At 65.1% G+C, this 57113-nt stretch carries 52 protein-coding genes (2 of these 52 only partly in view); 25 read left to right on the forward strand and 27 right to left on the reverse strand.

Annotated features, from left to right (window positions below; genetic code table 11):
* Window positions 1-555 carry the 3' portion of a ProQ/FINO family protein gene (locus tag JMJ54_RS04130; protein WP_203536662.1) on the forward strand. Its footprint begins 45 nt before the window's first position, so the window shows 555 of its 600 coding nt (coding positions 46-600); its start codon lies off the left edge, out of view; the stop codon is at window positions 553-555.
* 30 nt (window positions 556-585) lie between these two features.
* Here the strand turns inward: JMJ54_RS04130 and JMJ54_RS04135 are convergent, their stop codons facing one another.
* Both JMJ54_RS04135 and JMJ54_RS04140 read right to left on the reverse strand, forming a co-directional pair.
* A complete protein-coding gene (locus JMJ54_RS04135; protein WP_203536663.1) occupies window positions 586-1416 on the reverse strand; it encodes an alpha/beta hydrolase in 831 nt (276 codons plus the stop codon).
* Window positions 1417-1420: 4 nt separating this feature from the next.
* Complete coding sequence (locus JMJ54_RS04140; protein ID WP_203536664.1) at window positions 1421-2707, reverse strand: MASE1 domain-containing protein; 1287 nt, start codon at window positions 2705-2707, stop codon at window positions 1421-1423.
* A gap of 404 nt (window positions 2708-3111) precedes the next feature.
* Between JMJ54_RS04140 and JMJ54_RS04145 the strand changes: the two genes are divergently transcribed.
* The 4 genes from JMJ54_RS04145 (at window position 3112) to JMJ54_RS04160 (ending at window position 11811) form a co-directional block, all read left to right on the forward strand.
* A complete protein-coding gene (locus JMJ54_RS04145; protein ID WP_203536665.1) occupies window positions 3112-7167 on the forward strand; it encodes a Pls/PosA family non-ribosomal peptide synthetase in 4056 nt (1351 codons plus the stop codon).
* A complete protein-coding gene (locus JMJ54_RS19365; protein WP_203536666.1) occupies window positions 7158-7808 on the forward strand; it encodes a 4'-phosphopantetheinyl transferase superfamily protein in 651 nt (216 codons plus the stop codon). Before JMJ54_RS04145 ends, JMJ54_RS19365 begins: the two co-directional genes overlap by 10 nt.
* A 360-nt stretch (window positions 7809-8168) precedes the next feature.
* Entirely contained in the window at window positions 8169-10862 is a 2694-nt protein-coding gene (gene mgtA, locus JMJ54_RS04155; protein WP_203536667.1) for a magnesium-translocating P-type ATPase, read from the forward strand.
* A 232-nt stretch (window positions 10863-11094) separates the two neighbouring features.
* Complete coding sequence (locus JMJ54_RS04160; RefSeq protein ID WP_203536668.1) at window positions 11095-11811, forward strand: MgtC/SapB family protein; 717 nt, start codon at window positions 11095-11097, stop codon at window positions 11809-11811.
* Between the two features lie 5 nt (window positions 11812-11816).
* Here the strand turns inward: JMJ54_RS04160 and JMJ54_RS04165 are convergent, their stop codons facing one another.
* A complete protein-coding gene (locus JMJ54_RS04165; protein ID WP_203536669.1) occupies window positions 11817-12821 on the reverse strand; it encodes an LLM class flavin-dependent oxidoreductase in 1005 nt (334 codons plus the stop codon).
* 129 nt (window positions 12822-12950) lie between these two features.
* On the opposite strand from JMJ54_RS04165, the gene JMJ54_RS19500 reads away from it, so the two are divergent.
* Window positions 12951-13802, forward strand: coding sequence for an EamA family transporter (locus JMJ54_RS19500; protein WP_203536670.1), 852 nt, complete (start codon window positions 12951-12953; stop codon window positions 13800-13802).
* 30 nt (window positions 13803-13832) lie between these two features.
* On the opposite strand, the gene JMJ54_RS04175 is transcribed toward JMJ54_RS19500, so the two are convergent.
* The 7 genes from JMJ54_RS04175 to JMJ54_RS04205 form a co-directional block, all read right to left on the reverse strand.
* Window positions 13833-14657, reverse strand: coding sequence for a siderophore-interacting protein (locus tag JMJ54_RS04175; RefSeq protein WP_203536671.1), 825 nt, complete (start codon window positions 14655-14657; stop codon window positions 13833-13835).
* Window positions 14658-14715: 58 nt separating this feature from the next.
* A complete protein-coding gene (locus JMJ54_RS04180) occupies window positions 14716-15249 on the reverse strand; it encodes a PadR family transcriptional regulator (protein WP_203536672.1) in 534 nt (177 codons plus the stop codon).
* Between the two features lie 82 nt (window positions 15250-15331).
* Window positions 15332-16111, reverse strand: coding sequence for an ABC transporter ATP-binding protein (locus JMJ54_RS04185; RefSeq protein ID WP_203536673.1), 780 nt, complete (start codon window positions 16109-16111; stop codon window positions 15332-15334).
* A complete protein-coding gene (locus JMJ54_RS04190; RefSeq protein WP_203536674.1) occupies window positions 16111-17178 on the reverse strand; it encodes a FecCD family ABC transporter permease in 1068 nt (355 codons plus the stop codon). Before JMJ54_RS04190 ends, JMJ54_RS04185 begins: the two co-directional genes overlap by 1 nt.
* Window positions 17175-18299, reverse strand: coding sequence for an ABC transporter substrate-binding protein (locus JMJ54_RS04195; protein WP_203536675.1), 1125 nt, complete (start codon window positions 18297-18299; stop codon window positions 17175-17177). Before JMJ54_RS04195 ends, JMJ54_RS04190 begins: the two co-directional genes overlap by 4 nt.
* Before the next feature lie 91 nt (window positions 18300-18390).
* Window positions 18391-18687 (reverse strand): DUF2218 domain-containing protein, encoded by a 297-nt coding sequence (locus JMJ54_RS04200; protein WP_203536676.1) that lies wholly within the window; start codon window positions 18685-18687, stop codon window positions 18391-18393.
* Between the two features lie 79 nt (window positions 18688-18766).
* Window positions 18767-20827 (reverse strand): TonB-dependent receptor domain-containing protein, encoded by a 2061-nt coding sequence (locus JMJ54_RS04205; RefSeq protein ID WP_238999900.1) that lies wholly within the window; start codon window positions 20825-20827, stop codon window positions 18767-18769.
* A gap of 191 nt (window positions 20828-21018) precedes the next feature.
* Here JMJ54_RS04205 and JMJ54_RS04210 point away from each other — a divergent pair, with 191 nt between their 5' ends.
* From JMJ54_RS04210 to JMJ54_RS04250, 9 genes are all read left to right on the forward strand, one after another.
* Entirely contained in the window at window positions 21019-21912 is an 894-nt protein-coding gene (locus tag JMJ54_RS04210; protein ID WP_203536678.1) for a helix-turn-helix transcriptional regulator, read from the forward strand.
* Between the two features lie 14 nt (window positions 21913-21926).
* A complete protein-coding gene (locus tag JMJ54_RS04215) occupies window positions 21927-22814 on the forward strand; it encodes an alpha/beta hydrolase (RefSeq protein WP_203536679.1) in 888 nt (295 codons plus the stop codon).
* 216 nt (window positions 22815-23030) lie between these two features.
* Complete coding sequence (locus tag JMJ54_RS04220; protein WP_203536680.1) at window positions 23031-24341, forward strand: hemolysin family protein; 1311 nt, start codon at window positions 23031-23033, stop codon at window positions 24339-24341.
* A gap of 372 nt (window positions 24342-24713) precedes the next feature.
* Window positions 24714-28322, forward strand: a complete 3609-nt coding sequence (locus JMJ54_RS19100; RefSeq protein WP_275411036.1) for an FtsK/SpoIIIE family DNA translocase — start codon at window positions 24714-24716, stop codon at window positions 28320-28322.
* Window positions 28319-29062, forward strand: coding sequence for a pseudouridine synthase (locus tag JMJ54_RS04230; RefSeq protein WP_203536681.1), 744 nt, complete (start codon window positions 28319-28321; stop codon window positions 29060-29062). The genes JMJ54_RS19100 and JMJ54_RS04230 overlap by 4 nt, the downstream gene beginning before the upstream one ends.
* A 178-nt stretch (window positions 29063-29240) precedes the next feature.
* A complete protein-coding gene (locus JMJ54_RS04235) occupies window positions 29241-30548 on the forward strand; it encodes an MFS transporter (protein WP_203536682.1) in 1308 nt (435 codons plus the stop codon).
* A gap of 106 nt (window positions 30549-30654) precedes the next feature.
* The gene (ettA, locus tag JMJ54_RS04240) at window positions 30655-32322 is read left to right on the forward strand and encodes an energy-dependent translational throttle protein EttA (RefSeq protein ID WP_203536683.1); all 1668 of its coding nucleotides are present in this window, start codon (window positions 30655-30657) and stop codon (window positions 32320-32322) included.
* Window positions 32323-32431: 109 nt separating this feature from the next.
* Window positions 32432-32674, forward strand: coding sequence for a VF530 family protein (locus JMJ54_RS04245; RefSeq protein WP_203536684.1), 243 nt, complete (start codon window positions 32432-32434; stop codon window positions 32672-32674).
* 124 nt (window positions 32675-32798) lie between these two features.
* A complete protein-coding gene (locus JMJ54_RS04250; RefSeq protein ID WP_203536685.1) occupies window positions 32799-33578 on the forward strand; it encodes an EI24 domain-containing protein in 780 nt (259 codons plus the stop codon).
* Between the two features lie 74 nt (window positions 33579-33652).
* Here JMJ54_RS04250 and JMJ54_RS04255 read toward each other — a convergent pair whose 3' ends face one another.
* Both JMJ54_RS04255 and JMJ54_RS04260 read right to left on the reverse strand, forming a co-directional pair.
* Window positions 33653-34546 carry a glycoside hydrolase family 16 protein gene (locus JMJ54_RS04255; RefSeq protein WP_203536686.1) on the reverse strand — a complete coding sequence of 298 codons (894 nt, stop codon included), beginning with the start codon at window positions 34544-34546 and terminating at the stop codon, window positions 33653-33655.
* 88 nt (window positions 34547-34634) lie between these two features.
* Complete coding sequence (locus JMJ54_RS04260) at window positions 34635-35135, reverse strand: GyrI-like domain-containing protein (protein ID WP_203536687.1); 501 nt, start codon at window positions 35133-35135, stop codon at window positions 34635-34637.
* A 198-nt stretch (window positions 35136-35333) separates the two neighbouring features.
* Between JMJ54_RS04260 and JMJ54_RS04265 the strand changes: the two genes are divergently transcribed.
* Both JMJ54_RS04265 and JMJ54_RS04270 read left to right on the forward strand, forming a co-directional pair.
* Window positions 35334-35741, forward strand: a complete 408-nt coding sequence (locus tag JMJ54_RS04265; protein ID WP_203536688.1) for a YkgJ family cysteine cluster protein — start codon at window positions 35334-35336, stop codon at window positions 35739-35741.
* 23 nt (window positions 35742-35764) lie between these two features.
* Window positions 35765-35959: a hypothetical protein gene (locus JMJ54_RS04270; protein WP_203536689.1), complete on the forward strand. Its 195-nt coding sequence runs from the start codon at window positions 35765-35767 to the stop codon at window positions 35957-35959.
* Between the two features lie 59 nt (window positions 35960-36018).
* Here JMJ54_RS04270 and JMJ54_RS04275 read toward each other — a convergent pair whose 3' ends face one another.
* Window positions 36019-36996 carry an MBL fold metallo-hydrolase gene (locus JMJ54_RS04275; protein ID WP_203536690.1) on the reverse strand — a complete coding sequence of 326 codons (978 nt, stop codon included), beginning with the start codon at window positions 36994-36996 and terminating at the stop codon, window positions 36019-36021.
* A gap of 124 nt (window positions 36997-37120) precedes the next feature.
* Window positions 37121-37330, reverse strand: coding sequence for a hypothetical protein (locus tag JMJ54_RS04280; RefSeq protein ID WP_203536691.1), 210 nt, complete (start codon window positions 37328-37330; stop codon window positions 37121-37123).
* A 210-nt stretch (window positions 37331-37540) separates the two neighbouring features.
* Here JMJ54_RS04280 and JMJ54_RS04285 point away from each other — a divergent pair, with 210 nt between their 5' ends.
* The gene (locus JMJ54_RS04285) at window positions 37541-38392 is read left to right on the forward strand and encodes a TonB family protein (RefSeq protein WP_203536692.1); all 852 of its coding nucleotides are present in this window, start codon (window positions 37541-37543) and stop codon (window positions 38390-38392) included.
* Window positions 38393-38428: 36 nt separating this feature from the next.
* Here the strand turns inward: JMJ54_RS04285 and JMJ54_RS04290 are convergent, their stop codons facing one another.
* On the reverse strand, window positions 38429-39337 hold the full coding sequence (locus JMJ54_RS04290; RefSeq protein WP_203536693.1) for a LysR family transcriptional regulator ArgP: 909 nt from the start codon (window positions 39335-39337) through the stop codon (window positions 38429-38431).
* Between the two features lie 101 nt (window positions 39338-39438).
* Between JMJ54_RS04290 and JMJ54_RS04295 the strand changes: the two genes are divergently transcribed.
* Together JMJ54_RS04295 and JMJ54_RS04300 are read left to right on the forward strand one after the other, a co-directional pair.
* Window positions 39439-40044 carry a LysE/ArgO family amino acid transporter gene (locus JMJ54_RS04295; protein ID WP_203536694.1) on the forward strand — a complete coding sequence of 202 codons (606 nt, stop codon included), beginning with the start codon at window positions 39439-39441 and terminating at the stop codon, window positions 40042-40044.
* 87 nt (window positions 40045-40131) lie between these two features.
* A complete protein-coding gene (locus JMJ54_RS04300) occupies window positions 40132-40851 on the forward strand; it encodes a glutathione S-transferase C-terminal domain-containing protein (RefSeq protein WP_203536695.1) in 720 nt (239 codons plus the stop codon).
* Here JMJ54_RS04300 and JMJ54_RS04305 read toward each other — a convergent pair.
* On the reverse strand, window positions 40848-41747 hold the full coding sequence (locus JMJ54_RS04305; RefSeq protein ID WP_238999850.1) for a carbohydrate ABC transporter permease: 900 nt from the start codon (window positions 41745-41747) through the stop codon (window positions 40848-40850). The two genes, JMJ54_RS04300 and JMJ54_RS04305, sit on opposite strands and share 4 nt — an antisense overlap.
* Window positions 41744-42637: a carbohydrate ABC transporter permease gene (locus JMJ54_RS04310; protein ID WP_203536696.1), complete on the reverse strand. Its 894-nt coding sequence runs from the start codon at window positions 42635-42637 to the stop codon at window positions 41744-41746. Before JMJ54_RS04310 ends, JMJ54_RS04305 begins: the two co-directional genes overlap by 4 nt.
* 143 nt (window positions 42638-42780) lie before the next feature.
* On the opposite strand from JMJ54_RS04310, the gene JMJ54_RS04315 reads away from it, so the two are divergent.
* Together JMJ54_RS04315 and JMJ54_RS04320 are read left to right on the forward strand one after the other, a co-directional pair.
* The gene (locus JMJ54_RS04315; protein ID WP_203536697.1) at window positions 42781-43647 is read left to right on the forward strand and encodes a polysaccharide deacetylase family protein; all 867 of its coding nucleotides are present in this window, start codon (window positions 42781-42783) and stop codon (window positions 43645-43647) included.
* 83 nt (window positions 43648-43730) lie between these two features.
* A complete protein-coding gene (locus tag JMJ54_RS04320; RefSeq protein WP_203536698.1) occupies window positions 43731-44657 on the forward strand; it encodes a DUF7916 family protein in 927 nt (308 codons plus the stop codon).
* Between the two features lie 12 nt (window positions 44658-44669).
* On the opposite strand, the gene fumC is transcribed toward JMJ54_RS04320, so the two are convergent.
* Window positions 44670-46076 carry a class II fumarate hydratase gene (gene fumC / locus JMJ54_RS04325; protein ID WP_203536699.1) on the reverse strand — a complete coding sequence of 469 codons (1407 nt, stop codon included), beginning with the start codon at window positions 46074-46076 and terminating at the stop codon, window positions 44670-44672.
* Between the two features lie 193 nt (window positions 46077-46269).
* Here fumC and JMJ54_RS04330 point away from each other — a divergent pair, with 193 nt between their 5' ends.
* Window positions 46270-47397 (forward strand): BamA/TamA family outer membrane protein, encoded by a 1128-nt coding sequence (locus JMJ54_RS04330; RefSeq protein WP_203536700.1) that lies wholly within the window; start codon window positions 46270-46272, stop codon window positions 47395-47397.
* Window positions 47398-47452: 55 nt separating this feature from the next.
* Window positions 47453-48715: a DUF1615 domain-containing protein gene (locus JMJ54_RS04335; protein WP_203536701.1), complete on the forward strand. Its 1263-nt coding sequence runs from the start codon at window positions 47453-47455 to the stop codon at window positions 48713-48715.
* Between the two features lie 54 nt (window positions 48716-48769).
* Here JMJ54_RS04335 and JMJ54_RS04340 read toward each other — a convergent pair whose 3' ends face one another.
* The 7 genes from JMJ54_RS04340 to yajC form a co-directional block, all read right to left on the reverse strand.
* Window positions 48770-49357: an acyl carrier protein phosphodiesterase gene (locus tag JMJ54_RS04340; protein ID WP_203536702.1), complete on the reverse strand. Its 588-nt coding sequence runs from the start codon at window positions 49355-49357 to the stop codon at window positions 48770-48772.
* Between the two features lie 24 nt (window positions 49358-49381).
* Window positions 49382-49705: a low molecular weight protein tyrosine phosphatase family protein gene (locus JMJ54_RS04345; RefSeq protein ID WP_308437971.1), complete on the reverse strand. Its 324-nt coding sequence runs from the start codon at window positions 49703-49705 to the stop codon at window positions 49382-49384.
* On the reverse strand, window positions 49702-50598 hold the full coding sequence (bioC, locus tag JMJ54_RS04350; protein WP_203536703.1) for a malonyl-ACP O-methyltransferase BioC: 897 nt from the start codon (window positions 50596-50598) through the stop codon (window positions 49702-49704). The genes JMJ54_RS04345 and bioC overlap by 4 nt, the downstream gene beginning before the upstream one ends.
* Window positions 50595-51236: a DedA family protein gene (locus JMJ54_RS04355; protein ID WP_203536704.1), complete on the reverse strand. Its 642-nt coding sequence runs from the start codon at window positions 51234-51236 to the stop codon at window positions 50595-50597. Before JMJ54_RS04355 ends, bioC begins: the two co-directional genes overlap by 4 nt.
* A gap of 103 nt (window positions 51237-51339) precedes the next feature.
* Window positions 51340-52275, reverse strand: a complete 936-nt coding sequence (gene secF, locus JMJ54_RS04360) for a protein translocase subunit SecF (RefSeq protein ID WP_203536705.1) — start codon at window positions 52273-52275, stop codon at window positions 51340-51342.
* 12 nt (window positions 52276-52287) lie between these two features.
* Window positions 52288-54147 (reverse strand): protein translocase subunit SecD, encoded by a 1860-nt coding sequence (secD, locus tag JMJ54_RS04365; protein ID WP_203536706.1) that lies wholly within the window; start codon window positions 54145-54147, stop codon window positions 52288-52290.
* Window positions 54148-54228: 81 nt separating this feature from the next.
* A complete protein-coding gene (yajC, locus tag JMJ54_RS04370) occupies window positions 54229-54552 on the reverse strand; it encodes a preprotein translocase subunit YajC (RefSeq protein ID WP_203536707.1) in 324 nt (107 codons plus the stop codon).
* 144 nt (window positions 54553-54696) lie between these two features.
* Between yajC and JMJ54_RS19380 the strand changes: the two genes are divergently transcribed.
* Window positions 54697-55407, forward strand: coding sequence for a glycine zipper 2TM domain-containing protein (locus tag JMJ54_RS19380; protein WP_275411037.1), 711 nt, complete (start codon window positions 54697-54699; stop codon window positions 55405-55407).
* Window positions 55408-55419: 12 nt separating this feature from the next.
* On the opposite strand, the gene JMJ54_RS04380 is transcribed toward JMJ54_RS19380, so the two are convergent.
* Window positions 55420-55881, reverse strand: coding sequence for a bacteriohemerythrin (locus tag JMJ54_RS04380; protein WP_203536708.1), 462 nt, complete (start codon window positions 55879-55881; stop codon window positions 55420-55422).
* A 158-nt stretch (window positions 55882-56039) separates the two neighbouring features.
* Window positions 56040-57113, reverse strand: partial view of a tRNA guanosine(34) transglycosylase Tgt gene (gene tgt, locus JMJ54_RS04385; RefSeq protein WP_238999851.1) — the 3' portion only. Its footprint extends 51 nt past the window's final position; the window shows 1074 of its 1125 coding nt (coding positions 52-1125); its start codon lies off the right edge, out of view — the gene reads right to left on this strand; it ends in the stop codon at window positions 56040-56042.

A 57113-nucleotide genomic window follows, 5' to 3' on the forward strand; every position in this document is an offset into this window, starting at 1 on the left:
AAAGTCGCGTTCGCCATGCTGGCTGAGCACTGGCCGGCCGTGTTCGACCTCAAGCAAAGCAAGCCGCTGGCACTCGACACGCGCGACCGTTTGAAGGCCGAATGCGAGACCAAGGGTCTGGACGCCGACAAGGTGGCCCGCGCGGTCTTCCTGTGGGTCCGCCGCCCGGCGTATCAGGCCGCGATGGCCGCCGGTGGCCAGCGCTACGCGCTGGACGGCACGCCGACCGGCGAAATGACTGCAGAACAGCAGGCGCACGCTGCCGCAGCCTCGGCCGCCATCCAGGCCCGGATCAAGGCAGCCAACGAGGCCCGCATTGCTGCGGTCCGCGAAACACGTCGCGCCGAGCAGGAAGCGCGTCGCGAAGAACGTGCCAAGCAGGCACCGAGACCGCGCCCGACCGGCCCCAAGCCGGACGCAAAGGGCAAACCGGCAGGCAAATCGACCCGTCCGGCCCAATCGCGCAACGCCAAGCCGCAGGCACCGAAGCAGGACAAGCCGTTGCCGGACAGCGCGATGGCCAATGCACTGGCCGCGGCACTCGGCCGCAAGTAAGCCCCAGCGGCCGGCTTTTGCCGGCCGTTTTCATTCCTCGGCGGCCGGTTTGCGCACACGCGTGCGCACCTTCACCACCGACACATCCAGATCGAGGTGGCGCAGCATTTCGATCGCGACCTGATCGCGATCGTTGTCGACGCAGATCATGTGGTAGCTGTTCTCCAGCAGCACCATCCGCGCCATCCCCCCCATTTCCCGCACCAGAAACTCGGCCGACCGCGGGCTGGTAAGATCGTCCTCGCGGGCGTGGATGATCAGCGTCGGACTTCGGATCGCATCGAGCCCCTTGGCCACCCAGCGCCGCAGCCGGTCGACCTGCTTGATGCACGCCAATGGCACCCACGGATAGTGGAAGTCGTCGCCGCGCTCGAACTTGGCCTTGACGATGCTGCGCACCAGATCGTTCTTGACGCCGAAAGGCTCTTCCTCGGCGATTTTCATGCTGCGGGCGAAGTACGGAATCCGGTAGACGATGTGGCGGAAAATCCAGTACCACGGTGTCGCCCAGCCATCGAGAAACACCGGCGGTGCCAGCAGCACCAGCTTGCCCGACGGCTGCGCGATCCGCTTGATCGCTTCGACCGAAATCAGCGAGCCGAGGCACATGGCGACGACGTGCAGCGTCTCATGCTGTGCCGCCAGCTCGCGGTAGCGCGCCTCGACCGTGTCGACCCAGTCCTCGGCCCTCACGCCGAGCAGGTCTTCGGGCTTGCCGCTGTGGCCGGGCAGCGTCAGCGTGTGCGCCTCGACACCGGCACGCTTGAGGATCTTGTGCAGCGAGCCGAGGTCGTACTGCGTGCCGCCGAGTCCGTGAACCAGCAGCACCCCGACCGCATTGCGCGCTTCGGCGGTGTCCATCGGCTCAGCCTTGCTCGACGGCGTGTTCATCGAGTCGAAGCAGACCGCCAACGCGGTAAACGGTATCGTCGAAATCGATGACCGGCGCGCCGATGTCCTGCAGCACAACGTAGTCGTTGTAGCCGGTCAGAAAGCGGAAACGTTGCGTGAGCGCGTTGACGTCACCGTTGCCGCGCTGCTCGGCGTAGGCGGCAACGCGCGCGCGGTCGTCCGGGTGCACGCGATCGAGAAACGCCGCCAGCGTCGGCAGATCGGCCGGCGCGAGGCCGAGCAACTCGTCCAGCGACCCGGCCCAGACGGCGTTGCCATTGCGCGGGTCGACCTCGTACATCAGCTGGTGCGTTCCGAGCAGCATGCCTTCGGATCTCACCTTCCACGCCAGCGCCTCGCGCAGCGCTTCGTCCCGGCTGGCATTCATGGCCGCCATCAGCAAGCCCAGGAGCGCCGCCGCCCCCAGATACAGCTGGACCTCGAGCAAGGGGTTGCCGAGCAGGCCGGTGGAGGCAGCAAACGGCCCCTCGCCCTGATAGGTATTGAGCCCGGCAATGCCGGCCAGCACGACCAGCGCCAGCGTCATGCCACGACGCTGCCAGGCCATCGCGATCAGCACGACGAACAGCAGCGGCAGGTAGGACAGCTCGTACTTGGTCGATTCCAGCACCATGGTGGCAGTCGGACCATCGAACGCCAGTTGGGCCGAAACGATCAGCGCGACGAAACCCAGTATGCCCTGCCATGCCACCCGACGCGGCGCGCCCGCCGAACGCGCCGGATGAAACCCGGCCCACGCGATGACCAGTGGCGCACCGATCAGCGCACCGACGCCGTCCGAAATCGCAAAAACCATCGGGTTCAGTCTGGCCGAGACAAAACCGAAACCGTGCAGCCCGGCGATCGATACATAAGCACCCGCAACGCAGCCGACGAGCACCAGCAGCACGAACCTGAACAGGCTGGCCGGCTGGGTCAGCGAAGCCGGCTCGTCCACCCTGCGCCGCCATGCACCGGCAATGCCGGCCATGATCAGCAGGTTGATCACCGACAGCAGCAGCGACACCGCCAGCGGCCGGCCGTGCAGCAAGGCAATGCCGGTGTGCAGCACCACCGTCACCAGCGCCCAGACCGGCCACTGCCGGTACGGTGCCAGCATCAGCGTCCCCAGCAGGATGCCGGCGGCCGGCCAGACGATGGTCGAATGCGTGACCGGATCGCGCGTGCTCATGCTGAACAGCGCAAGCAGTCCATAGACGACGACGAAAAGGAAAAGTCGGGGCAACGAAGGCATGCGCATGCGGTATCTACCGGTAGTGGAATCGCCCGTCGCCATCGGGGCAACGCGGATCTTTTGAAGATGGCCAGTCTCGTGGCAAACAGCAACAATTTTCGCGTAAAACGGGCTTTGCCATGCAAAACGCGCCAAATCGTGACCGTATGCCGAAGGCTTGCCAAGCGGCACATTCACGTTTCATCGCCACCGACCCGGCTGCGCACCGCACCGCCCGTCTGGTCACTCACCCGCGCCGCTGTACCCGCCGTTACCTGATCGTACGTATTTCTCCGGTGTCCACGTCAGCGCAAGCGGTCGTCGCGCGTTTTAGCAATGGCCGGATCGCGTCAGCATGACGATGCGACCACGGTGCGCTCCCCCGTCATGGCGGGCAGCACTTACACCGCACACTGCGAGAGACCCAGACGATGAAGCCGGAATTCGATCAAGCCGTACACGCTGCATGGCATGCCCGGGGCCCGCAACAGCCCGCGCTGCTGCGCGACGAAACGCTGCCGGACCTGCTTGAGGCCACCGCAGCCCGCCACCCCGACAAGACCGCGCTGATTTGCGGCGACCGTCAGCTCAGCTACGCCGAGATGGACCGGCTCAGCGCGCTTGCCGCCCACCACCTGCTCGAAACCGGGCTCGAACCGGGCCGCATCGTCGGCCTGTGGCTGCCGCGCGGCGTCGATCTGCTGGTGATGCAAGCCGCGATCACCAAGGCCGGCGGCGCCTGGCTGCCGTTCGACGCCGACACCCCGGTCGACCGGATCCAGACCTGCCTCGAGGACGCCGATGCCGCCGGTCTCGTCAGCTGCGATGCGCTGATGCCGCAGCTCGGCAGTCTCGGTATGCCGGTCTGGACTGCCGAGGCGCTGCAACGAACCGTCACCGGCGACCTGCGCCGCCGCGACGGCCACACGCCCGAGCACACCGCCTACGTGATCTATACCTCCGGCTCGACCGGCAAGCCCAAGGGCATTGCGATCAGCCAGCGCAGCATCTGCCACTTCCTGCGCAGCGAGAACGCGGTGCTTGGCGTGTCCGGCGACGACAAGGTCTATCAGGGCTTCTCGGTCGCGTTCGACATGTCGTTCGAGGAAATCTGGATCTCGTACCTGGTCGGCGCAACGCTGTGGCTGGCGCCGAAAGACATCGTCGCCGACCCGGACGCACTGCCGGCGGCGTTGCAAAAGCACAGCATTACCGTGCTGCATTGCGTGCCGACGCTGCTGGCACTGTTCAGTCACGACGTCCCCAATCTGCGCATCATCAACCTCGGCGGCGAGATGTGCCCCGATACGCTGGTCGAACGCTTCGCCACGCCGGATCGCCAGCTGTTCAATACCTACGGCCCGACCGAAGCAACCGTATCGGCCAGTCTGGCGCTGCTGAAGCGCGGCTCGCCGGTCACCATCGGCAAGCCGCTGCCAAACTACGGCCTGCTGGTGATCAACGAAGCCGGCGAGATCGTAGCCCCCGGTGAAACCGGCGAGCTGTGCATCACCGGCCCCGGTGTCGCCGCCGGCTATCTCGGCCGACCCGAACTGACCGCGGAAAAATTCGTCATCCCGGCCTGGGGCGAACGCATGTACCGGACCGGCGACCTGGCCCGCATCGACGAGGCCGGTCAGGTGCACTGCCTCGGCCGCGCCGACGATCAGGTCAAGGTGCGCGGTTTTCGCGTCGAACTCGGCGAAATCGAGGCGGCACTGGCCGAACAGCCGAATGTCGGCACCGTGGCGGTGTCGCTGAAAACGGTGGCCGGCATTGATCAACTGGTTGCCTATCTGGTCGCCGACGGTCCGCTCGACGTCGGCTCGCTGCGTCAGGCTCTGCGGGAAAAACTGCCGCCCTACATGCTGCCGGCGCTGTTCGTCACGCTGCCGGCGATGCCCCGGCTCTTGTCGGGCAAGATCGACCGCAAGGCGCTCAAGGCGCTGCCGGTCACGTTCGAGGCCCGCAGCGGCGAATCGGACGAGCCGAGCGGCGAGGTCGAGACCGCGCTGTTCGCCGCGCTCGGCCAGCTCTTCCCCGGCCAGCCGCTTCGCTTTGCCGACGACTTCTTTGCCGATCTCGGCGGCCACTCCTTGCTGGCGGCACGGCTGATCTCGGCATTGCGCAAGCAGCCGCAACTGGCGACGGCGTCGGTGCAGGACGTGTACCAGCACCGCACGCTGGGCGCGATCGCCGCGGCGCTGTCGGCAAAGGGCGTTGCGCAGGCTGGTCCGACGCGCACACCGCGCCGGCTGAGTACACGGCCGCTGGCGCGCGCGCTCTGCGGCGCGGCACAGCTCGCCACGCTGCCGGTGCTGATCGGCCTGCGCATGCTGATGTGGCTGGTGCCCTTCCTCGTTTACCACGTGATGACCGGCGGACCGGGCGACAGCGTGCCGCTGGCGGTGCTGACCGCGATCGGCGCCTACATCGCCGCCAACGTGCTGAGTTTTGCGGTACCGGTTGCGGCCAAATGGCTGCTGCTCGGTCGCGTCAAGCCGGGCCGTTACCCGCTTTGGGGGAGTTTCTACTTCCGCTGGTGGCTGGCGGACCGGCTGACCGATCTGCCGCCCAAGCACCTGCTGTCGAACTCGCCGCTGCACCGCGCTTACCTTCGGCTGATGGGCGCGAAGATCGGCTTCGATGCACAGCTCGGTTCGATCAGCGTCCGCGCACCGGACCTGCTGCACATCGGTGCCGGTGCCAGCATCGGTGCGTCGGTCAATCTGGAGAACGTCCGCGTCGACGGCGAGGAACTCGTCATCGGCGCCATCGTGATCGGCGAACGCGCCTATATCGGCTCCTACTGCGCGATGCACGAGGACTGCATGATCGGCACCGGCGCACGGCTCGACGGCCTGTCGGCACTGCCGCCCGGTGGCCATGTGCCGGCAGGCGAAGCATGGGCCGGTTCGCCGGCGCGCCGCACCGGTACGGTCGACGCCAACCGCCTGCCGCAGCGCCCGGCCCACGGACGCGGTGCCGCAGCGTTCGAGCTGGCGCTGCACTTCGTCTGCGCCGCACTGGTGTCGGCGGTGTTCTTCCTGCCGGTGTTCCCGAGCTTCATGCTGATCGACGTCGTCGACGGCAACTGGCTCGACCTGACGCAGAACCACGCCCCGGCAGTGCTGACCTTCGCCTTCTACCTGCTGCTGGCGCTGCCGGCGAGTGCGGTACTGGTGGTGATGACGGCGTGCATCGGCGCCGCATTGCGCTGGCTGGTGCTCGGCCGGCTGAAGCCCGGCCGCTGGAGCGTTCACAGCACGCTGTATCACCGCAAATGGATCGCCAACCTGGTGCAGGAGTCGAGCCTCGCCGTGCTCCACGGCCTGTACGCGACCGTGTACGCGCCGTGGTGGTACCGGATGCTCGGCGCCAGGGTCGGCCGCAACGCCGAGATCTCGACCGCAATGGGTGTCGTGCCGGACATGCTGACGCTCGGTGACGAGACCTTCATCGCCGACGCGGTCATGCTCGGCGACGAGGAAATCGATCAGGGCTGGATGAGCGTCAAGCCGACCGTGATCGGCCACCGCAGCTTTGTCGGCAACGGCGCCTACGTGCCGGACGGCACGGTGCTGCCGTCCGGCGTGCTCGTCGGCGTGCAGTCGCGCGCCCCGGCCGAGCCCAAGAGCGGCGACACCTGGATGGGCTCGCCACCGATGCTGTTGCCGGCACGCGAACAGACCCAGGGCTTCCCGGATTCGCTGACCTTCCACCCGCCGGTCTGGCGCCGCATAGCCCGTGGCGCGATCGAGGCGCTGCGCATCGTGCTGCCGACCTCGGTGATCATCGCCGCCGGCTACCTGATGGTGACTATCGTCGAGCCGTACGCCGAACTCAACCACTGGGGCGCCGTCACGGGCCTGCTGTGCGTGTTCGGCCTGCTTTACGGCATCGGCACCTTCGCCTTCGTCGCCGCGCTCAAGTGGCTGCTGATCGGCCGCTACCGGCCGCGCGCGGTGTCGATGTGGACGCCCTTCGTCTGGACCAGCGAAGCGATCACCAACGTCTACGAATCGATTGCCGTGCCGAACTTCGTCAACTACCTGCGGGGTACGCCGTGGCTGCCGTGGGCGTTCCGCGCGCTCGGCGCCAGGGTCGGCCGCAACGTCTGGCTCGACACGACCGACATGACCGAATTCGACTGTGTCGAGCTGGGTGACGGCGTCGTCCTCGGCGCCGCCTGCGGCCCGCAGACCCACCTGTTCGAAGACCGGGTGATGAAGATCGGCCACGTACGGATCGGCGCCGGCGTCCACGTCGGCACGCGCTGCACGGTGCTCTACAACGGCAGCGTCGGCGCGGATGCCGAACTCGGCCCGCTGACGCTGGTCAGCAAGGGCGAGGACATTCCGGCCGGTACGCGCTGGATGGGTTCGCCGGCAGGCCCGTGGCCGACAACCTCCGCGCAGGTTGCACCGCAGGCCCTGGCGGCAAGCGCCGAGCCACCGCAAACGCAGAAGGAACCGGCGTGCGCGTAATCCTCTTTGACGACGCATTGGCGCAACTGGCAACGGGCTGGCAACCGCCGTGCGGCAGGCCGCTGCTGGCGCTGCTTGCAACGGCACACGATCGTCGCCCCGCCCGCGATGCGGTCCGTGCCGCTGCCTGCACGCTGGCGGCACGCTGGGTCGGCAGCGCGCAGGCCGACTACCTGCGCCCGGACCGGCTTCCCCGCATCGTTGCAGATGGAGCGGACTTTCTCGTCAGCCTTGCCTACGGTAACGGCGGCAACAGTGGGGATCGCGATGACGGCTGCGCGCTGATCGCACTCGCGCCGGCGTCCGGCCATGGCCTCGCCGCGCTCGGCGTCGACCTGTGTATGAACACGCTGCCGGACGACTGGGACGACATCGCCCGGCTCTACTTCGCCCCCTCGGTCCGCGCCGCGCTGGCCAAAACCGAGCCGCAGCACCGGGCCGAGGCTTTCGCCCAAGCATGGTCGCAGCTGGAAGCATGCAACAAGGCAGCGTGCATCGACCTGACCGAATGGCACTCCGGACTGGCGACCGTTCACGGCCAGATCACCACCATTTCACCGGATTTACCGGCATTTTTCGCAAACGGCTGGCGCGCTGCGCTGGCACTGATCCTCGCCCCTTCCCGCCCGATCGCAACGTGAATTTTGCCACCCCCGCATCATTGGGGGTGGACAAGCCCCGCGCCGCGGGCGTACCTTCCGCCGGTCTTTTTGAGATGGAGTTCCCTCGTGGAAAGTGGTTCTAGTAGCCGATCCTGCATCGGTCGCTAGCGGCGAGGTCAACGCAGGTCTTCCCCTGCTGCTGCCCTTGCCGATCTGGCGGGTAGTGGCGTCTTCCGGGCCCGACGGGTCCGTTCTTCTCCCTTCCTGAATTCTGTTCGTTCGTGACGTTCACGACGATGCCCTTGCGCGTCCGGCGCTGAGCCGGTGTGCGCCGCGTCGCCGTGCGTTCACGACCCGTCGAGCCGGGCTGCCTGCGTGCGTCCCGGTTGGGGAAGTCGTATGCGTTTTCTCAAACTGCGCGCTCTCGCGTTCCTGCAAAAGGGCCTCTCGGCCCGCCAACTGCGGCGGCTGGCGCTGCTCGACGTGCTGCGCGGCCAGGCCGTCGGCCAGTCGGTGTCGTCGCAACTGTCCGAGCGGCTGATCGCTCTCTCCCACCTTGTTCCGGCCGCTGCGCTCAAGCGCCTCGGCAGCCGCATCGACGGCCTTTGCACTGAAGAAGCCGACACCAAGCGCAAGCGCACCGGACCGAACGAGGTCGAGCACGAAAAGCCGATGCCGTGGTCGACCCATCTGTGGCTGTGCTACCGCAATCCGTTCAACCTGCTGCTGACCGTGCTGGCGCTGATCTCGGCGGCCACCGACGACATGAAGGCCACCGTCGTCATCGCGACCATGGTCGGTATCTCGACGGTGCTGCGCTTCGTGCAGGAAAAGCGCTCGAACAGCGCCGCCGACCGGCTCAAGGCCATGGTCAGCAACACCGCGACGGTACTGCGCGACGGCGCCCGGCTGGAGCTGCCGATTCATGACCTGGTGCCGGGCGACATCGTCCAGCTCTCGGCCGGCGACATGATTCCGGCCGACCTGCGCGTGCTGACCGCCAAGGACCTGTTCGTCAGCCAGGCGGCACTGACCGGCGAATCGCTGCCGGTCGAGAAATTTGCCGACCAGCCCGACCACGCCGAGCGCAATCCGCTGGCGCTGGCCAACCTGTGCTTCATGGGGACCAACGTCGTCAGCGGTTCGGCGACGGCGCTGGTGATCGGCACTGGTAACCGCACCTATTTCGGCGCACTGGCCGAGAAGGTCACCGCACAGGACCGCACGCCGACGCAGTTCCAGGCCGGCGTGAACAAGGTCAGCTGGGTGCTGATCCGCTTCATGTTCGTGATGACGCCGCTGGTGCTGTTCATCAACGGTTTCACCAAGGGCGACTGGACCGAGGCCGCGCTGTTCGCGCTGTCGATCGCCGTCGGGCTGACGCCGGAAATGCTGCCGATGATCGTCACCTCGACGCTGGCCAAGGGCGCGGTGGTGCTGAGCCGCAAGCAGGTCATCGTCAAACGGCTCGACGCGATCCAGAACTTCGGCGCGATGGACATCCTCTGCACCGACAAGACCGGCACGCTGACGCAGGACCGGATCGCGCTCGAACGCCACACCGATGCCTGGGGCGAGCGCTGCGATGCCGTGCTCGACATGGCCTACCTGAACAGCGCCTACCAGACCGGGTTGAAGAACCTGCTCGACGTCGCCGTACTCGAACACGCCGAGCTGCGGGCCGAGTTCGACACCGACCACGGCTGGGAAAAGGTCGACGAGGTGCCGTTCGATTTTGTCCGCCGCCGGATGTCGGTCGTCGTCAGACAGCGTGACGAACAGCAGCTCCTGATCTGCAAGGGCGCACTCGAAGAAGTGCTCGCCGCGTGCACGCACGTTCGTCGCGGTGACGAGACGCTGCCACTCTCGGCCGGCCTGCTGGCGCAGATCCGCGACGTTGCCGCCGGGCTGAACCGCGAGGGCCTGCGCGTCGTCGCCGTTGCCAGCAAGCCGGTGCCGCTGGACGTGACGAACTACGGCGTCGCCGACGAGCGCGAACTGGTGCTCGCCGGTTACATCGCCTTCCTCGATCCGCCAAAGGAAAGCACCGCGCCGGCGCTGAAGGCACTGAAGGCCGTAGGCATCGACGTCAAGGTACTGACCGGCGACAACGAACTGGTGACGCTCAAGGTCTGCCGCGAAGTCGGGCTGACGGTGAACGGCGTCGTGCTCGGCGACAGGATCGACGCGATGAGCGATCTGCAATTGTCCGCCGTGGCCGAGACCGCCACGGTGTTCGCCAAGCTGACACCGATGCACAAGGAGCGCATCGTCCGGCTGCTGCGCGAGCGCGGCCACGTTGTCGGCTTCATGGGCGACGGCATCAACGATGCACCGGCGCTGCGTGCCGCCGACATCGGCATCTCGGTCGATTCGGCCGTCGATATCGCCAAGGAAGCCGCCGACCTGATCCTGCTGGAAAAAAGCCTGATGGTGCTCGAGCAAGGCGTGATCGAAGGCCGCAAGACCTTCGCCAACATGCTCAAGTACATCAAGATGACCGCCAGCTCGAACTTCGGCAACGTCTTCAGCGTGCTGGTCGCCAGCGCCTTCATCCCCTTCCTGCCGATGCTGCCGATGCACCTGCTGGTGCAGAACCTGCTGTACGACATCTCGCAGATCGCCATCCCGTTCGACAACGTCGATGACGAGCTGCTGCAGAAGCCGCAACGCTGGAACCCGGACGAGCTGACGCGTTTCATGGTGTGCTTCGGGCCGATCAGCTCGATCTTCGACATCCTGACCTTCGTGCTGATGTGGAAGGTATTCGGCGCGAACTCGCCCGAACACCAGACGCTGTTCCAGTCAGGCTGGTTCGTCGTCGGACTGCTGTCGCAGACACTGATCGTCCACATGATCCGCACCCGCAAGATCCCGTTCATCCAGAGCCGCGCCGCCTGGCCGCTGCTGGCGATGACCGCGGTGATCATGGCGATCGGCATCTTTCTGCCGATGGGACCACTGGCCGGCTACTTCAAGCTGCAGGCGCTGCCGCTGGCCTACTTCCCGTGGCTGATCGGCATCCTGCTTAGCTACATGGTGCTGACGCAGTTGATCAAGGGCGTCTACGCCCGCCGCTACGGCTGGCAATAAACGCAACGCCCACAAGGCCGCTGCCGCGTCGTTGCGCCGGCTTGCCGTACCGAACGTACTGTCTGCGCCGGCACGCCTGGCGGCAGGCGCTACGCTCGGCCTTGTGAGCGCTGCGTACGCATGAAGCGCTGCGCTGCGTTTCATTCGCAGCGCCTCGCAGAGACTGTCATCAAACATCCACATAATAAGAAGGCGGCGCGCCGATGCGCGCCGTTTTCCATGGAGCCTGCCCATGCAAGCCATCATCCAGTTCAGTCTGCCAGCGCTGCTCGATTCACTGATCAGCCTCGTCACCGCCTTCGTGCTCGGTTCGGTGATCGGCTTCGAGCGCCAGTACCGGCAGCGCACCGCCGGGTTGCGCACCAATACGCTGGTCGCCGTCGGCGCGGCGATCTTCGTCGACATGGCCTACCGGCTCGACGGCAGCGGCGGCGCGGTGCGCGTCGTGGCCTACGTCGTGTCCGGCGTCGGCTTTCTCGGCGCCGGCACGATCATGAAGGAAGGCCTGAACGTACGCGGTCTGAACACCGCGGCAACGCTATGGGGCTCGGCCGCCGTCGGTGCCTGCGCCGGCGCAGACCTGATCGCCGAGGCGGTGCTCGCGGCCGGCTTCGTGATCGCGTCGAACACGCTGCTGCGCCCGGTGGTCAACCGGATCAACCGGCTGCCGATCGACGACGAACGCAGCGAAGTCACCTATCAGCTGTGCATGATCGTCGCCGACGACCGCCAGAAGCAGATGATGGTCGAACTCGAAGCGCTGCTCGAGCAGGCCGACTACCCGCTCGGCGACCTCGAGATCGAACCGTTCGGCGACGACGACGTCGAGATCACCGCGACGCTGCAGTCGACCTCGGTCGATTCGCGCGAACTCGAACGCATCATTGCCCAACTGGTCGCGCGGCCCTATGTGAAGCAGGTGTTCTGGAACGCCAGCACCACCGAGTGACCGCCTCAGCGCGGTCGGACGATGTCGGCCAGCAGCTCGTACGAACGCAACCGGTGTTCGAAGTCGAAGGTATCGGTGACGACGATCATCTCGTCGACCTGCGTCTGGTCGAGCAGCGCCTGCAGCTGGCGCGCCACCGTCTCCGGCGAGCCGATCGCCGACGCCGCCAGCCGGGCGTTGACCTGCGCGGCCTCCAGCTCGTTCCACAGGCCTTCCATGGTCTCGACCGGCGGGTCGATCGGGCCGCGCTGGTCGCGGATCATCCGCAGCCAGCGCTGCTTCATCGACGTCGCGAGGAAGCTCGCTTCGGCGTCGGTCGGCGCGGCGATCACGTTGACGCCCATCATCACGTAAGGCTCGGCCAGCTGCTTTGACGGCCGGAACGTCTGTCGGTACAGCTCGATGCCCCGCAGCAGGTAGTCCGGGGCGAAATGGCTGGCGAAGGCGAACGGCAGGCCGAGCTGGCCGGCCAGCTGCGCGCCGTACGAGCCCGAACCGAGCAGCCAGACCGGGATGTCCAGCCCTTCACCCGGAATCGCCCGCACGTGCTGTCCGGCACGACTTGGCGCCAGATAACCGCGCAGCTCGGCAACCTCGTCGGAGAACTCCTGTTCGTTGTCGACCAGATGCCGGCGCAATGCCCTTGCCGTCTGGCCGTCAGTGCCCGGCGCCCGACCAAGACCGAGGTCGATCCGGCCCGGGAACAGCGATTCCAGCGTGCCGAACTGCTCGGCAACGATCAGCGGCGCGTGGTTGGGCAGCATCACCCCGCCCGAGCCGACGCGGATCGTCCGGGTCTGCGCAGCCACATGACCGATCAGCACGCTGGTTGCGGCGCTGGCGATGCCGTCGAGGTTGTGGTGCTCGGCCAGCCAGAAGCGCGTGTAGCCGAGCCTTTCGGCCGTCTGCGCCAGCCTGGCGCTGCGGGCGAAGGCATCGGCGGCGTTGCCGCCACGGACGACGGTGGCGAGATCGAGGACGGAAAAGCGGATATCGGACAGGCGTTTCATCGTGAAGGCTCGCGGTAGGCTGGACAGGCGCTCGGCAAGAGCGGATCCGGATCAGGTGCTGGCGATGATTGCATTTTCAAGCACCAAGGCTCCGGTATCATCGCGACTCCTGACCGCAACGAGGCCACCGTGCCCTATCTCACCGCCATCACCATCATCTGGGCACTGTCGTTCAACCTGATCGGCACCTTCCTCGCCGGCCGCGTCGACGCCGATTTCGCGGTGCTGACCCGCGTGGTGCTGGCGGGTCTCGTGTTCCTGCCCTTCCTGCGCTGGCGGCAGGTCCGTCCGCCACTGCGGCTCGGCCTGATTGCCGTCGGCGCGATGCAGTTCGGCGTCACCTACCTGTGCCTGTACCGGGCGTTCCGCTTCCTGACCGTGCCCGAAGTCCTGCTGTTCACGATCTTCACGCCGATCTACATCACGCTGATCGACGATGCGATGAGCCGCCGCTTCAACCCGCGTGCATTGCTGGCGGCGCTGGTTGCCGTTGCCGGCGCGGCCATCGTCCGTTACGACGCGCTCACCGGCGACTACCTCGCCGGCTTCCTGCTGCTGCAACTGGCGAACCTGAGCTTCGCCGCCGGCCAGATCGGCTACAAGCACCTGTTGCGGCGCTACCCGAGCCCGCTGCCGCAACACGCGAGTTTCGGCCTGTTCTTCGTCGGCGCGCTCGCGGTGGCGCTGCCGTCATGGCTGCTGTTCGGCAATCTGGCCAAGCTGCCGGCGACCGAGGCGCAGTGGGCGGTACTGGTCTTTCTCGGTCTGGTGTCGACCGCACTCGGCTACTTCTGGTGGAACAAGGGTGCCTGCATGGTCGATGCCGGCCGGCTTGGCGCGATGAACAACATGCACATCCCGGTCGGCATCGCGATCAGCCTCGTCACCAGCCACCCGGAAGGCGGCATCGGCCGGATGCTGCTCGGCGGCGCGGTGATCGCCTCGTCGCTGCTGCTTGCGCCAAAGAAAAACCCCGCCTGAGCGGGGTTTGCGTTCATGAACCTGCCGCGCTCAGTCCTCGAGCGCGCTGTGGTGCGCCACCGCACCATGCTTCCAGTAGCTGGCGGCGCGGATGCGCTTCTTGTTGATGCCGTGCTCGTCGACCAGCACCTTGCGGATCGCGCCGATCACCGACAGCTCGGCCGCCGCCCAGACATAGCCTTCACCGGCGGGCAGCGCCAGCGCACGTACGGCGCCCTCCAGCCGTTGCGGAAAACCGGCGGGCTCGCCGTTGCGGTGCAGCCACGTCAGCGACACCTCGGCCTCGCTGGGCAAGGCGATCTCCTCGTCGGCATCGGCCACCTCGGCAATCACGATCGCGCGGGCGCCGACCGGCAGTTCGGCCAGCCGCCGGCCAATCGCCGGCAGTGCGGTTTCGTCGCCGATCAGCAGATACCAGTCGAAATCGTCCGACACGACGAACGAGCCTCGCGGCCCGCCGGCGCCGATCACCTGTCCCGGTGCGGCCTGCTCGGCCCAGCTGGCGGCCGGTCCGTCGCCGTGCAAGGCAAAGTCGATGACCAGCTCGCCCGCGACCGGATCGTAGCTGCTCGGCGTGTAGTCGCGCATGCTCGGCCGGATCGCGCCTTCCGGGTATTCGGGGCCGGTCTCGCTCAGCGACGGCAGGCTCGGCACAGTCTGGCCCGGTGCCGGGAAGAAGAGCTTCACGTGATCGTCGTGCGAGGCCGAGACGAAGTCCTGCAAGGACTCGCCGGCGAAGGTCACGCGCAGCATGTGCGGTGCAATCCGCTCGGTCTTCCGCACCGTGATCAGGCGCAGCTTGAGCGGGTGGCGAACTCGGGTGACGCTATGTTTTTCCTGGGTGTGCTTTTCCATTCCATGTCCTCTTCAAGCCGGGAATTCAGCGGTGGTCCATGCTCCGCTACAACAGGATTCAGTTCGGCGCATCGACAATCGCCCTCGCCGCGTCCTCGATCGCCTTCGCCGCCACGGCCACCGACACATCGCTCCAGCCGTGCTCACGCAGCAGCAAGGCCTGTTTCAGCGTCTGCATCGCCTGCACCACGCGCTCCGGCGGCAGGTGGCCGGCCATGCGACGCGCCATCAGTTCCATCCTCACAATGACGCCATCGATCGTCGCCCGGTTCGCCGCGATATAGGCCTCGCCGTCCGGCGTGACCGTATAGCGGCGCTTGCCGTCGGCATCGACTTCGCCCGCAAGCAGGCCCTGCTCGTCGAGCAGGGTCAGCGTCGGATAGATCGCACCCGGGCTGGGCGCGTAATTGCCGCCGAACTTCTCCTCGATCGCCTTGATGATCTCGTAACCGTGGCGCGGGCTTTGCGCCGTCAGCGCCAGCACGACCAGCCGCAGGTCGCCGTGATCGAACACGCGGCCACGCCGGCCGCCCCGACTTCCCATTTCGCCCCGCATGATGAACGCCTCTTCAAGATATATCTTCAGATGCATCTAAAGATATATCTTGAAGAAGTGGCTTGTCCAGCACGGACCGACAGAATGCAGAACGCCACCTGAAGGTGGCGTTGCTGTTTCAGGCGCCGACGAGGCCGTCGACCATGATCTGGCTGAAGCCCTGCGAGCAGGGCTCGACCCGCCCGCGCACGCCGTAAACCTCGGCCAGCGTCGCATCGTTGATCACCGCTGCAGGCGGCCCTTCGGCGACCAGTTGCCCGGCCTTGAGCAGCAGCGCGCGGTCGGTATGCCGTAACGCGACATTAAGATCGTGCAGCACGATCACCGTCACCATGCCGCGTGCCCGCGTCTCCTGTCGCAGCAGGTCCATGACCTGGAACTGGTGATTCAGGTCGAGCGCCGACAGCGGTTCGTCCAGCAGCAGTACTGCCGGCGCACGCACCAGCGCCTGCGCGATGCCGACCAGCTGGCGCTGGCCACCGGACAGCTCGCTCAGGTAGTGCATCGCCAGATGGCCGATATCGAGCCGGTCGAGCACCTGCAGCACTTCGGCATGATCACCGCCGCGCGCCAGCCCCACCGCCGTTGCCTGTCGGGCGACGAGGATGGATTCGAACACGCGCAGATGCACGGTCGGCGGCAGGGTCTGCGGCAGGTAGGCGATATGCCGTGCCCGCGCGGCGAAATCGCCGTAACCGAAGGTCTGGCCATCGAACATCACCCGGCCGTCACAACGGATCAGCCCGGCAATCGCCTTGAGCAGCGTCGTCTTGCCGCAGCCGTTCGGGCCGAGCAGCGCGGTGACTTCACCGGGCTGCAACGCGGCGACGTCCAGTCCGGGAATCACCTCGCGGCGGCCGTAGCGGATGCGGATGTTTTCAATCGACAAGGTGGTCATCATGCTCTCCCGCCATGGCGGAACACGATCGCCATGAACAGCGGAATCCCGACCAGCGCAGTGACGATGCCGACCGGGACGATCACGCCTGGGACGATGTTCTTCGACGCCACCGATGCGACCGACATCACGACGGCACCGACCAGCGCGCTCGCCGGCAGATAGAAGCGGTGGTCCTCGCCTACCAGGCGGCGCGCCATGTGCGGTGCGATCAGGCCGATGAAGCCGATCGTGCCGACAAAGGACACCGCCAGCGCGGTCAGCAGGCTGATGCGCGTCAGCGAACCGAGCCGCAGCCGGCGCACGTCGACGCCGAAGCTCGCGGCGCGATCCTCGCCGAGCCGCAACGCGGTCAGCCGCCAGGCATTGCGCATCGACCACGGCAGCAGCAGCGCACAGGCGGCAAACAGGGCGATCACCTTGGGCCAGGTCGCACGCGACAGGCTGCCCATCGTCCACATGATCACGCCCTGCAATGCTTCGGCCGTCGCCACGTATTTCAGCAACGCCAGCAAGGCATCAAAGCTGAAGAACAGCGCGATGCCGAACAGCACGACGCCCGAGGTGCTCATGCCGACGACGCGAGTGACGAAATCGAGCAGCCATGCCGACAGCATCGCAAAAATGAAGGCATTGACCGCGACGCTCCACTCCTGCGGCACGCCCGGAATCGTCAGGTCCAGCACCAGCGCCAGTGCGGCGCCGAAGGCCGCGGCCTGGGAGACGCCGAGCGTGAACGGGCTGGCCAGCGGGTTGTTCAAGATGGTCTGCATCTCGGCACCGGCCAGGCCCAGCGCCAGGCCGACGGCAACGGCAATCAGCGCGTACGGCAGCCGGATGTCCCAGACGATGACCGCACTGCCCGGATCGGCACCGGCCCGATCGAACAGGGCTTGCAGGACCTCGGCGACCGGCATGCCCGACGGGCCCAGCGTGAAATCGAGCAGCAGCGACGCCACGATCACCACCAGCAGCACGGCGATGATCGCGAGGCGCCGACCCAGCAGACGGTGGTAGCCGGCGACGGTGTCGGCCGGCTGAAGTACCGCGACTTCCGGTGCGCTCACTGCCCTGCGCCCTCAACCCAGAACGTCCCCTGCGGCGCCACGGCCGGCAGGAAGTCCTTGTACATCGTGTTCCACGTTGCCTGCGGATCGAGTTTGGCAAACGCGGCCGGTTGCAGCCACTTGGCAAACTGCTGCACAAGCACGACGTGATACGGCGTGTTGTAGAAGTGGTGCCACGCGCCGTAAGTCTTGCCGTTGCGCACCGCACCCAGCGCGCCCAGCTGCGCCCGGGTCGAGGTCGTCTTCAGTGCAGCACGTGCCACATCGCTGCTGACGTCCGGCCCGAGCTTCAGCCCGAGCTTGGCATCCGGCGCACCGGCACCGGTGGCGATGTATACGGCCGGATTGGTGGCGATGACTTTCTCGAGGTTCACTTCACCGATTTCGGTGCTCAGCAGACCGTCGCCGATATTGATGCCGCCGGCGGCGTCGACCATTTCGCCGAGGCTGCCCTTGCCGGCGGTGTAAATGCCATCCATCGCACCTGCGCGCAGGTCTAGGAAGGCCTTCGGGCGCTGTGCCACGGGAATGCCTTTCACCGTATCGGTCACGCGCTTCATGTTCTGTTCGTAGAAACGGATGAACTTCTCGGCCTGGGCCTCGCGTTGCAGCGCCTTGCCCATCAGACGCAGGCTGGGCACGGTGTTTTCCAGCGGCTTGAGCCGGAAATCGACGAAGATCACCGGAATCTTCGCGGCTTCGAGCTGTTTGACCAGCGGATTGTGTGCGCTTGGGCCGTGGCCGGCGAGACTGAAAACGGCGATATCCGGCTTGAGCGACACGACCTTTTCGCCACTGACCGACGCTTCGCTGGTCTTGCCGATCAGCGGGATCCTGTCGATTTCGGGGAATTTGGCGCGGTACTGGCCATACGTCTGCGGATCGAGCTGGCGGAAGTCGCCCTGCCAGCCGGCGATGCGTGCGACCGGCTTGTCGCCTTCGAGCAGTGCCAGCGAATAGAACAGCCGGCCTTCGCCGAGCAGGATGCGATCCACCTTGGCCGGCAATTCGACCTTGCGGCCGGCCAGATCGGTCACCGTCACCGCCTGCACCGGTGCAGCAAGCAAACCCGCCGCGCAGACAAGCGCGAATCCGGTGCTTTTCAGCCAACGCTGGAACATTGCTACTCCTCAACCTTTAAATGAGAATGATTCTACACCGCATTTATACGACATGCGGTCGTCGTCGGACTTGTGTCAGGTCAAGCAAGCATCAGCCGGCACGCTGACCGGCGACCCACTCCACCTGCAACGGGTTGGCACGCGTCATCAGCGCCAGATGCTCGACCAGTACCGATTGCAGCCGGGCCAGTGCTTCGTCGCTTTGCGAATCGCAATCGAAGCGCAGTTCGGTTTCGCTGGCGCTGAGCGTACAGGCGCCAAAGGCGAACTCGGCCCGACCGTGGTGTTCGTCGAACTCGACCGGGATCTTCTTGGCAAAGTGCTTGCACAACTTGAACAGGAAACGGGAAGCATCCGGCGTTGCGACACTGGCGTAGGCTGCTGGCATTGAAAGGCTCACATCAAAAAAAGGAAAAAGCCCGGGACCGGCCGGGAGGCCGGCGCCGGGCAAGAGGGATCGTTGTCGATCAGAAGCTGGCGTTGAGGCTGGCCCAGTAGCGGCGGCCTTCCTGCACCATCCAGTTGCCATCGAGACCGTCGTAGCGACCGCGATCGTCGACCGGATCGATTTCGTCGGTCACGTTGAGCACCGACAGGTTCAGCGACAGGTTCTTGCTGAAGGTGTAGGTCGCGCCGATGTCACCCGTGGTGTAGGCATCAGCCTTGCGCACGTTCATCGCGCCGTTGCGGAATGCCGCCCAGTACTGCGTGCCGGTGTAGGTGATGCGGGCAAACGTGGTCAGCTTTTCTAGCGGCGTCCAGTCCAGACGCAGGTTGGCCATGTGCTCAGGCGTCTTGTCGAGCGGACGGCCGTCGAGCGAACCACCGTCGAATGCCGGCTCGCCGCCACCCTGACGCTCGGACTTGGTGTAGGTGTAGTTGCCGCTGACCTTCCAGTCCTTCGCGAACGGCAGCGCACCGCCAAGTTCGACACCCTTGATGTTGACCTTGTCGACGTTGTCGTAGATGTAGCTGGTCAGCTTCGGGTTGTACGGATCCGGCACGCCGGTGTCGTAGCTGACGACCTTGTTCTTGAAGTCGTTGTTGTACAGCGTCAGGCTGGCGTTGGTGCCGTTCGGCGCGTCGTAGCGGATGCCGATTTCCTCGGTGACGCTGGTTTCCGGTTCGAGATCCGGGTTGCCGCACAGGGCGCCGCGTTTCTGCGTACCGCCGCCGGACGTCATGCAGTAGCCGGTTGTGGTCTGGCGCAGCGTCGGCGCCTTGAAGCCGCTGGCCGCACCGCCGCGGACGGTGATGGTGTCGGTGACCTTGTAGACGGCGTACAGGCGCGGTGTCCAGTGGCTGCCGAAGCGCTCGTCGTTGTCCATGCGCAGGCCGCCGGTCAGGCTCAGCTTGTCGGTGACGAAGTACTCGTCCTCGGCAAACAGCGCCCACACCTTGTTGCTGACCGAATCCGGGCTGGCGCGATGGCCGGCCACCGGCGATTCGTTGCCGATGTTTTCAAGCTTGTTGTTGTTGTACTGCGCACCGAGCTTGAGGATGTTGGTGTCGAACGGCAGCGTCACCAGGCCATCGAGGATGGTATTGGTGATTTCCGGATTCGACATCGACGCTTCGGGCGCGTCGCCGGAGTTCTTTTCCTTGCCGATTTCCTGGTACAGCGAGACGGTCGTCGTCCCCCAGCCCCAGCGACCATTGTGGGTAATCGCCCAGTTGGTGCGCTCGTGCTCGGTCTTGATCGCCGGATCGGTCTCGGCGATCGACTTGCCCGGGGTGTTGGTGTAGGTCAGCTCGTTGTGGCCGGCCTCGATCGTGATGTCCTGATCCTTGTTCGGCGTGATGGTCAGCTTGGCACCGTAGTTCTTGTTCCGGGTGCCATTGGCGCCTTCGGTGAAGTTCTTCGGGTAATAGATGTCGTCTTCACGACGGTTGCTGTAATCACCGTAGATCTGCAGGCCGAGCAGATCGTCCTTGAGCGGGCCGCCGAGCCAGAAGCTACCTTCGCCGGTATTGCCGTAGTTGCTGTCTTCCTGCAGCGTGCCGCCGAGCGTCACCGAGCCGTGCCACTCTTTCTGCACCTTGCGGGTGATGATGTTGATGACGCCACCCATCGCGTCCGAGCCGTACAGCGACGACATCGGGCCGCGGACCACTTCGATCCGCTCGATCGCATCCAGCGGCGGGATCTGGTAGGCCTGCACGCCACCGGTACCGCGGTTCATCGTTTCGCGGGTGTTCTGGCGCTTGCCGTCGACGAGGATCAGCGTGTACTCACCCGGCATGCCGCGAATCGAGATGTCGGTTTCGTTGGGATCGGGACCGACAACGCTGACGCCTTCGATATGGCGAACCGCATCCGACAGGCTGGTGAACGGCTGGGCTTCCAGCTGTTCGCGGGTAATCACCGAAATGCTGGCCGGTGCTTCCTTGATCTTCTGCTCGTAACCGGCGGCGGTGACAACCACCGAATCCAGCAGCGTTTCGTTGTCGGCGGCCATCGCCGGCGCAGCCACCCACAGGGCGGACACGATCAGCGGGATCGGGAGGGACTTGAACGGGGGAATCATCTTCACACTCTCTGCAGCACTTTGTAATTGTTTTGGCGATATGGCCCCATGCCATTCGCACACTCAAATGAGAATGATTTGCATTTGAGATTATTGGCGCATAGTATTCCACAGGTTCGTATAACAAGCGTTTGAGAAAAATCAGAAAAAACTTTGCGAACACACAGTCAGGGAATGAGGAAAAACCACAAATGCAAGTCGCCCAACATTTCGAACCGATGCCGCTCCGCGACGGCCTGATGCTGACGCGCACCGATGCGCCGGTGCTGCAAAAGCGCGATCTCGGCTGCACCGGCGCGGAAGCCGAGCTCGATTGCGGGCTCAATCTCGCGCTGTTCCTCGCCGGCAGCGCCGATGTCTCTTACGGCAAGCGGCGCCTGCAGCTGGGTTCGCAATGCGACCCGGCCGGCCGGCTCGTCAACGAGGCCGCGCTCGTTTCGGTCGCGCAGCCCGATGTATTCACCCGCCGCGCCACCGACAGCACCATCGAGCGCAAGGTCAGCCTGACGCTGAGCCGAGAGTGGCTCGATTCGAGCGGCCTGCTCGACAGCGACGAACACGAGGCGCTGCGGCAGTTCTGCGGCTGCCACCTGTCGGTGCAACGCTGGCGGCCGTCGGCAAGGCAGATTGCGCTTGCCGAAGCGATGCTGCGTCCGCCGACGTACGCGCCGCTGCTGGAAAAGCTCTATCTGGAAAGCAAGGCCATCGAGCTTGTGGTCCAGACGCTGGCGCAGATCTCCGCCCCGCCGACACCGGGCCTGCGCCCGCGCGAAATGCGCCAGATGCAGGCGCTGCGCGATTACCTGGACAGCGGCGCGGCCGACGCGCATTCGCTCGACGATCTGGCTCGCCATGTCGGACTCAACGTCAACGCGATGCAGCAGCGCTTCAAGCTACTGTTCGGCCACACGGTATTCGACTACCTGCGGCTTCGCCGGCTGCTAGCGGCCCGCGAGGCGCTGGAACGCGACGGCATCAGCGTTGCCGAAGCCGCCGATCTGGCCGGCTATACCAGCGCCGCCAACTTTGCCACGGCCTTCAAGCGCCGTTTCGGCATGACGCCCAAAGCCGCGCGCCTGCGCTGAACGATCGAGCCACTATGCTGAAGCACCATTTTTTCGCCGCGCTGCTGGTCTGCACGTCCATGATGCCCACCTTTGCCGACGACCTGTTTCCGGCACCACGCCCGCTGGCGGCTGCCAATGCCGTGCAGTACGACGTCAAGGCCAAAAGCAACGGCCTTGCCTACCGGATTTTCGTCGCCACGCCACTGGCGCCACCGCCCCCCGGTGGCTACCGCGTCCTTTATGTGCTCGACGGCAACGCCCACTTTCCCATTGCGGCCGGTGCCGCGCGGATGCAGCGCCCGCTGCAGGACGTCCTCGTCGTCGGCATCGGTTACCCGACCGACCAACCCTTCGACAGCGACCGGCGCTACTACGACCTGACCTCCGATGTGCCCGACGAGCGTGTCCCGAAGAAGTTCGACCGCCCCCCCAGAACCGGCGGTCGCGAATTCTTCGCCGACTTCCTGCAACAGCAGGTCATGCCTGCGATCGCGGCACGCTACCCGGTCGACACCAGCAGCCAGGCGCTGTTCGGCCACTCGCTCGGCGGCCTGTTCACGCTGCATCTGCGCTTTACCCGTCCAGCCCTGTTCGCCAGCTATATCGCGGCCAGCCCCTCGGTCTGGTGGGACGAGCGCGCCATCGTGACCGAGGCCAAGAGCTACGCGGCCGGCAAGACCAAGGATGCGGCCCGGGTGCTGGTCACCGTCGGCGGTCGGGAAAACCAGTTCAACATGGCCAGTGAAGCTGCGGCACTTGCACAGCGGCTGGCCGCCGTCCCTGGCGCCGGCGAACGCGTGGTCTTCCAGCAGTTCGACGGCGAAGACCACGGTTCGGTCGTGCCGACGAGCCTCGGCCGTGCGCTGCGCTTTGCCTTCTACCCGACCTCGCCGGCCACCGACACGACCGCCGGCCGCTAGTCACCACCGGCGCACATTGTCGGGACGCGGCCTCTGCCGCTAACATAAGCGTCCCTTTACAGCTCGAGGAGTGACGGGCCACGGCCCCTCACCATATGGACATTCCCAGTAGCAGCTTCGCATACGCTTATCCCCTTTCCAGTTCCCGCCAGTCCGGACGTACCGCCGGGCTGACGCCAAGCCGGGCCTTCAGCCCGTCCGGCCGGGAGCGCTGAAATGGAAATCCTGCTGCTGCTGGGCCTGATCCTGCTGAACGGCCTGTTCGCGATGTCCGAAATCGCCCTCGTCACCGCGCGCAAGGCGCGGCTGATGAAGCTGGCCGCCGACGGTGACGCCGCCGCCTCGACGGCACTGCGCCTCGGCGAAGACCCCACCCGTTTCCTCTCGACCATCCAGATCGGCATCACCTCGATCGGCATCCTCAACGGGATCGTCGGCGAATCGGTGCTGGCCGCGCCGCTGTCGGCATGGCTGCAGACGTTCGATCTGCCCGAAAAGACCACCAGCGTGTTTTCGACCGCACTGGTCGTCGTGGTCATCACTTATGTGTCGATCATCGTCGGCGAGCTCGTTCCCAAGCGGCTGGGCCAGATGAACCCGGAAGCCATCGCCCGCCTCGTCGCACGGCCGATGCAGTGGCTGGCGACGCTGACTCGTCCCTTCGTCTACCTGCTCAGCGTCTCGACGCACACCATCCTGCGCCTGCTCGGCGTCAAGCAGAACGGCAACCAGGGCGTGACCGAAGAGGAAATCCAGGCCCTGCTCGAGGAAGGCTCGGAATCGGGCGTGATCGAGCAGCACCAGCACGAGATGGTGCGCAACGTGTTCCGTCTCGACGACCGCCAGCTCGGCTCGCTGATGATTCCGCGTTCGGACATCGTCTACCTCGACCTGAACCTGCCGCTGGCGGACAACCTGAAGCGCATCTCGGAATCCGAGTACTCGCGCTTCCCGGTCTGCAAGGGCGGGCTCGACGAGATCCTCGGCGTGCTGCACACCAAGCAGGTGCTGGCCTACACGCTGCGCGGCGAGCAGCCCGACCTTTCGGCTGACCTCGTGCCCTGCGTCTACGTACCCGAGACGCTGACCGGCATGGAGTTGCTCGACAATTTCCGCGCCAACAACATGCAGATGGTGTTCGTGCTCGACGAATACGGCGAGATCGAGGGGCTGGTCACGCTGCACGACCTGCTCGAAGCGGTGACCGGCGAGTTTCAGTCCGGCAATGCCGACGATGCCTGGGCGGTGCAGCGCGCCGACGGCTCGTGGCTGCTCGACGGCATGATCCCGATTCCGGAACTCAAGGACCGGCTCGACCTGAAAACGGCACCGGAAGAATCCAAGGGCCGCTACCACACGCTGTCGGGCATGATCATGCTGCTGCTCGGCCACGTCCCCGCGACCGCCGACTTCGTCGAATGGGACGGCTGGCGATTCGAGGTCGTCGACATGGACGGCAAGCGCATCGACAAGGTGCTCGCCGAAGCGATCGACACCGGCGAGGACACCCCGCAGGACGACGGCTGACGCAAGCGGCGTCACCCGGCACGCCCATCGCCCGTAAAACCGGCTGCCTTTCCCGCCGGAATTCGCGGCGAAGCGGCGAGGCCGGGCATGCGCCGCAAAGCGGGCGTCATCCCGGCCGAGAGCCAACTCACAGACAGCGCGCCAACAGGGCTTGCGGCTGCCGGACGGGGTGAGCGCTGTGGTACACTTTGCGGCCTTGTCGATCGCGTCGCGCATCGCGGACTTCCACCGCTTCGGGCCTGCATCCGCCACGTTTTCCCGCGTGCCGCCCGCCCTGCCGCCGCCCTCGCACCCTCTTTGAATTCCAGGCGCCGCCCCGCTTGCGCCGCGGCAGCCTGTTTCGGGCCGTCCCGGCCCTGCGCACTGGAAACCATGTCTCAAGAATCGCTCCCGCCAGACGCCGAACCGGATCTCGCCACCCAAGGCAACGGGCATCCGGGCCACACCCGTTTCATCAAGACCCTGTCGTGGATTTTCGCGACGCTGATCGTGCTGCTCATGGCCTTGCCCGGCGGCCCGCTTTTCGTGCTGTTCGGCCACGTTGGCTGGCTGCTGGCGTTGCCGATCGCAAGGCTGGCATGGCGCAGCCGCTGGCCCTTGCAGGGCGAGCCGCGCCCGGGCCGTGCGCTGCGGATCGGCGGTGCCGCGCTGCTGTTCGTCACGCTGGTCCTTGCCGACTACCTGGCCGGTGACAACGGCCTGCCGCATGTCGGTCAATGGCTGCTCGGCAGCCTTGGCCTTGCACCGGGCAGCACCGTTGCGGCCATCGTGACGCTGCTGGTCGGCTTCGGCGTGGGTATCCCGCTGGCCACGCAACACCACTGGCCGGCACTGTTCGGCGCCAGTGGCGAGGCCGTGCGCGAAGGCATTCCGGCACTGCGGGACTTCCACCCGTTCGAGCGGCTGGCGAACTGGTGGCGAGATCTGCGCGACACGCCGTACTACAGCACGCCGAAAGAGACCGACCCCGAGCCAGAAATCGACAACGACGAACCCTTCGACACGGACGACTACGCCGACAGCACGCCGTCGATCGGCCTGCGGGAAACGACGTCGAAAATGCTCAGCAGCGCCGGCAACGCCGCGTCACAGCTGCTGCCGACCGAGCGCATTTCCGGCTGGTGGCGCACGACGCAGGAGCGCCGGGCCGAAGCCAAGGCCCGTCAGGCGGAACAGGCTGCACGTGATGCCGAGGAAGCGGCCGAAAGCTACACCGAGCCTTCGCCCGTATTCAGCGTCACCGAAACACCGGCTCGCGATATCTCCGCCCGGATCGAACCCGTCGTTCAGCGCGTGCAGGCCGCAACCGCATTCGACGAAGACGACACGACCGTTCGACGTTCGCGCGCAGCACCACCGCCGCCGATGCCGGCCAGCGAAGCGCCCGCGCCCCGTCCCCTCGACCACCGTACCGCCTCTCCCGTCGTGCAACGGCGTGCCGAGCCAGCAGTACGCACGCCCATGGCTGCGCCAGCCGTCCCTCCGCCGCGCACCAGCCGCGAGCTGCCCGTCATCGGCCCGCAGCAGGTGATGGACAACCTGCAACGCGTCTACCGCAATCGCGCCGCCCGGCCGACCCCCGCCGCGCCCGCGGTCATGCCGGTCCTCGGTGCCGACGAAGTGCGCGCGCGTCTGCGCGAAATCCATGGCGAGCGAGCGCCGGCGCCTTCCAGCATGTCTGCGCGCCCCACCCAGCCGGCCGAGCTCAATACCCGCACGCTGCGGATGCAGGCCGATCAGGCCTTGCGCGCCACCGGCCGCGTCGTGCCACAACCGATCCAGCGCCCGGCCACCGCACCGGCAACCGCACAGCCACGGGTCACCACCCGCCCTTTTCCGAGCAAGCCCGCCGCGACCGCGAGCCTGAAGCCTCCAGCACCGGTCGCCCCAACCCCGGCCGTCGCCACAATCACGCCTGAGCCACAAGCTGTCGCGGCACCGGCAGCCGAGCTGCCGCCGATCGAATGGACCATGGCGCCTGCCGCACCGGAACAACCGCTGACCATGCCGGCCAGCGAACCCGTCGTTGAACCGGTTATCGATCCGCAGCCGGTCACGTCGGCGTCAGTGGCCACTGAGCCCCTTGCCGAGCCAATCGGATCCGTTGCCGTGGCCGAACACGTCGCCGTGATACCTGCGGAGGCTGCACCAGCCGAGGTATTCGCCGTCGCCCCTGCGCTGCCCGACGAACCGATCGCGGTCGCAGCCGAAACCGACTTCGCAACTACAGCCGTCAGCGTCATCGCGCCTGCCGCGCCGAGCGAGCCGGTTGCACACCCGACAGTAGCCGCGGCCTCCGCCCCGACCTTTGCACCTGCACCTGCACCTGCACCTGCACCTGCACCTGCACCTGCACCTGCACCTGCACCGCAATCAGCATGGCAGTCCTCGCCGGCTACCCTCGAGTGGGATGACGAACCCAGCGTATTGCCTGCACCGGTCGCACAGCCCGAACCGGTCATTTCCGCTCCGCGCACGCCTGCACCGATCCGTCACTACGACGACAGCGAGCTGCCACCGGTCTCCCTGCTGCAACCGGCAACCAGCGCGGTGCAGACGGTGTCGGAAGAGGAGCTGCTCGAACGCGGCATCCTGATCGAGGAGCGGCTGGCCGAATTCAAGGTCAAGGTCGCCGTCGTCGACGCCTACGCCGGCCCGGTGATCACGCGTTTCGAGGTCGAACCGGCCGTCGGCGTGCGTGGCGCGCAGATCGTCAACCTGATGAAGGATCTGGCGCGCGCGCTCGGTCTGGCATCGATCCGCGTCGTCGAGACGATCCCGGGCAAGACCTGCATGGGACTCGAGCTGCCGAATCCGACCCGGCAAATGATCCGCCTGTCCGAAGTGTTCAACGACCCGGTGTTCACCGAGTCGGGCTCGAAACTGACGATGGCACTGGGCAAGGACATCACCGGCCAGCCGGTCGTCACCGACCTCGCCAAGGCCCCGCACATGCTCGTCGCCGGCACCACCGGCTCGGGCAAGTCGGTCGGCGTCAACGCGATGATCCTGTCACTGCTGTACAAGGCGACGCCGGAAGAAGTGCGCTTCATCATGGTCGACCCGAAGATGCTCGAGCTGTCGGTCTACGACGGCATTCCGCACCTGCTGGCACCGGTGGTCACCGACATGAAGCTCGCCGCCAACGCGCTGAACTGGTGCGTCGCCGAGATGGAAAAGCGCTACCGGCTGATGAGCCACTTCGGCGTACGCAACCTTGCCGGCTTCAACCAGAAGGTCAAGGAGGCCGAAAAGGCCGGTCAGAAACTGACCAATCCGTTCACGCTGACGCCGGACAACCCCGAGCCGGTCGAGCACCTGCCGTTCATCGTCGTCGTCGTCGACGAATTCGCCGACCTGATGATGGTCGCCGGCAAGAAGATCGAGGAACTGATCGCCCGACTGGCGCAGAAGGCCCGTGCTGCCGGCATCCATTTGATTCTGGCGACGCAGCGGCCGTCGGTCGACGTGATCACCGGCCTGATCAAGGCCAACATCCCGACCCGGCTGGCGTTCCAGGTGTCGAGCAAGATCGACAGCCGCACCATCCTCGACCAGATGGGCGCCGAAGCGCTACTCGGCCAAGGCGACATGCTGTTCCTGCCGCCGGGTACCGGCTACCCGCAGCGCATCCACGGCGCCTTCGTCGCCGACGACGAGGTGCACAAGGTGGTCGAATACCTGAAGGACAAGTTCGGCGAGCCCGACTACATCGACGGCGTGCTCAACGGCGGCTTCGATGCCGAAGCGGCCGGCAACGCCGGCGGCGGCAACAGCGACGCCGAAGCCGATCCGTTGTACGACGAAGCGGTCGCCTTCGTACTGCAATCTCGCCGCGCGTCGATCTCGGCCGTCCAGCGTTCGCTGCGCATCGGCTACAACCGCGCAGCGCGGCTGATCGAAAGCATGGAAGCCGCCGGCCTCGTCAGCGGCATGGAAACCAACGGTAACCGCACCGTGCTGGCGCCGCCCTCCGAATGAGCCGCGAAACGCTGCCCGAGCTGTACCGCGACGATGCGCTGATCGCGGTCCACAAACCCTCGGGCCTGCTCGTGCACCGGTCGATGATCGACCGGCACGAGACCCGTTTCGCGATGCAGATCGTCCGTGACCAGATCGGCCGGCGCGTCTACCCGGTGCACCGGCTCGACAAGGGCACATCCGGCACGCTGATGTTCGCGCTCGACCCGGACACCGCCAAACTGCTGACCGCAGCGTTCGAGACGCGTGCGATCGAGAAGGACTACCTCGCCGTGGTTCGTGGCTGGCTGCCCGAGGCCGGTACCGTCGATCACCCGCTGACGCGGCTGGTCGACGCCTACGAATTTGCCGGCGAAGCAAGCGCAACCGACGCGCAGGATGCAGTCACCGACTACCGCCGGCTGGCAACGATCGAGCTGCCGGTCGCCATCGACCGCTACCCGACCAGCCGCTACTCGCTGGCGGCGCTGGCACCGCTCACCGGCCGGCGCCACCAGCTGCGCCGGCATCTGAAGCACCTGAGCCACCCGATCATCGGCGACGCGACCTACGGCAAGGGCCGGCACAACCGGATGTTTGCCGAGCGCTTCGGCGTCGGCCGGATGCTGCTCGCCTGCACCGGGTTGCGCCTCGCACATCCGCACACTGGCGCAGCGCTCGATCTGGCCTGCCCGCTGGCGGCCGACATGCAGGGCGTGATCGATGCACTGGGTTGGGCCAACGCGCCACATCGCCGATAACCGCAATCCCGCCGCCGCAATCCGGCGCTAGAATGCACCTTGGCTGTGCACTCCCGGCACCCGCGCGGAACCCACCCCGTCCCGCACCACCGCCCATCACCCCAAGGGCGATCCGCCGGCAGGCCCTATCCCGACCCGTTGTCGCGCAGCCGTTTTCAACGACTACGGCTTCCATTCCATGACTACCGCACAACCGGCCCACCGGCCGCTCAACCGCGACGACCTGCGCACACTGACGCTGTCCGCCCTTGGCGGCGCGCTCGAATTCTACGACTTCGTCATCTACGTCTTCTTCGCCGCCGTCATCGGCACGCTGTTCTTCCCGCCGGACATGCCGGACTGGCTGCGGCTGCTGCAGACCTTCGGCATCTTTGCTGCCGGTTATCTGGCGCGCCCGCTCGGCGGGATCATCATCGCCCACTTCGGCGACAAGCTCGGCCGCAAGAAGATGTTCACGCTGTCGATCTTCCTGATGGCGGTACCGACGCTGGCGATCGGCCTGATGCCGACGTACGCGAGCATCGGCATCGCCGCGCCGCTGCTGCTGTTGCTGTTCCGCGTGATGCAGGGTGCGGCGATCGGTGGCGAAGTCCCTGGTGCCTGGGTGTTCGTTGCCGAACACGCGCCGGTCAACCGCACCGGCGTTGCCGTCGGCACGCTGACCGCCGGGCTGACCGCCGGCATCCTGCTCGGCTCATTGGTAGCCACCGCGATCAACACCCGCTACAGCCCGGAAGACGTCGCCGGCTACGCGTGGCGGATTCCGTTCATCCTCGGCGGCGTGTTCGGCTTCTTCGCCGTCTACCTGCGCCGTTTCCTCGAGGAAACGCCGATTTTCAAGGAGCTGCACGCCCAGCGCGCGATTGCCGACGAACTGCCGCTGAAGGCCACGCTGCGCAACCACATCGGCGCCGTTGTCGTGTCGATGCTGCTGACCTGGGTGCTGTCGGCGGCCATCGTCGTCGTCATCCTGTTCACGCCGACGTATCTGCAGAAGGTCCACCACATCGTGCCGGCGCTGGCACTGCAGGCCAACAGTCTGGCGACGCTGGCGCTGACGCTCGGCTGCATCGTTTTCGGTGCGGCAGCAGACCGTTTCGGCGCACGCGCCACGATGATCGTCGGCTTCATCGGCCTGCTGGCCAGCAGCTACCACTTCTACACCGGCCTGCCCGGCGATGCCGGCAGCCTGCTGTTCAGTTACGGGCTGACCGGTTTCTTCGTCGGTGCCATCGCCACGGTGCCCTTCGTCGCCGTTCGTGCCTTCCCGGCGGCGGTGCGCTTCACCGGGCTTTCGTTCTCGTACAACGTTGCCTACGCGATCTTCGGCGGCCTGACGCCGATGCTGCTGACGCTGTGGCTGCAGAAGGATCCGCTGGCGCCGGGCCATTACGTGGCCGCGCTGGCGGTGCTCGGCGTCGCGCTGGCCTTCGTGCCACTTGCCGCCCGCCGCCATTCGGTTGCCCCCACGCTCGCGCAGGCCTGAACCGGCCCGCCCCCGCAGAAAAGCCCGGCCTCCGCCGGGCTTTTTGTCGGCCTGCGTACGCGCGCTTTGGTAGAATCGCGCCATTCCAACCGATTGGCGACAAGCAATGGCCCAGTATGTGATGTCGATGCTCCGCGTGAGCAAGATCGTTCCGCCCAAGCGGCAGATCATCAAGGACATTTCCCTCTCCTTCTTCCCCGGCGCAAAGATCGGCCTTCTGGGCCTGAACGGTGCCGGCAAATCGACCGTGCTGCGCATCATGGCCGGTGCGGACAAGGAATACGACGGCGAAGTCCAGCACCTTGCCGGCGTGAAGATCGGCTACCTCGAGCAGGAACCGAAGCTCAACAACGATGCAACCGTGCGCGAAGAAGTCGAGTCCGGCATGGGCGAAGTGATGGCCGCGCAGAAGCGCCTCGAAGAGGTCTATGCCGAGTACGCGCTGGAAGACGCCGACTTCGACGCACTGGCCGAAGAACAGGGCCGCCTCGAAGCGATCATTTCGGCTGGCGCCGGCGACAACACCGAACTGCAGCTCGAACTCGCCGCCGACGCGCTGCGCCTGCCGCCGTGGGATGCCAAGATCGGCAACCTCTCCGGTGGTGAAAAGCGCCGCGTCGCACTGTGCAAGCTGCTGCTTTCGAAGCCGGACATGCTGCTGCTCGACGAACCGACCAACCACCTCGACGCCGAATCGGTCGAATGGCTGGAGCAGTTCCTCGTGCGCTTCCCGGGCACCGTGGTCGCCGTGACCCACGATCGCTACTTCCTCGACAACGCCGCCGAATGGATTCTGGAACTCGACCGCGGCGAAGGCATTCCGTGGAAGGGCAACTACTCGAGCTGGCTCGAGCAGAAGGAAGCCCGCCTCGAGCAGGAAGCCAAGTCCGAAGGCGCCCGCATGAAGGCGATGAAGCAGGAGCTCGAATGGGTGCGTCAGAACCCGAAAGGCCGTCAGGCCAAGTCGAAGGCGCGGATCGCCCGCTTCGAGGAGCTCTCGTCGTACGAACACCAGAAGCGCAACGAAACGCAGGAAATCTTCATTCCGGTGGCCGAGCGTCTCGGCGATCGCGTGATCGAGTTCAAGGGTGTCTCGAAGAGCTTCGGCGATCGTCTGCTGATGGACAACTTCAGCTTCAACGCTCCGGCTGGCGCCATCGTCGGCATCATCGGTCCGAACGGCGCCGGTAAGTCGACGCTGTTCAAGATGATCGCCGGCAAGGAACAGCCGGATTCGGGCGAGATCGATATCGGCCAGACCGTGCAGATGGCCTTCGTCGAACAAAGCCGCGAAGGGCTGGAAGGCGACAAGACCGTATTCGACGACGTCTCGGGCGGCAACGACATCCTCAACGTCGGCAAGTTCGAGATGAGCAGCCGCGCGTATCTGGGCCGCTTCAACTTCAAGGGTGGCGACCAGCAGAAGAAGGTCGGCATGCTGTCGGGCGGTGAACGTGGTCGTCTGCATCTGGCCAAGACGCTGCTGCAGGGCGGCAACGTGCTCTTCCTTGACGAACCGTCCAACGACCTCGACGTCGAAACCCTGCGCGCGCTTGAAGACGCGCTGCTCGAGTTCGCCGGCACCGTGTTCGTGATCTCGCACGATCGCTGGTTCCTCGACCGGATCGCCACGCACATCATCGCCGCCGAAGGCGATTCGCAGTGGACGTTCTTCGACGGCAACTATCAGGAATACGAAGCCGACAAGCGCAAGCGTCTCGGCGAAGAAGGCGCGAAGCCGAAGCGGATCCGCTACAAGCCGGTCACGCGCTAAGAACGGATGGCGGTCAGCGGATGCCGACCGCCTGCCAACCGGGCTTGCATTGCAACCCGCACAACGGGCCGGAAACGGCCCGTTTCTTCATGGAACCGCACACGAACACATGCTGGATGCTCAACAGAACAACCCGCTGCACGGCGTGACGCTGGCGAAAATGCTCGAGGACCTGCTCGATTACTGGGGCTGGGCCGAACTGGCGCGGCAGGTCCCGCTCCGCTGCTTTCAGTCCGACCCCAGCATCAAGTCCAGCCTGACGTTCCTGCGTCGAACCCCCTGGGCACGGGAGCAAGTAGAGGCCTTTTACCTCTACAGTCTGCGCAACTACGGCCCCGGCACACAGCGCTAGCCCGCGAAGCCCGGAAGACATCCCGCGTTCCGGCTGCGTTAACGGTGCGGCTGCTTTGCCAGCCGTTACGGCAACGGCATAATCGCGCCGGTTCTTTCCCCCGATTTCCCGATCAGAGCGGTCCATGCCCGAAATCCCGTCACCTAACCCGGCTGCGCCAGCCCGCCCGGGCGAAGTCATCCATTGCGTCGCACTGGGGCTTCGCGACAGCATTCACCCGCGCTTGCTGCGGGTTTCGCTGGGCGTCTGGCTCCTGACCCTGTTGATCATGGCGCTGGCCTACTGGCTCGCCTGGGAACCGATCAGTCAGGGCTTCGGCGCTGCCGCACGCTTTCTCACGCAGAGGCTGCCCGGCCAGCTGGGCTGGGTGCCCGATCCCGCCAGCTGGGTCGGTCGCGTCGCGACCGGCATGACGCTGGTGCTCGAGTACGCACTGGCGTTCCTGGGCTTTGTTCTGGGCACGATGCTGGTCGCGCGCATCGTGCTGGAAATGGTACTGATGGGGCATGTGCAGGCCCTGGTGCTGACACGGTATCCGGCCATCGCGAACCACGTCCTTCGCCCCTGGCGTGCCAACGTACGCGACCTGGCCGGCAATCTGGGCACGCTGATCATCGGGTCGGTCCTATGCATGTGCATTCCGGTCATCGGCCCGGTCTTGCTGGTGATGCTCAATGCGTACCTGAACATCCGCGGCCTGATCAACGATGCGCTGGATGGCGTTGCGACGGCCGAGCAGCAACGCCGCTTCATTCGCAGTCATCGCTGGCAGATGCTGGGGGCAGGCCTGCTGCTGAGCGGTGTGGCGCTGATCCCCTTCGCTGCGCTGCTGATGCCCGGCATGCTGGGCGCCACGGCTTGCCACTTGGGCTTTCGTTGGCTGGCGCGACAGCCAAAGTCCTAGTCAACGCAACAACGGCCGGGCGTGCGACCCGATGCCACAATCGGCACCAGGCCATCCGGGCGGATACGGCGGACTTACATATTGCAGGGCGACGGCAGCGACGATGCCGGCACGCCATCCACATGGGCCACACCCTTGCTGCGCAGCCCGGCCACCTGCGCCTCGACCTCATCGGGGGTCAGCACCTCGCCGGCTGCGTGGAAGACCCAGTCGACGTCCTCCTCCCAGCGCCTTGGCACCGAACCGGGCGCAAGACCGTCGGCAATGAACCAGAGATTGAAGTTGATCGACATCGGCACGCGCGGATAGCTCCGCTTGCCGTGCTTGCCGATACGCGCACCGTCGAGATACCAGACGGTTTCGCCGTCGCTCACCTGCACAACGAGCACGTGCCAGCCGGCCAGACTGCCGCGTTCACGGTGGCTTTCGTTGTGCGCCTTGAACGTCGGCACCAGCTGCACCGTTTCCCAGCTGGTCATGAACAGTGTCGGCCCGCTCGCTCCCCATCCGCCATGGGGCAGGTATTCGAAATCGAGTTCGCTGTAGTCCGGATCCATCTGTCGATTGAGCGGACTGATCGTGTAGAAGGTCTGCACCACGCGGTCGCCGTTGGGACCGGTCACCGGTACATCGCTGAACCGCACCCGTGCCGCGTAGGTGCCGGCGAGGAATTTGCGCTGCTGGCAAAGCTGCGCCTGCTGCGTTTTTTCGCCGTCGGTCTGTGCGGAGAGCCGCAGCAGCCGGTTGCCCTTGACGGCCGGATCATCGACCAAGGCGATGCCGCCCCACGCCGCGCCGCCGACGCCGGGCCAGCCTACCTCGCTGCGGACCGTCCAGCCATGCGCGGCAAGATCGGCCGGTCTGGCATAGCTGAAATCGTCAAACAGCAATCCGGCCGTTGTGGCCGGTGGGACGACCGGTTGGCAGCCAGCGAGGGCGATCAGGCACAGCGGGGCGAAGCGGCGCATGGACAACTCCCGAAAAGGTCAGCGTGACCGGTTCCGCCTCGCTTGCCAGCGCCCGGATCACAACATTGCTGTGCGCCGTTGCAGCGGCTCAGCGCGGCCGGACCGGCAACCAGATTTCCATCGTCCTCGCCGGCCGTCCCGGTTCGCCACGCTCGTCGTAATACTCGAACTCCGGCGTTCCGCCATGGGCGTAAGCGGATGACGCCAGCCACTCCATCAGCGCTGGCCACCCCAGGCCGATGGCCTTGATGAAATCTGCTTCGCTGGCCGTCGGCTCGGTCGTCAGCACCGCGTAGCTTGCCGGCGCCAGCTGCAGTGCCTCATATCCCGCCGGGGCGATGCTGCCGGCGGCCACCGGCACGCCGATCAGATAGCTGAAATCGGTGGTATCCGGGTCGAAATCATAAACCACGCCGTAGAACGGGTACGGCGCGCCGATGCGGCCGGGAATGGCCGCCAGCTTGTCCTCGGCCATCACCGCTTGCCACGCGGCAGTGATGTCGCGCTGGTTGCGGCCGTCGCGCACCGAGGTGCGCAGGCTCACGCCGATCAGATCGGCGCCATCGTGGTGATCGATTCGTACACTCATGATCCTGTCCCCTGAAATTTTATCCGGCCAGCTCGGAGCACAAGCCTACAGTCTCGGCCGCACCGGCTGCCGCACGCAAGCACCGGAACATGACAAATGACAAATGAATAGCAATTCGGCCAGACCGTCTGGCCCTTGCCGGGCCACGGCGCCGTAGCATGCGTATAATCGCCCCGCTTCACGTCTGCATTGCCGCCCATGTCCTCGTCCGCGTACAAAAAACTGATTCACGTCTCCACGCTGGAGAACCTCGACACCTGGGCGCGCTATCGCAACGGCATGTGCCTCGATTGCCGCTCCGCCTGTTGCAGCCTGCCGGTCGAAGTGAAAGTGCTCGATCTCGTGCGCATGGGCGTGGTCGACGCGTTCGAAGCCGAACACGAGCAGCCCAAGCAGATCGCCAAGCGCCTGCAGAAGGCCGGCGTGATCGAGCACTTCAATTTCAAGCAAAGCATTTTCACACTGGCGCGCCGCTCGAGCGGCGAATGCACCTATCTGGATGCGGATACCCGCCTGTGCACGATTTACGATTTGCGGCCGAACACCTGTAGAAACCACCCGAAGATCGGCCCACGCCCGGGCTACTGCTCCTACCGCAACAAGTGATCACCTCCCGAGCCGGATCCACGATGACCGAACAGAAACAAGCCGTTCAGCCCCAAGCCTGTCCCAAGTGCGGTGCACCGCCCGATGTGCGCAAGGCCGGCGCCAACCGCGTCTGGGTGCAATGCGCCAAGTTCGGTGCCAACGGCAACTGCAACGTGATCTGCTCGCCGCAGCCGACCCGCAAGGAAGCGGTTGCGGTCTGGAACCGGTTGAAGTAACCGCCGCATCCCGAAACAGAACGGGAAGGCACCGCCTTCCCGTTTTGCATGATCGCAGCTCAGCGGTCGCTGCGGATCGGGCCGTACTCGATCGGCACCCACGCATAGGCGTTGCCGTCGGCACGCACATGACCGATGCCCGGGAAAGGCAAGTGCGCACCGCCGACCCAGAGCTTGTCCTTCGCGGCACTGGCGAAGATCGCCTTGCGGGCCGCGATGGCCTGCTCACTGTTGACGTCGAACTCGAGCGCCACCTCGGGACGGGCGAACTGCACCGAATGGCTGTGCACCAGGTCGCCCCACAGCAGCAGGCTCTGGTTTTTCGACGTAATCAGGTAACCGGTATGCCCCGGCGTGTGGCCGGCTGCAGCGGCCGACGTCACGCCGGGCAACAGCTTGTCGCCAGCGTCGAAGACCTTGAAGCGCCCCTGCCTGGCGTACGGCAGGATCGAGTCCTTCGCCATCTTGAAGAACGGCTGCATCTCCTTCGGCGCCTTGGCCACGGTCTCGTCGTCCAGCCAGTAGCCGCTCTCGGTCCTGGACACATAGACGTCGGCATTCGGGAATGCCGGCTTGCCGTCGTCGGTGGCGAGGCCACAGGCATGATCAGGATGCAGGTGGGTCAGCAGCACCAGATCGACCTGTTCCGGCGTGTAGCCGGCCGCCTTGAGATTGGCGCCGATATTGCCCAGGGTCGGGCCGAAGCACTTGTTGGCGCCGCCATCGACGAGCACGAGCTTGTCGCCGGTGTGCACGAGGAAGGCGTTGACCGCGGTCTGTACCCCCGGTGTGCTTTGCAGGAACATCCGCGCCAGCAGTGTCTGGATATCCTGAGCGCTGGCGCCCTTCAGCAGCTTGGGATCGATATCGATGTAGCCGTCGTAGAGCGCGGTGACGACGAAGTCGCCAAGCGCCATCCGGAAATAGCCCGGGGCCTGGGTTTTCAACTGCGCCGGCGGTGCGGCATGCACCGGCGTGACTGCGGCGCCCGCCAGCGCGAGTGCCAGCATCAGTGATCTGAGGGTCTTGCCGGTCATGCAGCTCTCCAAGTCGCGCGGCCCATGCCGCCCTCGTCGAAGATAAAATTTCTTACATTATCTGACCAGCATATTTCACAAATTGATACACGCTTCCAGGGACGAACCCGGACCCGGACCGGCCTCACCCCTTGCCGTCGCCCTGCGAATCTTCCTGCAGCGCCACCGTATCGACGCTTTCGAGGCAATTGTCATTAAGTTGCTCGCGTGCCAGGCGAATCTGGTTTTCAATATCACTGATTCTGGCGGTACTGACATCGCCAGCGGCATTGGCGATGCCGACGACCAGAAAACCGGACAGCGACATCACGGCGACGCGGGATTTCATTTTCATCGGTCCTTCCTCGGCGCTAGGGGAAACGGCCCTCGTCTTCGATGAAGACAGGCCACGGCGCATGCATTCATGGAATGACCCGCGGTGTACCCTGCAGGTTCCCCGGCCGTCGCGTCAGGATCGACAGCAACGCCATCGCCGACACCGTTCAGGAAGCATGCTAAGTTCTCGCCTTCACTCATCGCTCATTGCCGCAGCCGGACCCGATTGATGCAGCAGCTCCCCGATTTGCAACCCGAACGACAAGGCACACCGCGCTGGCTCTGGCTGGCGCTGATGGCGTCCTTGCTCGCTCACCTCTCGCTGCTGCTGCTCCAACCCCTGCAGCAATCGACCAGCGTCGAGGCTGGCTCGCCGCCATTGCAAATGCGGCTGGTCCGGACACCCAAGCCGGTCACGCCAACGCCGCCTACCGCTACCATCGCACCGCAACCCGCGCCGGTGCCGGAGAAAAAGCCGGTACAGGTCCGTGACCGCTCGGAATACGCCGTGCCGAAGTCGGCGGCCAAACCGCCGGCCCGGCGCAAGGTGGCGGCCGCCAGCGCACCGGCGAGCGCTGCCCGGCCCCCGCTTGACCTGAGCGTCAACGAAGTGGAAATGAAGGGCCTCGATGAAGCCCTGGGTGTCCGCCCGGACGGCAAGCAGCGCAAGCTGGTGACCCGCTATGCCGACCTGCCCAAGGAAGGCAACGACATAGAAGAAGACAGCGCCACGCGGGCGCAGCAGCGGCCCGATACCCGCGCGATGTTCGGTTTGTGGGAAGCACAGATCCGCAACAAGGTCGAACGCATCGGCACGATGAACTACCCTCGCGATGAAAAGGGCAACCCGCTGCAGGGCCTGCTGCGTTTCCGGCTGGTCCTGAACGCCGATGGCACGATTGCGGATGCGCAGGTCGAAGAAACCTCGGGTGACCCGCGCCTCGACGCCGAGACGCTGAAAATCATCCGCTATGCCGCGCCGTTCGGCCCGGTACCCAAGCCGCTGCTCGACCGGAACGGCAAGATCTCGCTGGTCCGTTATTACCGCTTCGTCAACGAACGGACGCGCTGGAGCAACTGAACGGCAAAGCCGTCTGAGTGCCCCTCGTCCGCCGGCCTACCGACGCGGGTCCGGGTCCCTCTGCCTCAGCATCGCCCGGGCCGCGACGACGATCCGGCGGAACAGCGCATCCACCATCGGTGCCTGAATCTGCCATGCGTGCCAGTACAGCGGCACGTCATGCGGTTGCGCCGGCAACAGATCGACAAGCTGCCCGCTGTCCAGCTGCGGCCGGACCGCCAGCTCCGGCACCAGCACATAGCCGAAATCGAGCAAGGCAAAGTCGACAAAGGCCTGCGACGACGGCATCAGATGCGCCGGGTAATGCCCCTCGGCGATACCGAAATGCCGCGCCAGATAGGCACCAAGCATCGCATCCTTGCGGTTGTAAAGCAGCCCCGGTGCGCGCAGCAAGGCGGCACGGCTGACGCCATCGGCAAAATGCCGTGCGGCGAATCGTGGCGTGGCAACGCAGATGTAGCGCAAGGCCCCCAGCGGCTCGGCCACGCACCCACGCATCGCATCGGGCCGCGCCGACACGCAGGCCAGCGCCTCGCCACGCGCCAGCAGTTCGTGGGTGTAATCCTCGTTGTCGACCTGCAGCTCGACCGTGAACGGCGAACCATCCAGCGTTTCGGCCAGCACTTGCGGCAGCCAGGCGTGCAGGCTGTCCGCGTTCACCGCCAGCGCCAGCCGTGACGGCCCTTCAGCGGGACCCGCGAGCGTACGCAGCACCTCTTCCTCCAGCAGGCGGATCCGGTCGAGATAGCGCAGCAGCGTCTGGCCGGCACCGGTGGGAATGCAGGGACGCCCTCGCGTGAGCAGCGTCTGGCCGAACCGCGCCTCGAGCGTCCGGATGCGTTGGGAGACCGCCGATTGCGTCAGGTGCAGCGCTGATGCCGCGCGCTCGAAGCTGCCTTCACGCACTACGGACAGAAAAGCTTCGGTGAGTTTGCCGTCGAACATTAATTAGAATTTTTTATGTTTACTGAAAAAGATTAATTCAAATCGCCTCAGCCAGACATGATTTTTATGCTGCAAGCCTTCATCACGAGGAGTTTGCAGCCATGAATCCGATCTACTGGCAGGGACTGGCGCTGGGCGGCAGCCTGATCGTTGCCATCGGCGCGCAGAACGCGCACGTGCTGCGCATGGGGCTGCTGCGGCAGCATGCGCTGCTGACCGCGGCGGTCTGTGCCTTGTGCGACATCGCCCTGATCACGCTCGGCCTGCTTGGCATGGGTGCATTGCTCGCGACATCGCCGTTCCTGCTCACGGCGGCACGCTGGGGCGGCGCCGCCTACCTGATCTGGTACGGCATCGGTTCGCTGCGGGCCGCGTTTCAGGCCAATGCACTCACACAGACAGCCAGCGCCAGCGTGATCAGCCGTCGTCAGGCGCTGGCCACCGCGCTGGGTTTCAGCCTGCTCAACCCGCATGTCTACCTCGATACGGTGCTGCTGCTCGGCAGCGTCGGTGGCCGCTATGACGATCTGGCCCGGCTGCAGTTCGGCCTGGGCGCCGTCTCGGCCTCCTTGCTGTGGTTCTTCGGCCTCGCCTTCGCCGCGCGCACCCTTGCTCCGTGGCTGGCGCGCCCCGCCGTCTGGCGCCTGCTCGACGCGCTGACGGCCCTGACCATGTTCGGGCTGGCGGCCCTGCTGCTGCGAAGCTAGCAATGGCACTTTGACATTGACGCCCCGTTGCGACGCAGAACCGCTTACACTTGGAGCTGACACCCGCACAACCGTATCCGCCCCACCATGATTACGTTGTATACCTTCGGCCCCGGCTTGGGTCTGCCCGACCCCAGCCCCTTCGTGACCAAGACCGACGTGCTGCTGAAGCTGTCCGGCCTGCCTTACCGGACGCAATCGGGCAGCATCTTCAGTGCGCCCAAGGGCAAGCTGCCGCATCTCGACGACGATGGTCACAAAGTCGTCGACTCGACGTTCATCCGCGCTTATCTCGAAGACCGCTACGATCTCGACTTCGACGAAGGTTACACACCGGCGCAGCGGGCACTGGCGTGGTCGGTCGAGAAAATGCTCGAAGAACATCTGTATTTCGCCGTGCAGGCACTGCGCTGGGAAAACGACGCGAACTTCGAGCGCGGCCCGGCCGAGTTCTTCCGCAATGTACCGGCGCCGATGCGCGCCGGCTTCAAGGCAATGATCCGCCGCCGCGTCAGCCGCGACCTCTACGGTCAGGGCATGGGCCGACATACCGCGGACGAGCAGTTCGAACTTGCCCGCCGCGATATCGATGCCACCGCCGAGCTGCTCGGCGACAAGCCCTATTTGCTCGGTGACACGATCTGCGGCACCGATGCGACGGTGTTCGCCTTCCTGCTCGGCACGCTGTGCCCGCGCTTCGAATCGCCGCTGCGCCGCTACACTGAGCAGCACAAACCGCTGGTTGCCTACGTAGAACGGATGATGGAACGCTTCTATCCGGACTTCACCGGCTGCAAGAAGGACTAGCGCCGGACCAGACCGCCGCCGCTCAGGAACAAGCGCTGTGTCAGCGCGAACGCAGCGACGACCGGGATCACCGACAGTACGATCGCGGCCATCACCAGATTGGTCGAGACGGCAAACGGCCCGGTCAGGTCGTTGAAAATCCCGACGGCGAGCGGCATCATCAGCCGCTCCTTCAGTACCACCGCGGGCCACAGATAGTCGTTCCACGCGGCCACGAAGGTGAATACCGCCAGCGTCGCGATCATCGGCCTCGCCATCGGCACTGCAACGCGCCACATCACGCCGAACTCGCTTGCACCGTCAACCCGCGCGACGTCGAGGATTTCGGCCGGGACATCCTGAAACGCCTGCCGCATCATGAAAACGCCGAAGGCGCCGGCGACATTCGGCAGCACCACCCCGGCATAGCTGTCGAGCAAGCCGAGCCGCGCACAGGTAATGAAGTTGGGCACGATCGCGACTTCCGCCGGCACCATCAGCGTGACCAGCAACAGGACGAACAGGACGTTGCGGCCGGGAAATGCCATCCGCGACAGCGCATACGCGCACGGGATCGTCAGCAACAGCACCAGCAGCATCGTCGCGGTCGAGATCAGCAGCGAGTTGGCGAAATAGCGCCAGAACGGCATCTCGTAGAAGACCCGGTCGAACCACATCCAGCTCGGCTCGTTCGGCAGGAAGGCCGCCGGGAAGGTCCAGATCAGCGATCCGTCACTCGACAGCCCCACCGCCGCCGCCCACCAGAACGGAAACACCGTGAACGCACCGAACAGCAGCAAGGCCGCGTAACGCGGCAGCGCCAGCATGGCGTCGCGCGCTTGCCGCTTCAGCCGGTACCAGCGTGGCGGCGCCTTCGGCACCGGCAGCACCCTCGTTTCCACCAGCGCCTGATTCATACCGAACCCCCACGCCTCAGCAGGCCGTCTTCACCGAAGTAACGCAACTGCAGCGCGGCAAGCGCGAGGCAGACCAGCGTGACGATCAGCCCGGCCGCCGCCGCCAGCCCGAAGTTGTGGCCGTAGAACGCCACGCCGAAGACGTAGACCAGTGCGGTCTGGGTATCGGCCTGGCCGTCGGTCAGCACGATCACCTCCTGAAATGCCTTGAGCGCCTGGATCGTCGCCAGCAGCGTGCACAACAGGATCACCGGTTGCAGTGCCGGCAGCACCACGTGGCGCAGGCGTTGCCAGGCATTGGCACCATCGATCTGCGCCGCCTCGAGCGGCTCGCGCGACACCGTCTGCAGCCCCGCAAGGTAAAGCACCATGTAGTAGCCGACGTTCTTCCAGAACGAGAAGGCCATCACCGCGTACAGCGCCAGTTGCCGGTCCCCGAGCCAGTCCGGCTGTTCGCCGAAGCCGATCAGGTGGACCGATTCCAGAAACCAGTTGAACAGCCCGTCGAAACGCAACACCTGCTGCCAGACCACCGCGGCAATCGATACCGCGATCACCACGGGCAGGTAGTACAGCGCCCGGAAGAAGCCGATCCCGGGCAGGCGCACATGCACCAGCAAGGCCAGCCCGAGCGCGCCGATCTGCAGCGGCAGCACCAGCAGCAGAAAGATCAGCGAGTTCTTCAGCGCATGGCCGAAACGTTCCGAGTCGGCCAGTTCGACGAAATGGGCAAAGCCGTTCCACATGCTGTTGCCGGTTTGCGGAAAGTAGTCGCGGAAGGCCAGCCACAGGTTGAACAGCATCGGCCACAGCGTGAACACCGCGAAGACGACGAAGAACGGCGCGATGAACAGGTAAGCCGTTCGGGGATGGACACCGGGCATAGCCATCGACGACTCCTTGAAGGTGTTGACGTAGTGTATGACGTTCGACTACATAATGTCTTTGCCTTACTTGCACAAAAGAAATATTCGTGAAGCAAAACAAGTAGAAACATGCAAGCTTGAAGAATGAAAACAAGGAAGCCAACGACATGAAACCCTCGCCGCGCACCCTGTTCTGCCTCGTTGTGCTTGCCGTTCTGGTGCTGGCCGCCGTCTGGTTCGCCGTTGCCTGGTGGCCCGCCGCACCACCACCGCCCGGGTCGGTGGCCGCTGAAGCACGCAAAACAACGCAATCGGTCCGGTCGCCCTTTCTGGACAACTGGGACCAGACGCCACTGCGCAAAATGACGCAGCAAGCGAACGACCATCCCGGCGTCGTCTGGCTCGAGGGGCTGACGCACCGGCGCCAGATTGCGCTGACGTTCGACGATGGCCCGAGCCCGTGGACACCGGATCTGCTCGACGTACTGAAGAAGCATCAGGTCAAGGCGACCTTCTTCTGGCTGGGCGGGCAGATGGCCGGCCGCGAGGACATCGTCCGCCGGGCGCTGGCCGAGGGACACACGCTCGCCAACCACAGCTGGAGCCACCCGAACCTGGCCGGCACCGACGAGAGCTATTTCTGGAACGAGGAAATCGGCCGCACCCAGTCCGAGTTCCGCCGCATCATCGGCAAGGCGCCGACGCTGATGCGCCCCCCCTATGGCAACATCGACGACGCGCAAATCGGCATCGTCGACAAGCACGGCATGAAGGTGGTGCTGTGGTCGATCGACGCGATCGACTGGTATCGCAACCGGATGCTGTTCGGCGCACACGAGATCGAGCGCGGCGTGCAGCCCTACGTACACGAGGAAGCAATCGTGCTGATGCACGATGGGGGTGGCAAGCGCGGCGATACCGTTGCCGCAGTCGACCGGCTGATTCCGTGGCTCAAGTCCGGCGGCTACAGCTTCGCCACGGTCGATGCGCTGCTCGGCGTTCCGCCCTACTTCCCAGAACCCCAAGCCCACTGATTCGACAGCATGGGCAAAACCCGAATCGGCCACACCAGTCGAACGGGTTTACAGTAAGGCACGATCATCAAGCGGAGACCGCCATGCACAAACGCCTGCTCGACTGTAACGCGTCGGACCTTGCCCACATCGGCAAGGCCGACCTGCTGCACGCGATCCACGCCAGCGAGGGCCGCGTGCTGGTGTGCGAAACCATCGGCGCGGTCCAGCCGATGCTGGTAACGATCAGCAACGCCGAGTTCGCCGCCAGCATGGGCGCCGATCTGTTGCTGCTCAACCTGTTCGACGTCTACGCACCGGTCGTCAACGGCCTGCCGAAGGACACGGCACCGGACGACGTGGTCCGGACGATCAAGCACCTGACCGGCCGGGTGATCGGCATCAACCTCGAACCGGTCGACCCGGGCTTCGGCGCCAGCGAAGACGAACTCTGGGGCATGCAGCCGGGCCGGCTGGCCACGGTCGGCAACGCCCACAAGGCCGCCGCAATGGGCGTCAATCTGCTGGTGCTGACCGGCAACCCGGGCAACGGCGTGTCGAATGCCGCGATCACGCACTCGCTGAAAGCGATCAACGCGGAGGTCGGCGACCGGCTGGTGCTCGTGGCCGGCAAGATGCACGCGTCGGGCATTCTCGGCGAAGGTGCCGAGCAGATCATCACCAAGGCCGACATCGAGGAATTCGTTGCCGCCGGCGCCGACGTGATCCTGCTGCCGGCGCCCGGCACCGTTCCCGGCATCACGCTCGAGTATGTGCGCGAACTCGTCGGCTACGCACACAAGCTTGGCGCATTGACGCTGACCGCCGTCGGCACGTCGCAGGAAGGCGCCGACGAAGCGACGATCCGGCAGATCGCACTGATGGCCAAGATGACCGGCACCGACCTGCATCACCTCGGCGACACCGGCTACATGGGCATGGCGCTGCCGGAAAACATCACCGCGTACAGCATCGCCATCCGTGGCCGGCGCCACACCTACGCACGCATCGCGCGCTCGATCAACCGCTGATCCGGCGTTCGCTCAGTGGCCGGCAGTGGGGCGGGTCATGTCCATCGGCACGATCCAGCGCTCGTAGTCCTCGTCGCTCAGGAAACCGAGCGCCAGCGCCGCCTGCTTCAGCGTCGTGCCGTCGTAGTGCGCCTTCTTGGCGATCGCGGCGGCCTTGTCGTAGCCGATGTGCCGGTTCATCGCCGTCACCAGCATCAGGTTCTTGTCGAGGTTTTCTTCGATCCGATCCAGGTTCGGCTCGATCCCGACCGCGCAGTGATCGTTGAACGCGCGGCAGGCATCGGCCAGCAGTTCGATGCTTTCCAGCACGTTGTGCACCATCACCGGTTTGTAGACGTTGAGCTGGAAATTGCCCTGGCTGCCGGCGAACGCCACCGCGGCGTCATTGCCGAAGACCTGGACGCACACCATCGTCAGCGCCTCGCACTGCGTCGGGTTGACCTTCCCCGGCATGATCGAGCTGCCCGGTTCGTTCTCGGGAATCACCAGCTCGCCGATGCCGCAGCGCGGGCCGCTGGCGAGCCAGCGCACGTCGTTGGCCATCTTGAACAACCCGCCGGCCAGCGTGCGCAGTGCCGCCGACGTCTGCACCAGCGCATCGTGCGCGGCCAGTGCGAAAAACTTGTTCGGCGCATCGACGAAATGGTGGCCGGTCAGCTTGGCGATGCGCGCCGCGGCGGTGGCGCCGAACTTCGGGTGCGCATTGAGCCCGGTGCCGACGGCCGTACCGCCGATCGCCAGCTCCAGCAGGCCCGGCTCGGCGGCGGCCACCGCCTTGAGGCCGAAATCGATCTGCGCCACCCAGGCACCGATTTCCTGCCCCAGCGTCACCGGCGTCGCGTCCTGCAGGTGCGTGCGGCCGGTCTTGACCACGTGGGCGTAGTCGTCGGCCTTCTCCGCCAGCGTTGCGCGCAGTTTTTCCACCGCCGGCAGCAACACCGCATGCAGCTGCTCGACCACGGCGATATGCATCGCGGTCGGAAAGGTGTCGTTCGAGCTCTGGCCACGGTTGACGTGATCGTTCGGATGCACCGGCGTCTTGCTGCCCAGCTCGCCGCCAGCCAGCGCGATCGCCCGGTTGGCGATGACTTCGTTGGCGTTCATGTTCGACTGCGTACCCGAGCCGGTCTGGAACACCACCAGCGGGAAATGATCGTCGAGCTTGCCGGCGATGACCTCGTCCGCTGACTCGGCGATCAGTGCGGCAACATTGACCGGCAACTCGCCGAGCGACAGATTGGCCTCTGCGGCTGCATGCTTGAGGATGCCGAGCGCGCGAATGATCGGACGCTGCCAGCGGAAACGGTCGACACCGATCGGGAAGTTGCCGATCGAGCGCTGCGTCTGCGCGCCCCAGTAACGATCGGCAGCCACGTTGATGGCGCCCATCGAATCGGTTTCAGTACGAAATTCGGTCATCAGTCGACTCCTTGAATCGGGTTCATTAACGAGCTTAGAGCGGTGCCGCCGTCCCTGCCGGCCGGGCCCAGGGCTGCCATTCCGCGTCAACCGCTCGCGCAAGGGTAGTTTTACGCCAAAGCACACCCACGCCATTGCCTGTATGACAGCCACCATCGAATAGAATGACAGGCCCGACGCGACGAGTTCCCCCATGCGCCTGTTTTCCACCCTTTCGCTGACCCTTGCCCTGCTGCTCGGGCCCCTCGCCCATGCCGACGATGGCCCCAGCTATCGCGACCCCGAGGATGGCCAGATCGACCTGAGCGACTACCTGCTCAACCACAAGGGCGTCTTTCCGGTTCCCATCGTCATCACCGAGCCGGCCATCGGTTATGGCGGCGGCGCCATGCTGCTCTACTTCCAGCAATCGATGGCCGAGGCTGCGGCAGAAAGCGAGCAGGAAACGGGGCGCAAGCAACCGCCGGTGATCAGCGGTCTGGGTGGTTTCGCCACCAACAACGGTACTTGGGCGGGCGGCGCATTCCACTTTCACCCGATCGATGGCGACCGCTACCGCTATATGGGCGGGATCGGCAAGGCCTCGCTCAATCTGGACTACTACGGCGCGCTGAACCAGGCTCGCAGCTACAACCTCGACGGGGATTTCCTGTTCCAGCAGTTCCTGTTCCGCATTGGCGACAGCGACTGGTTTGTCGGGCCGCGTTACGGCTACTTCCGCAGCGACATCCGTTTCGGCGACAACAAGGCGACCGAACTGGGAGACGTCGACATCACCCGCAGCATCGGTATCGGCGGGCTGATCATCGACTACGACAGCCGCGACAACATTTTCTTCCCGCGCCGCGGCACCTATTTCGAGGCGGAGCTGCAAATGGCCCGCAGCTGGCTGGGCAGCAGCAGCGACTTCGAAAACTACACCGCCCGCGCCTACACCTGGCTGCCGCTGACGAAAACGCTGACGCTGGGGCTGCGCATCGACGGCCGCACCATCGACGGCGACTACCCTTTCTACTCGCAGCCCTACATCGACCTGCGCGGTATCGAAAAGGGCCGCTACCAGGACCAGAACGCGGCGATGACCGAAGCCGAGCTGCGCTGGGACGTCACACCACGCTGGTCGCTACTGGCCTTCGGTGGCGCGGGCAAGGCCTGGGGACGCTGGCATGACTTCGGCGATGCCGAGACCGTCTACAGCTACGGCACGGGCTTTCGCTACCTGATCGCCAAAAAGCTCGGGCTGGCGTCCGGGCTGGACTTCGCCTGGGGGCCGGATGGCCAGCGGGCGTTCTACATCCAGATGGGCAGCGCGTGGAAATGACCGATCCGGGCCGAGCCGGTAAGCTTGCGGTTTTGCCCGATCCGACGTCCCTGCCGTGAAGCTCAAACCGCTCGTCTGCCTGTTGCCGATTGCCCTGCTCGCCGCCTGCGCCAGCCCGCCCCCCACCGGTTCCGCCACCCAACCCGCCATCGCCAGCGCAGCGGCTGCCGTCGCTGCCGAGTCGGTCACCGTCGCACCACCGGTCGACGTCGCCAGCCTGCCTGCGGAGACCCCCGTCGCCAGTGCGCCGGTCGTCGTCGAACCGCCGCCGGTCCAGCCGGCCAAACCCGCCGGGCTCAGCGCCGCCCAGGCGAAAGTACTGCTGAACAAGGTGCTGCCGGCGAAAATCCCGGGGCGCGCGGACTGGAATGCCGACATCCTCGACGCCTTCACGGCACTGAAGATTCCGTACACGCCCGAGTACTTCTGCGCGGCCGCCGCGGTCATCGAACAGGAGTCGAGCTGGCAGGGTGATCCGGGCGTGCCCGGTCTGCCGGACATGGTCTGGAACAAGATCGGCGAGAAAGCCGCCGACAAGCACGTTCCGCTGATCGCGGTGAAAACGGCGCTGCTGAAATCGTCGCCGACCGGCGAGAGCTACAAGTCACGCATCGACAAGCTGCGCACCGAGCGCGAAATGAATGCGATTTTCGAGGACCTCAGCGCCGATGCCGCGCGACTGGGCCTGCCGCTCAACATGAACAATCCGATCCGTACCGGCGGGCCGATGCAGGTCAGCGTCGCCTTCGCCGAATCGCACGTTCGCGTCTGGCCCTACCCGTATCCGCGCACGCGCAGCGTCCGCGACACCGTGTTCACCCAGCGTGGCGGCACCTATTTCGGCATCGCCATCCTGCTGCAGTACCCGGCGCCGTACGACGACATGCTGTACCGTTTCGCCGACTTCAACGCCGGCCGCTACGCCAGCCGCAATGCGGCGTTCCAGGCGGCCACCGCCAAGCTGAGCGGCCGGAGCATCGATCTTGACGGCGACCTTCTGAGCTACCAGAACGGCCGGCCGGCGGCCAAGGCCAGCGATGTCGAGGAAGCGCTGGCGTCAATCGCCGGCCAGCTGGGCATGAACCGCGACGCAGTCCGCCGTGACCTGATGAGCGAAAAGCTCGTCGGCTTCGGCCAGACCGGCCTGTACAAGAAGGTGTTTGCGCTCGCGGATGCGAAAAACGGCAAGCCGATGCCGCGCGTGGCCATGCCGCAGATCCGGCTGATCAGCCCCAAGATCACCCGCAAACTGACCACCGAATGGTTCGCCAAGCGTGTCGACGGCCGCTACGAGACCTGCCTGGCACGGGCGAAATAAGCCGCCTTCAGGACGCAGCCGATGCTGCGTCCGCGTTGCGCGACGAAGCGCTGCTCAGCGATCGCGCCTCACCGTTTGTGCGTAGGCCAGCGCATCGGGCATGAAGGCGAGGAAGTCGGCCTCGAAGCCGGCGTAGTGCTCGCGCAACTCGTCGGCCGCGCCGGCCAGAGGATTGACACGGCGGATGCGGTGCTCGGCCATCCGGTCCAGCGCGAATGCGACGCTGTCGACATTCCGGTACGACGCGAGCCAGTCGGTCTGCTGCATTTTCGGCAGCACGGCGACGAAGCCGGCCGGCAGGCCGGGCTGGATCGCCAGTTCGGCATACAGCCGGGCGGTGAAGTGCGGCAGCGTTTCGCCGGGAGAAAACAAGGACCAGTGCACGGCCAGAAGATGGTCGTAAAACAGGTCGACCATGATGCCGCCGTAGCGCCGCCGCAGCGGGCTGACGCGGGCACGGCTGGCGGCAAAGGCCGGATGCAGGTCGGCGTAGGCATCGATTTCGCGGTGCAGCGCGACGCCGTCGGCCAGATCCGCAGGCAGAGCCCCCGGCAGGATGCCCTTGACGAAATCACCCGCGACACCGCCAGCACGATCGGCGGGTGCCGGTCCTGCGAGGACGGCGTGGGAAAGGTAGTTCATCGATGCGTCCGGATACGGGCCGGCCTAGCGCAACAGCGGGCCGACCCTGGCTTCGAGCAGGCTGACGAGTTCGGCCTGCATGAATCGATACTGATCCGGAATCCCGAGGCAGACCAGCTTTTTGTCGCGCAGTGCGCCGCCAAAACGGCTGTTCAGCAGCCGCAGGTGGCGCTTTTCCATCACGCAGACCAGATCGGCCCACGCCAGCTGCTCCGCCGACAGCGGCGTCTCGGCATCCGCAGCCAGCCCCGCGGAATCGGTTTCGATCCCGGGCCATGCAGCGAACACCGTTTCGGCGGTCGGGCTGCGCCAGCGGTTGCGGCTGCAGATGAACAGAACCCGTATCACCGGTTGCGCGGCCGGAACTCGATGACCTGCGCGCCGTCTGCTCGCGCTTTGGGCGCGTGCTCCGGTTTCCACGCGTGGCCGTAGACCACTTCGTAACTGCACGGCAATGCGCCATCACGGCGGAACGCTTCGTACTGGCTGGTCACGCGCTGCCACGCGGTCTTGCCCATCATGCCGCGCCGGCGTCCTTCGGTGACATTGTGCGCGCCGATGCCCTTCAGGTCCTGCATCACCGCGCGGACATCGGGATAGGTCATCGTCAGCGTTTCCATGTCCATGACCGGCGTCGAGAACCCGCTGTGCGACAGCGCATCACCGAGGTCGTGCATGTCGATGAAGCGGTTGACGTGGTTGTAGCCGTCGACGCCGTCGAAGGCCGCACGCAGCTCCTTCAGCGTATCGGGGCCGAGCGTCGAGAACATCAGCAGGCCGCCGGGCTTGAGTACGCGCAGGAACTCGCGGAAGGTGGCGTCCGGCGTGTTGCACCACTGGATCGCCAGATTCGACCAGATCAGGTCGACCGATGCATCGGCCAGCGGCAGGGCCTCGATGTCGCCGCACAGCTGCACCGGCCGGTTGCGCTCGAACCGTGACAGCAGCTTCTTCAACCCGCCAACGGCATGGCGTTCGCGCGCAATCTGCAGCATGGCCGGCGCCAGATCGAGTTCGACCAGTTGCGCATCCGGATAGCGCGCCAGCAGCGCCTTGCCCATGTAGCCGGTGCCGCAACCGGCATCGAGCATGAGCCCCGGCTGCAGCCGCACCAGATCGAGCCGCTCGGCCATCCGGTCGGCGACTTCGCGCTGCAGCACTGCCGCTGCATCGTAGCTGGCAGCCGCCGCGTCGAAACTGGCGCGGATCGCCGCCTTGTCGGTGTAGAACGTTTCGCTCATGCCGGCTTCTTGCTGTACTTCTGCCGAAGCACTTCGATGACGACCGGAATGATCGAGACCAGCACGATGCCGATGGCGATAAGGCCGATGTTCTTCTGGATGAAGGTGATGCCGCCGAAGAAGTAGCCGGCGTACAGCAAGGACACGACCCAGACGGCGGCGCCGACGATGTTGAAAAAGACGAAGCGCTTGTAGCTCATCTCGGCCATGCCGGCCACGAACGGCGCGAAGGTGCGGACGATGGGCACGAAGCGCGCGAGGATGATGGTCTTGCCGCCGTGACGCTCATAGAAGGCATGTGTCTTCTCGAGATGGTCGCGGCGGAAGATCTTCGAATCCGGATTGGCGAACAGCTTGTGGCCGAAGTAGCGGCCGATGACGTAGTTGAGCGCATCCCCCGCTACCGCAGCGATGAACAGCAGCACGACCAGGAAATGTACATTCATGTGGCCGCCACCGGCGATCATGCCGGCGATGAACAGCAGCGAATCGCCGGGCAGAAACGGCGTGACGACGAGGCCGGTTTCGCAGAAGATCACCGCGAACAGGATCGCATAGACCCATGGTCCGTACAGATTGACCAGTTGGGCAAGGTAGACGTCCAGATGCAGGAAGACGTCGATCGGGTTGAATTCCATCACAATCCTTTTAGTGTCGCTAGAAACGAGCCGCTTGAACGAGAAACGCCGGCGATGGACTCGCCGGCGGAAATTTGGTTCATGCCTTTTGCATCAAGGGCGATCAGACTACTGCTTCTTCCTTGATTTTCACCGGCTTGACCATGTTCTCGCGCGTCACGCCGAACATCAGCAGCAGCGGCGACGCGACCAGCACCGACGAATAGATGCCGAACAGAATGCCGATCGTCAGCGCCATCGCGAAACCGTGCAGCGCAGAACCGCCGAACACCAGCATCGACAGCACCATCGCCTCGGTCGAACCGTGGGTGATGATGGTCCGGCTCATCGTCGCGGTGATCGCGTTGTCGATCACCTGGGGTACCGTCTTCCCGCGCATTTTCGGCGAACGGAAGTTCTCGCGGATCCGGTCGAACACGACGACCGATTCGTTGACAGAGTAGCCGAGTACCGCCAGCACGCCGGCCAGCACCGTCAGGTTGAACTCCCACTGGAACAGCGCAAAGCAGCCGAGAATGATCACCACGTCGTGCATGTTGGCGATCACCGCCGACACCGCGAAGCGCCATTCGAAACGGATGGCCAGGTAGGCGATGATGCCGAGGCAGACCAGCGTGATGGCCGTCAGACCGTGCGTGACCAGCTCCTCGCCGACCGACGGACCGATGAACTCGACCTTGCGCAGCTCGACGTCCGGGCGCTCGGACTTGAGCACCGTCAGGACTTCGTTTGACAGCTGGGCGCTGGTCTTGTTCTTGATGTTCGGCAGCCGGACCATCACATCACGCGTCGTGCCCAGTGCCTGAACCTGCGCTTCGCCATACTTCAGGTGTTCAACCTGGGTACGGATCTGGTTCAGGTCTGCACCCTGCTGATAGCGCAGTTCCATCACGGTGCCGCCGGTGAACTCGACGCCGAAGTTCAGTCCCTTGATGACCAGAAAAGCCACGGCAAGGACAAAGGTGATCAGCGAGATCGCCGTCGTGAGCTTGCCGTAGCTCATGAACGGGATGTCGCGCTTGATGCGGAAGAATTCCATCTTGTGCGGCCCTTATGCGTTCTTCTGGTCCGGCACCCAAACCTGGCCGATCGACAGCGAGGTCAGGCGGCGGCGGTAGCCGTAGATCAGGTTGATGATGCCGCGCGACACGACGACCGCGCTGAACATCGACGTGAGGATGCCGAGGCAGTGCACCACGGCAAAGCCGCGGATCGCGCCCGAACCGAAGATCAGCAGCGCAACGCCGGCGATCAGCGTGGTGACGTTCGAGTCGAGAATCGTCGCCCAGGCGTGGCTGTAGCCGTTCGAGATCGCCGCCTGCGGCGTCATGCCGTTACGCAGCTCCTCACGGATCCGCTCGTTGATCAGCACGTTCGAGTCGATCGCCATGCCCAGCGTCAGCGCGATAGCGGCGATACCCGGCAGCGTCAGCGTGATGCCGATGGCCGACAGCAGCGCCACCAGCAGCAGCAGGTTGCCGCCGAGCGATACCGCCGAGACCAGACCGAACACGCGGTAGTAGATCACCATGAAGATCGCGATCGCGGCAAAGCCGTAGAGCGTCGAATCGAAGCCCTTCTTGATGTTGTCCTTGCCTAGGCTCGGACCAATGGTGCGTTCCTCGACGATGTTCATCGGCGCAGCCAGCGAACCCGCGCGCAGCAGCAGCGCGGTGTCATTGGCCTCGGCAACGCCCATCGAGCCGGAAATCTGCACGCGACCGCCACCGATTTCGGCGCGGACCACCGGCGCGGTCACGACTTCGCCCTTGCCCTTCTCGACCAGGATCATCGCAATGCGCTTGCCGATGTTGTCGCGGCTCAGATCCTTGAAGATCGTCGCACCGGTCGAATCGAGGTTGAGGTTGACCGAAGCATTGTTGTGCTCGTCGAAACCGGCCTGTGCATCGTTGATGTTGTCACCGGTCAGTTCGACTTCCTTCTTCACCAGAATCGGCACGCTCTGACCGTTGCTACCACGACGTTCGGTCATCAGCTCGGTACCGGCCGGCACATTGCCGCCGATCGCGGCCTGCAGGTTGGCCGGGTCGTCATCGACCAGACGCACTTCCAGCGTTGCGGTCCGGCCGAGGATGTCCTTGGCCTTGGCGGTGTCCTGGATACCCGGCAGTTCGACGACGATACGGCCGGCGCCCTGCTGCTGGATGATCGGTTCGGCCACGCCGAGTTCGTTCACCCGGTTGTGCAGCGTAGTGATGTTCTGTTTGACCGCGTCCTCGGACAGCTTTTGCAGCGCTGCCTGCGGATAGGTCACGACGATCTTGTTGCTGTCGCCCTTGACCGGGGTCACCTTCAGGTTCGGCAACAGCTTGTTGACGACCGGCAGCGTGGCATCGACGGTTTCGGCATCGCGCAACTGGACTTCGACGCTGTCGCGGCCGCGGACGACCGCGCCGTAGCGGATCTTCTTGTCCTTGAGTTCGCGGCGGATGTCGCCGGCGGTCTTTTCGAGCGCCTTGTCGACGGCAGCCTTCATGTCGACTTCGAGCAGGAAGTGCACACCGCCACGCAGGTCGAGACCGAGGAACATCGGCTTGGCGCCGATCGACTGCAGCCAGGACGGCGTTTGCGGCAGCAGGTTCAGCGCCACGACATAGTCGTCACCGAGTGCGGCCTGCAGTGCGTCCTTGGCCTTGAGCTGGGCATCGATGTCCTTGAAACGCAGCTTGACCGACGAACCGTCGAACAGCACGTCGTCCGGGTTCAAACCGGCCTGTTTCACTGCCGCAACGGCGCGGGTCTGCGTCGACGCATCGACCTTGACCATGGTGCGCGCGCTGGAAATCTGCACGGCGGGGCTTTCACCGAAGAAGTTCGGCAAGGTGTAAAGGAAGGCCGCGACCAGTGCCACGGCGATCAATACGAATTTCCACAACGGGTAGCGGTTCATTGCATGCCCTTAAAACCGGGAAAGGCCCGCATGGCGCAGGCCGGAAAACACGCGGGGGCAGCCAAGGCTGCCCCGTTGCGATTACTTGTTGTTCTTGATGGTGCCTTTTTCCAGGCGCTGCGACACCGAAGCGCGCTGCACCAGAATTTCGACGCCTTCAGCCAGTTCGAGCGTGATGTACTGCTCGCTGACCTTGACGATACGGCCCAGGGTACCGCCGCTGGTGACGACTTCGTCGCCCTTTTGCAGTGCATCGAGCATGGCCCGCTGTTCCTTGGCGCGCTTCTGCTGCGGACGGATCAGCAGGAAGTAAAACAGCACGAAGATCACGACCATCGGCAGGAACTGCATGAAACCGGCAGCGGCGGGAACCGCGTCGGCGGCGTAAGCGGGAGCGATAAACATCGATCGGGCCTTTATTGAGAGTGGCAAAAAACGAAGCGGGTCATTCTAGCCCGCCCCCTGTCTGAAATCTACCGACATCCTTCACGCCACGACGGATGCGCCTCCCTAAAATGGGAGTGCCTGCAATAAACGGAATCCCCGACCATGCGAATCGCACAGTGGATTGCCGTCGCGGCGCTGACGGCCGGTAGCTGGGCGCACGCAGACGGTCTGACCGGAGCCGGAACCACCACCAGTACCGAATATCGGTCCGGCGTTGCGGCGTGCATGGAAAAGGCAATCGCCGGGCAGAAAAGTTGCACCGACGATGCGCGCGATGACCGCATGCAGGCCTATGGCACTGCACGGACACCCCGCGCTCCCGACGAAACACCCGGCTGTTACAGCGGCGGGAATCGCAAGGTCCAGATCGACAAGGACTGCAAGGATCTAATCGCAGCCGGTCGCGAACATGCGAGCGTCAGCCCGCGCCTTGATCCGAGAACCGCCAACGTCCCGCAGCGGGCAACCGCTTCAAGCTGCAATGATTGCGGCGTCGTGACCAGGGTCGAGGCAGTCGAACAGGAAGGCGAAGGCGGCTGGACCGGCAAGATCGGCGGCGCGGTCGTCGGCGGCCTGCTCGGCAACCAGATCGGTGGCGGCACCGGCAAGACGATTGCCACCGTTGCCGGTGCAGCCGGCGGCGCCTATGCCGGCAACGAGGTTCAAAAACAGGTCAGCAAGAAAACCGTCTACCAGGTCAGCTTCAAGCTCAACAGCGGGACCACGCGCACGGTCAAGTTCGACAACGCCGACCACGGTTATCGCAAGGGCGACAAGATCCGCTTTGAAAACGGCCTGCTCAGCCACCGCTAGTGGCCGCCGGGGTCAGCCGGCTATGCCCGACCAGAACCGATCGAGCCAGCCCTTCTTCTGCCAGTTGCGCTGGGCGCCGCGCGACAGGAAAAACTCGGTATAGCGGGTATCGCCTTCCTGAATGTGCTTGGTCAGCCAGTTGCGCAGGAAATGCAGCAACTCGAACGTGATCGCCTCACCGTCAGCCACCCGCTGCTGGAAGTCATGCAACTGGGCGATCAGCGCTTCGTGATGCACCTTGTGTTCGTCGTATTCGGGATAGCCGAGGATGCGCATCAGGCTCTCCTCGACGGTGAAGTGGATGCGCGTGTAATCAGCCAGCCGCGCCAGAATCGCCACCGAGGCCTCGCGGCCGTGATGCTCGCGGATCGCTTCGTACAATTCGTTCAGCAGATCGACCAGCACCTTGTGCTGTTCGTCGATTTCCTGAATCCCGACCGACAGGCCGTCGTGCCATTCAACCAGTGGCTGCATCGTTTTCTCCCCATTGTCATGGGGCGACATGCTGCAGACCGGCACCCGCGGCAGGTTTGATCCAGATCAAACCTGCATGGCGGGCTGCGGAAAGCACCTAGCGCAGGCCAATAAAAAAACCCGGCCGGGCCGGGTTTTCTGTCGGGCGGGCTTCGCGATCAGTCGATGCCGCGGGCCCGGTCGGCGTGAAAGCGCGCAACGAAGGCCGGGAAGGCATCGGCGTCGATTGCGGCGCGCATCTCGGCCATCAGCACCTGGTAGTAGCGCAGGTTGTGGATGGTATTGAGCTGCGAGCCGAGGATTTCGCCAGCGCGGAACAGATGGTGCAGATAAGCACGGCTGAAATTCTGGCAGGCGTAGCAGTCGCAGGTTTCGTCGAGCGGACGCTCGTCCATCCGGTGCTTGGCGTTCTTGATCTTGATGTCGCCGAAGCGCGTGAACAGCATGCCGTTGCGCGCGTTGCGGGTCGGCATCACGCAGTCGAACATGTCGATGCCCTGGCTGACGCCATAGACCAGATCCTCGGGCGTGCCGACACCCATCAGGTAACGCGGTTTGTCTACAGGCAGACGCGGCGCGGTGTGCGCGAGGATGCGTTCCATGTCCTCTTTCGGCTCGCCGACGCTCAGGCCACCGATCGCCATGCCGTGGAAACCGATATCGTTCAGACCGGCCAGCGACTCGTCGCGCAGGTCTTCATACATCCCACCCTGAACGATGCCGAACAGCGCGTTCGGATTCTCGAGCTTGTCGAACTCATTACGCGAGCGCTTCGCCCAGCGGTAGGACATGCGCATCGAATCGGCCGCCTGCTTGCGGTCGGCCGGGTACGGCGTGCACTCGTCGAAGATCATCACGATGTCGGAATTGAGCACGCGCTGGATGCGCATCGACTCTTCCGGTGTCAGGAACAGCTTGTCGCCATTGATCGGACTCTGGAACTTCACGCCTTCCTCGGAAATCTTACGAAGATCACCGAGGCTGAACACCTGAAAGCCCCCCGAGTCGGTGAGGATGGGTTTGTCCCACCCCATGAACTGGTGCAAACCGCCGAACTTGCCGATGACATCCAGCCCGGGGCGCAACCACAGGTGAAAGGTGTTGCCGAGGCAGATCTGCGCTTCGATCTCGCGCAGATCGCGCGGCGTCATCGCCTTGACGGTGCCGTAGGTACCCACCGGCATGAATACCGGTGTTTCCACCGTGCCGTGGTTGAGTTCTATCGTGCCACG

This window comes from Jeongeupia naejangsanensis, assembly GCF_016865585.1.
Taxonomy (GTDB): Bacteria; Pseudomonadota; Gammaproteobacteria; order Burkholderiales; family Chitinibacteraceae; genus Jeongeupia; species Jeongeupia naejangsanensis.

Bases quoted from the DNA above. Each gene is read 5' to 3' on its own strand.
- JMJ54_RS04160 (WP_203536668.1), top strand. From the start codon at position 11,095: ATGCAAGCCATCATCCAGTTCAGTCTGCCAGCGCTGCTCGATTCACTG.
- JMJ54_RS04165 (WP_203536669.1), bottom strand. From the start codon at position 12,821: ATGAAACGCCTGTCCGATATCCGCTTTTCCGTCCTCGATCTCGCCACC.
- JMJ54_RS04230 (WP_203536681.1), top strand. From the start codon at position 28,319: ATGAGCCGCGAAACGCTGCCCGAGCTGTACCGCGACGATGCGCTGATC.
- JMJ54_RS04330 (WP_203536700.1), top strand. From the start codon at position 46,270: ATGCGCCTGTTTTCCACCCTTTCGCTGACCCTTGCCCTGCTGCTCGGG.
- bioC (WP_203536703.1), bottom strand. From the start codon at position 50,598: ATGAGCGAAACGTTCTACACCGACAAGGCGGCGATCCGCGCCAGTTTC.
- yajC (WP_203536707.1), bottom strand. From the start codon at position 54,552: ATGTTTATCGCTCCCGCTTACGCCGCCGACGCGGTTCCCGCCGCTGCC.
- JMJ54_RS04305 (WP_238999850.1), bottom strand. From the start codon at position 41,747: ATGAATCAGGCGCTGGTGGAAACGAGGGTGCTGCCGGTGCCGAAGGCG.
- JMJ54_RS04200 (WP_203536676.1), bottom strand. From the start codon at position 18,687: ATGCCAGCAGCCTACGCCAGTGTCGCAACGCCGGATGCTTCCCGTTTC.
- JMJ54_RS04255 (WP_203536686.1), bottom strand. From the start codon at position 34,546: ATGCGCCGCTTCGCCCCGCTGTGCCTGATCGCCCTCGCTGGCTGCCAA.
- JMJ54_RS04315 (WP_203536697.1), top strand. From the start codon at position 42,781: ATGAAACCCTCGCCGCGCACCCTGTTCTGCCTCGTTGTGCTTGCCGTT.
- JMJ54_RS19100 (WP_275411036.1), top strand. From the start codon at position 24,714: ATGTCTCAAGAATCGCTCCCGCCAGACGCCGAACCGGATCTCGCCACC.
- JMJ54_RS04270 (WP_203536689.1), top strand. From the start codon at position 35,765: ATGACCGAACAGAAACAAGCCGTTCAGCCCCAAGCCTGTCCCAAGTGC.
- JMJ54_RS04135 (WP_203536663.1), bottom strand. From the start codon at position 1,416: ATGGACACCGCCGAAGCGCGCAATGCGGTCGGGGTGCTGCTGGTTCAC.
- JMJ54_RS04280 (WP_203536691.1), bottom strand. From the start codon at position 37,330: ATGAAAATGAAATCCCGCGTCGCCGTGATGTCGCTGTCCGGTTTTCTG.
- JMJ54_RS19380 (WP_275411037.1), top strand. From the start codon at position 54,697: ATGCGAATCGCACAGTGGATTGCCGTCGCGGCGCTGACGGCCGGTAGC.
- JMJ54_RS04380 (WP_203536708.1), bottom strand. From the start codon at position 55,881: ATGCAGCCACTGGTTGAATGGCACGACGGCCTGTCGGTCGGGATTCAG.
- JMJ54_RS04175 (WP_203536671.1), bottom strand. From the start codon at position 14,657: ATGGAAAAGCACACCCAGGAAAAACATAGCGTCACCCGAGTTCGCCAC.
- JMJ54_RS04260 (WP_203536687.1), bottom strand. From the start codon at position 35,135: ATGAGTGTACGAATCGATCACCACGATGGCGCCGATCTGATCGGCGTG.
- JMJ54_RS04185 (WP_203536673.1), bottom strand. From the start codon at position 16,111: ATGACCACCTTGTCGATTGAAAACATCCGCATCCGCTACGGCCGCCGC.
- ettA (WP_203536683.1), top strand. From the start codon at position 30,655: ATGGCCCAGTATGTGATGTCGATGCTCCGCGTGAGCAAGATCGTTCCG.
- mgtA (WP_203536667.1), top strand. From the start codon at position 8,169: ATGCGTTTTCTCAAACTGCGCGCTCTCGCGTTCCTGCAAAAGGGCCTC.
- JMJ54_RS04245 (WP_203536684.1), top strand. From the start codon at position 32,432: ATGCTGGATGCTCAACAGAACAACCCGCTGCACGGCGTGACGCTGGCG.
- secD (WP_203536706.1), bottom strand. From the start codon at position 54,147: ATGAACCGCTACCCGTTGTGGAAATTCGTATTGATCGCCGTGGCACTG.
- JMJ54_RS04140 (WP_203536664.1), bottom strand. From the start codon at position 2,707: ATGCGCATGCCTTCGTTGCCCCGACTTTTCCTTTTCGTCGTCGTCTAT.
- JMJ54_RS04290 (WP_203536693.1), bottom strand. From the start codon at position 39,337: ATGTTCGACGGCAAACTCACCGAAGCTTTTCTGTCCGTAGTGCGTGAA.
- JMJ54_RS04340 (WP_203536702.1), bottom strand. From the start codon at position 49,357: ATGAACTACCTTTCCCACGCCGTCCTCGCAGGACCGGCACCCGCCGAT.
- JMJ54_RS04285 (WP_203536692.1), top strand. From the start codon at position 37,541: ATGCAGCAGCTCCCCGATTTGCAACCCGAACGACAAGGCACACCGCGC.
- JMJ54_RS04355 (WP_203536704.1), bottom strand. From the start codon at position 51,236: ATGGAATTCAACCCGATCGACGTCTTCCTGCATCTGGACGTCTACCTT.
- JMJ54_RS04180 (WP_203536672.1), bottom strand. From the start codon at position 15,249: ATGCATCTGAAGATATATCTTGAAGAGGCGTTCATCATGCGGGGCGAA.
- JMJ54_RS04210 (WP_203536678.1), top strand. From the start codon at position 21,019: ATGCAAGTCGCCCAACATTTCGAACCGATGCCGCTCCGCGACGGCCTG.
- fumC (WP_203536699.1), bottom strand. From the start codon at position 46,076: ATGACCGAATTTCGTACTGAAACCGATTCGATGGGCGCCATCAACGTG.
- JMJ54_RS04220 (WP_203536680.1), top strand. From the start codon at position 23,031: ATGGAAATCCTGCTGCTGCTGGGCCTGATCCTGCTGAACGGCCTGTTC.
- secF (WP_203536705.1), bottom strand. From the start codon at position 52,275: ATGGAATTCTTCCGCATCAAGCGCGACATCCCGTTCATGAGCTACGGC.
- JMJ54_RS04235 (WP_203536682.1), top strand. From the start codon at position 29,241: ATGACTACCGCACAACCGGCCCACCGGCCGCTCAACCGCGACGACCTG.
- JMJ54_RS04295 (WP_203536694.1), top strand. From the start codon at position 39,439: ATGAATCCGATCTACTGGCAGGGACTGGCGCTGGGCGGCAGCCTGATC.
- JMJ54_RS04265 (WP_203536688.1), top strand. From the start codon at position 35,334: ATGTCCTCGTCCGCGTACAAAAAACTGATTCACGTCTCCACGCTGGAG.
- JMJ54_RS04195 (WP_203536675.1), bottom strand. From the start codon at position 18,299: ATGTTCCAGCGTTGGCTGAAAAGCACCGGATTCGCGCTTGTCTGCGCG.
- JMJ54_RS04310 (WP_203536696.1), bottom strand. From the start codon at position 42,637: ATGGCTATGCCCGGTGTCCATCCCCGAACGGCTTACCTGTTCATCGCG.
- JMJ54_RS04320 (WP_203536698.1), top strand. From the start codon at position 43,731: ATGCACAAACGCCTGCTCGACTGTAACGCGTCGGACCTTGCCCACATC.
- JMJ54_RS04215 (WP_203536679.1), top strand. From the start codon at position 21,927: ATGCTGAAGCACCATTTTTTCGCCGCGCTGCTGGTCTGCACGTCCATG.
- JMJ54_RS04205 (WP_238999900.1), bottom strand. From the start codon at position 20,827: ATGATTCCCCCGTTCAAGTCCCTCCCGATCCCGCTGATCGTGTCCGCC.
- JMJ54_RS04300 (WP_203536695.1), top strand. From the start codon at position 40,132: ATGATTACGTTGTATACCTTCGGCCCCGGCTTGGGTCTGCCCGACCCC.
- JMJ54_RS04250 (WP_203536685.1), top strand. From the start codon at position 32,799: ATGCCCGAAATCCCGTCACCTAACCCGGCTGCGCCAGCCCGCCCGGGC.
- JMJ54_RS04145 (WP_203536665.1), top strand. From the start codon at position 3,112: ATGAAGCCGGAATTCGATCAAGCCGTACACGCTGCATGGCATGCCCGG.
- JMJ54_RS04275 (WP_203536690.1), bottom strand. From the start codon at position 36,996: ATGACCGGCAAGACCCTCAGATCACTGATGCTGGCACTCGCGCTGGCG.